The 57,303-nt window shown below is 60.1% G+C and carries 49 protein-coding genes and 3 pseudogenes (1 of these 52 only partly in view); 27 read left to right on the top strand and 25 right to left on the bottom strand.

Annotation, left to right across the window (positions count from 1 at the left end; all coding sequences use genetic code 11):
- The 3 genes from EA473_RS17380 to EA473_RS17370 form a co-directional block, all read left to right on the top strand.
- Positions 1-146 carry the end of a DUF5305 domain-containing protein gene (locus EA473_RS17380; RefSeq protein WP_124196915.1) on the top strand. It extends 1,039 nt beyond the left edge of the window, so the window shows 146 of its 1,185 coding nt (coding positions 1,040-1,185); the start codon falls outside the window, past its left edge; its stop codon occupies positions 144-146.
- Positions 147-484: 338 nt separating this feature from the next.
- On the top strand, positions 485-775 hold the full coding sequence (locus EA473_RS17375) for a MarR family transcriptional regulator (protein ID WP_124196914.1): 291 nt from the start codon (positions 485-487) through the stop codon (positions 773-775).
- A 126-nt stretch (positions 776-901) separates the two neighbouring features.
- Positions 902-1,315, top strand: a complete 414-nt coding sequence (locus EA473_RS17370; protein WP_124196913.1) for a hypothetical protein — start codon at positions 902-904, stop codon at positions 1,313-1,315.
- A gap of 237 nt (positions 1,316-1,552) precedes the next feature.
- Here the strand turns inward: EA473_RS17370 and EA473_RS17365 are convergent, their stop codons facing one another.
- Entirely contained in the window at positions 1,553-3,436 is a 1,884-nt protein-coding gene (locus EA473_RS17365) for a PINc/VapC family ATPase (RefSeq protein WP_124196912.1), read from the bottom strand.
- A 152-nt stretch (positions 3,437-3,588) separates the two neighbouring features.
- Positions 3,589-4,395, bottom strand: a complete 807-nt coding sequence (locus EA473_RS17360) for a helix-turn-helix transcriptional regulator (protein WP_124196911.1) — start codon at positions 4,393-4,395, stop codon at positions 3,589-3,591.
- A 542-nt stretch (positions 4,396-4,937) separates the two neighbouring features.
- On the opposite strand from EA473_RS17360, the gene EA473_RS17355 reads away from it, so the two are divergent.
- The 3 genes from EA473_RS17355 to EA473_RS17345 all read left to right on the top strand — a co-directional run bounded on the left by EA473_RS17355 (position 4,938) and on the right by EA473_RS17345 (position 7,859).
- Complete coding sequence (locus EA473_RS17355; RefSeq protein ID WP_243645293.1) at positions 4,938-6,134, top strand: M20 family metallopeptidase; 1,197 nt, start codon at positions 4,938-4,940, stop codon at positions 6,132-6,134.
- 138 nt (positions 6,135-6,272) lie between these two features.
- Positions 6,273-7,109 (top strand): proline dehydrogenase family protein, encoded by an 837-nt coding sequence (locus tag EA473_RS17350; RefSeq protein ID WP_124196910.1) that lies wholly within the window; start codon positions 6,273-6,275, stop codon positions 7,107-7,109.
- Positions 7,110-7,148: 39 nt separating this feature from the next.
- A complete protein-coding gene (locus tag EA473_RS17345; RefSeq protein ID WP_124196909.1) occupies positions 7,149-7,859 on the top strand; it encodes a DUF502 domain-containing protein in 711 nt (236 codons plus the stop codon).
- A gap of 84 nt (positions 7,860-7,943) precedes the next feature.
- On the opposite strand, the gene EA473_RS17340 is transcribed toward EA473_RS17345, so the two are convergent.
- From EA473_RS17340 to EA473_RS17330, 3 genes and pseudogenes are all read right to left on the bottom strand, one after another.
- The gene (locus tag EA473_RS17340) at positions 7,944-8,876 is read right to left on the bottom strand and encodes a branched-chain amino acid transaminase (protein WP_124196908.1); all 933 of its coding nucleotides are present in this window, start codon (positions 8,874-8,876) and stop codon (positions 7,944-7,946) included.
- 120 nt (positions 8,877-8,996) lie between these two features.
- Positions 8,997-9,878: pseudogene (locus EA473_RS23170) on the bottom strand (IS1595 family transposase).
- A 354-nt stretch (positions 9,879-10,232) separates the two neighbouring features.
- Positions 10,233-11,501 (bottom strand): RNA-guided endonuclease InsQ/TnpB family protein, encoded by a 1,269-nt coding sequence (locus tag EA473_RS17330; RefSeq protein WP_124196907.1) that lies wholly within the window; start codon positions 11,499-11,501, stop codon positions 10,233-10,235.
- 368 nt (positions 11,502-11,869) lie between these two features.
- Here EA473_RS17330 and EA473_RS17325 point away from each other — a divergent pair, with 368 nt between their 5' ends.
- Positions 11,870-13,138, top strand: a complete 1,269-nt coding sequence (locus EA473_RS17325; protein WP_124196906.1) for a YncE family protein — start codon at positions 11,870-11,872, stop codon at positions 13,136-13,138.
- Between the two features lie 21 nt (positions 13,139-13,159).
- Positions 13,160-15,214 carry a copper resistance CopC/CopD family protein gene (locus EA473_RS17320; protein ID WP_243645292.1) on the top strand — a complete coding sequence of 685 codons (2,055 nt, stop codon included), beginning with the start codon at positions 13,160-13,162 and terminating at the stop codon, positions 15,212-15,214.
- A 64-nt stretch (positions 15,215-15,278) separates the two neighbouring features.
- On the opposite strand, the gene EA473_RS17315 is transcribed toward EA473_RS17320, so the two are convergent.
- Positions 15,279-15,806, bottom strand: coding sequence for a winged helix-turn-helix transcriptional regulator (locus tag EA473_RS17315; RefSeq protein ID WP_124196904.1), 528 nt, complete (start codon positions 15,804-15,806; stop codon positions 15,279-15,281).
- A gap of 242 nt (positions 15,807-16,048) precedes the next feature.
- Between EA473_RS17315 and EA473_RS17310 the strand changes: the two genes are divergently transcribed.
- Complete coding sequence (locus tag EA473_RS17310) at positions 16,049-16,396, top strand: DUF7471 family protein (RefSeq protein WP_124196903.1); 348 nt, start codon at positions 16,049-16,051, stop codon at positions 16,394-16,396.
- A gap of 150 nt (positions 16,397-16,546) precedes the next feature.
- Here the strand turns inward: EA473_RS17310 and ribB are convergent, their stop codons facing one another.
- The 5 genes from ribB to EA473_RS17285 form a co-directional block, all read right to left on the bottom strand.
- Complete coding sequence (gene ribB, locus EA473_RS17305) at positions 16,547-17,260, bottom strand: 3,4-dihydroxy-2-butanone-4-phosphate synthase (protein WP_124196902.1); 714 nt, start codon at positions 17,258-17,260, stop codon at positions 16,547-16,549.
- Entirely contained in the window at positions 17,257-17,964 is a 708-nt protein-coding gene (locus EA473_RS17300; RefSeq protein WP_124196901.1) for a DUF120 domain-containing protein, read from the bottom strand. Before EA473_RS17300 ends, ribB begins: the two co-directional genes overlap by 4 nt.
- Positions 17,965-18,344: 380 nt before the next feature.
- Entirely contained in the window at positions 18,345-19,382 is a 1,038-nt protein-coding gene (gene twy1, locus EA473_RS17295) for a 4-demethylwyosine synthase TYW1 (RefSeq protein WP_124196900.1), read from the bottom strand.
- An 81-nt stretch (positions 19,383-19,463) separates the two neighbouring features.
- Complete coding sequence (locus EA473_RS17290) at positions 19,464-19,808, bottom strand: hypothetical protein (protein ID WP_124196899.1); 345 nt, start codon at positions 19,806-19,808, stop codon at positions 19,464-19,466.
- 73 nt (positions 19,809-19,881) lie between these two features.
- Positions 19,882-20,568 carry a phosphoglycolate phosphatase gene (locus EA473_RS17285; protein ID WP_124196898.1) on the bottom strand — a complete coding sequence of 229 codons (687 nt, stop codon included), beginning with the start codon at positions 20,566-20,568 and terminating at the stop codon, positions 19,882-19,884.
- A 104-nt stretch (positions 20,569-20,672) separates the two neighbouring features.
- Between EA473_RS17285 and EA473_RS17280 the strand changes: the two genes are divergently transcribed.
- Positions 20,673-22,088, top strand: a complete 1,416-nt coding sequence (locus EA473_RS17280; RefSeq protein ID WP_124196897.1) for an FAD-dependent oxidoreductase — start codon at positions 20,673-20,675, stop codon at positions 22,086-22,088.
- 164 nt (positions 22,089-22,252) lie between these two features.
- Here EA473_RS17280 and glpK read toward each other — a convergent pair whose 3' ends face one another.
- Entirely contained in the window at positions 22,253-23,791 is a 1,539-nt protein-coding gene (gene glpK / locus EA473_RS17275) for a glycerol kinase GlpK (RefSeq protein WP_124196896.1), read from the bottom strand.
- A 290-nt stretch (positions 23,792-24,081) separates the two neighbouring features.
- Between glpK and glpA the strand changes: the two genes are divergently transcribed.
- The 5 genes from glpA to EA473_RS17250 all read left to right on the top strand — a co-directional run bounded on the left by glpA (position 24,082) and on the right by EA473_RS17250 (position 31,914).
- Complete coding sequence (gene glpA / locus EA473_RS17270) at positions 24,082-25,782, top strand: anaerobic glycerol-3-phosphate dehydrogenase subunit GlpA (RefSeq protein WP_124196895.1); 1,701 nt, start codon at positions 24,082-24,084, stop codon at positions 25,780-25,782.
- A gap of 33 nt (positions 25,783-25,815) precedes the next feature.
- Positions 25,816-27,141, top strand: a complete 1,326-nt coding sequence (gene glpB, locus EA473_RS17265) for a glycerol-3-phosphate dehydrogenase subunit GlpB (RefSeq protein WP_124196894.1) — start codon at positions 25,816-25,818, stop codon at positions 27,139-27,141.
- Between the two features lie 88 nt (positions 27,142-27,229).
- Entirely contained in the window at positions 27,230-28,579 is a 1,350-nt protein-coding gene (locus EA473_RS17260) for an anaerobic glycerol-3-phosphate dehydrogenase subunit C (protein ID WP_124196893.1), read from the top strand.
- A complete protein-coding gene (locus tag EA473_RS17255; protein ID WP_124196892.1) occupies positions 28,579-29,742 on the top strand; it encodes a Cdc6/Cdc18 family protein in 1,164 nt (387 codons plus the stop codon). The genes EA473_RS17260 and EA473_RS17255 overlap by 1 nt, the downstream gene beginning before the upstream one ends.
- 96 nt (positions 29,743-29,838) lie before the next feature.
- Positions 29,839-31,914, top strand: a complete 2,076-nt coding sequence (locus EA473_RS17250; RefSeq protein ID WP_124196891.1) for a hypothetical protein — start codon at positions 29,839-29,841, stop codon at positions 31,912-31,914.
- 50 nt (positions 31,915-31,964) lie between these two features.
- On the opposite strand, the gene EA473_RS23105 is transcribed toward EA473_RS17250, so the two are convergent.
- Together EA473_RS23105 and EA473_RS17245 are read right to left on the bottom strand one after the other, a co-directional pair.
- A complete protein-coding gene (locus EA473_RS23105) occupies positions 31,965-32,099 on the bottom strand; it encodes a DUF7503 family protein (protein ID WP_279387670.1) in 135 nt (44 codons plus the stop codon).
- 557 nt (positions 32,100-32,656) lie between these two features.
- A complete protein-coding gene (locus EA473_RS17245) occupies positions 32,657-35,626 on the bottom strand; it encodes an oligosaccharyl transferase, archaeosortase A system-associated (protein WP_124196890.1) in 2,970 nt (989 codons plus the stop codon).
- 179 nt (positions 35,627-35,805) lie between these two features.
- Between EA473_RS17245 and aglG the strand changes: the two genes are divergently transcribed.
- Positions 35,806-36,741 (top strand): glucosyl-dolichyl phosphate glucuronosyltransferase, encoded by a 936-nt coding sequence (aglG, locus tag EA473_RS17240; protein ID WP_124196889.1) that lies wholly within the window; start codon positions 35,806-35,808, stop codon positions 36,739-36,741.
- 25 nt (positions 36,742-36,766) lie between these two features.
- Here aglG and EA473_RS17235 read toward each other — a convergent pair whose 3' ends face one another.
- The 4 genes from EA473_RS17235 to EA473_RS17220 all read right to left on the bottom strand — a co-directional run bounded on the left by EA473_RS17235 (position 36,767) and on the right by EA473_RS17220 (position 42,003).
- On the bottom strand, positions 36,767-38,239 hold the full coding sequence (locus tag EA473_RS17235) for an oligosaccharide flippase family protein (protein WP_243645291.1): 1,473 nt from the start codon (positions 38,237-38,239) through the stop codon (positions 36,767-36,769).
- Positions 38,240-39,013: 774 nt separating this feature from the next.
- Positions 39,014-40,144, bottom strand: coding sequence for a CDP-glycerol glycerophosphotransferase family protein (locus EA473_RS17230; RefSeq protein ID WP_124196888.1), 1,131 nt, complete (start codon positions 40,142-40,144; stop codon positions 39,014-39,016).
- 113 nt (positions 40,145-40,257) lie between these two features.
- Entirely contained in the window at positions 40,258-41,013 is a 756-nt protein-coding gene (locus tag EA473_RS17225) for an NTP transferase domain-containing protein (protein WP_165875315.1), read from the bottom strand.
- A 126-nt stretch (positions 41,014-41,139) separates the two neighbouring features.
- A complete protein-coding gene (locus EA473_RS17220; RefSeq protein WP_124196886.1) occupies positions 41,140-42,003 on the bottom strand; it encodes a metallophosphoesterase family protein in 864 nt (287 codons plus the stop codon).
- Positions 42,004-42,128: 125 nt separating this feature from the next.
- Here EA473_RS17220 and EA473_RS17215 point away from each other — a divergent pair, with 125 nt between their 5' ends.
- The 5 genes from EA473_RS17215 (at position 42,129) to EA473_RS17195 (ending at position 44,880) form a co-directional block, all read left to right on the top strand.
- Positions 42,129-42,341 (top strand): hypothetical protein, encoded by a 213-nt coding sequence (locus EA473_RS17215; protein ID WP_124196885.1) that lies wholly within the window; start codon positions 42,129-42,131, stop codon positions 42,339-42,341.
- A gap of 1 nt (position 42,342) precedes the next feature.
- The gene (locus EA473_RS17210; protein WP_124196884.1) at positions 42,343-42,543 is read left to right on the top strand and encodes a hypothetical protein; all 201 of its coding nucleotides are present in this window, start codon (positions 42,343-42,345) and stop codon (positions 42,541-42,543) included.
- A 2-nt stretch (positions 42,544-42,545) separates the two neighbouring features.
- Positions 42,546-43,337: a hypothetical protein gene (locus EA473_RS17205; protein WP_124196883.1), complete on the top strand. Its 792-nt coding sequence runs from the start codon at positions 42,546-42,548 to the stop codon at positions 43,335-43,337.
- Entirely contained in the window at positions 43,337-44,089 is a 753-nt protein-coding gene (locus EA473_RS17200) for a hypothetical protein (protein ID WP_124196882.1), read from the top strand. The genes EA473_RS17205 and EA473_RS17200 overlap by 1 nt, the downstream gene beginning before the upstream one ends.
- 116 nt (positions 44,090-44,205) lie before the next feature.
- Positions 44,206-44,880, top strand: a complete 675-nt coding sequence (locus EA473_RS17195) for a class I SAM-dependent methyltransferase (protein ID WP_124196881.1) — start codon at positions 44,206-44,208, stop codon at positions 44,878-44,880.
- 3 nt (positions 44,881-44,883) lie between these two features.
- Here EA473_RS17195 and EA473_RS17190 read toward each other — a convergent pair whose 3' ends face one another.
- From EA473_RS17190 to EA473_RS17180, 3 genes are all read right to left on the bottom strand, one after another.
- Complete coding sequence (locus tag EA473_RS17190) at positions 44,884-45,828, bottom strand: hypothetical protein (protein ID WP_124196880.1); 945 nt, start codon at positions 45,826-45,828, stop codon at positions 44,884-44,886.
- 60 nt (positions 45,829-45,888) lie between these two features.
- A complete protein-coding gene (locus EA473_RS17185; RefSeq protein ID WP_124196879.1) occupies positions 45,889-46,371 on the bottom strand; it encodes a hypothetical protein in 483 nt (160 codons plus the stop codon).
- Between the two features lie 594 nt (positions 46,372-46,965).
- Positions 46,966-47,661 carry a class I SAM-dependent methyltransferase gene (locus EA473_RS17180; protein WP_165875314.1) on the bottom strand — a complete coding sequence of 232 codons (696 nt, stop codon included), beginning with the start codon at positions 47,659-47,661 and terminating at the stop codon, positions 46,966-46,968.
- 279 nt (positions 47,662-47,940) lie between these two features.
- Between EA473_RS17180 and EA473_RS17175 the strand changes: the two genes are divergently transcribed.
- The 3 genes from EA473_RS17175 (at position 47,941) to EA473_RS17165 (ending at position 51,287) form a co-directional block, all read left to right on the top strand.
- Entirely contained in the window at positions 47,941-49,020 is a 1,080-nt protein-coding gene (locus tag EA473_RS17175; protein WP_124196877.1) for a glycosyltransferase, read from the top strand.
- A gap of 66 nt (positions 49,021-49,086) precedes the next feature.
- The gene (locus EA473_RS17170) at positions 49,087-50,049 is read left to right on the top strand and encodes an NAD-dependent epimerase/dehydratase family protein (RefSeq protein WP_124196876.1); all 963 of its coding nucleotides are present in this window, start codon (positions 49,087-49,089) and stop codon (positions 50,047-50,049) included.
- Entirely contained in the window at positions 50,046-51,287 is a 1,242-nt protein-coding gene (locus EA473_RS17165; RefSeq protein ID WP_124196875.1) for a nucleotide sugar dehydrogenase, read from the top strand. The genes EA473_RS17170 and EA473_RS17165 overlap by 4 nt, the downstream gene beginning before the upstream one ends.
- Before the next feature lie 7 nt (positions 51,288-51,294).
- On the opposite strand, the gene EA473_RS17160 is transcribed toward EA473_RS17165, so the two are convergent.
- Complete coding sequence (locus EA473_RS17160) at positions 51,295-52,275, bottom strand: hypothetical protein (protein ID WP_124196874.1); 981 nt, start codon at positions 52,273-52,275, stop codon at positions 51,295-51,297.
- A gap of 582 nt (positions 52,276-52,857) precedes the next feature.
- On the opposite strand from EA473_RS17160, the gene EA473_RS17155 reads away from it, so the two are divergent.
- The gene (locus EA473_RS17155) at positions 52,858-53,241 is read left to right on the top strand and encodes a hypothetical protein (protein WP_124196873.1); all 384 of its coding nucleotides are present in this window, start codon (positions 52,858-52,860) and stop codon (positions 53,239-53,241) included.
- Positions 53,242-53,251: 10 nt separating this feature from the next.
- Here EA473_RS17155 and EA473_RS17150 read toward each other — a convergent pair whose 3' ends face one another.
- Positions 53,252-54,169 carry an NAD-dependent epimerase/dehydratase family protein gene (locus EA473_RS17150; protein ID WP_124196872.1) on the bottom strand — a complete coding sequence of 306 codons (918 nt, stop codon included), beginning with the start codon at positions 54,167-54,169 and terminating at the stop codon, positions 53,252-53,254.
- Between the two features lie 112 nt (positions 54,170-54,281).
- Here EA473_RS17150 and EA473_RS17145 point away from each other — a divergent pair, with 112 nt between their 5' ends.
- Positions 54,282-55,445 carry a glycosyltransferase gene (locus EA473_RS17145; RefSeq protein WP_124196871.1) on the top strand — a complete coding sequence of 388 codons (1,164 nt, stop codon included), beginning with the start codon at positions 54,282-54,284 and terminating at the stop codon, positions 55,443-55,445.
- Between the two features lie 100 nt (positions 55,446-55,545).
- Here EA473_RS17145 and EA473_RS17140 read toward each other — a convergent pair.
- Positions 55,546-55,776: pseudogene (locus tag EA473_RS17140) on the bottom strand (transposase); the annotation flags it as partial.
- A 188-nt stretch (positions 55,777-55,964) separates the two neighbouring features.
- On the opposite strand from EA473_RS17140, the pseudogene EA473_RS17135 reads away from it, so the two are divergent.
- Positions 55,965-56,147, top strand: a pseudogene (locus EA473_RS17135) (IS110 family transposase); the annotation flags it as partial.
- Between the two features lie 7 nt (positions 56,148-56,154).
- On the opposite strand, the gene EA473_RS17130 reads toward EA473_RS17135, so the two are convergent.
- Complete coding sequence (locus EA473_RS17130) at positions 56,155-57,258, bottom strand: IS630 family transposase (RefSeq protein WP_124196870.1); 1,104 nt, start codon at positions 57,256-57,258, stop codon at positions 56,155-56,157.
- Positions 57,259-57,303: the final 45 nt, after the last annotated feature.

Genomic DNA, 57,303 nt, shown 5'->3' with positions numbered 1-57,303 from the left:
CGATGAATCTCGCAGAGGGAGAAACCGCTACCACGCCGGGTCAGGTGTCGCCGTCGAACGAAATCTCGGAGTTCGACGAACCCGACGGCTTCGACGAGGAGGGCGAACCCGACTTCGACGACGAAGACGTGTGGGACCAGGTCTGATACGGTTTACTGTAAATCAGTACCGGCGCACCCGCGACCCGGGCGGCGGGTACGCCGATACATCGGTACAGTAATCCGTATGAAACCGACTGCGAGCGGTCGTTTCTGGTGATTCCGTAACGAGTGTGGGTCCTCGAAAACAGTGACAGCGGTCCGTACAATTACCCGAAGATCACGTCTCGTGGTTCGCAATCCTGACTGACCGGTCAATCATTCGAATGCGCGACGCTCACGGTCTCTCGAGGTAATTTACCCTACTAGTAACTCACAATAATTGACTGATCGTGTCGACGGGTAAGGCTCAACTTTTATACTGCTGGGGGATTTCGAATCGTAGTATGGGAGAGAACGACGGGGAGGAAATCGAAGATTTGCCACCGAGCGCGAAACTCGTTTTCAAGGTTCTCGAGTACGACGGACCGCTGACTCAAAAGCAGATCGTCGAGGAATCGATGTTATCTGCTCGAACCGTCCGTTACGCCCTCGAACGCCTCGAGGAGATCGGAATGGTAGACGAGGACATCTACTTTGCGGACGCTCGCCAGAGCCTCTACCGGCTCGAGGAACCGGTCGTCGCGGACGGAAACGGGGCCGAAGAGCGTCCGAAAGACGCCTGCTGTGCGGAGTGAGGTCGACTTGTCCTCCGGCTGGCGAGTAACGAATCCGAATCGATGGCTGTCTGCGATTCTCTCGGACACTGACACGTAATGTCGCAGAACGGTAGGGTTATTTTGTCACGGTGACCGTCCACACGCATGGACAAAGAGCGGTTGCCGCGGTGGGGATGGCTGCTGGTCGGGCTGTTCGGGATGACGATACTCGCGAACGCGATCAACGTTATCGTCTTCGAGCCGGCCGGCCTCTCCGAGGAGTATCGCGTCGTGACGGTCATCGCAGGGATGTCGCTCGTGTTGATCTACGTCGGGGTCTGGTACGACGACGACCGCCAGGGGTACTGGGAATACAGGTGGGAGCGAATCGTCGGTGACGTCGTTTTCGTCCTCGTCGGCGCGGTCACTGCGTCGTCGCTCGCGATCGTCGCGATCAGCGACTTCGGTTTCTCTCAGATCGTCCAGGACATCGTCGCAATGATTTCGGGATTCGTCCTCGCGTGGGGACTGTTCTGGTGGCGCAATCCGGAGCTGTACCGGGACGACGACGGCCGCTGAGGTCGCCCGATTCTACCGGCGGTTGGATACTCTACGAGGGGACGACCGTGATCGGCTCGGTCCGATCGATCGCAGCCTCGAGTTCGTCTGCGATCGCACTGCCGCGGGAAACCTGGATCTCACGCACGCACCTTTTTTGCCAGGGTCCTCGCGCGCCGCTGGCGCGCTCGAACCCCGATAAAAAATCTGCACCAAAAAAGCGCCGCTCGCTCACGTTGTTCGCTCGCGGTAGATATTCTACGAGGGGACGACCGTGATCGGCTCCGTCCGATCGATCGCAGCCTCGAGTTCGTCTGCGATCGCACTGCCGCGGGAAACCTGAATCTCGCCGCCGCGGCTCACCGTCGCGGTAAAGAGGTACTCGCCGCCGGCCTGGATCTCGACGGTTTCACCGTGGTTGCCGTCGACGGGGACGACGATGTGTCTCGAGGTGATCTCGGGGGTGACCATCTGCCCGGCTTGCCCGGAACCGCCGCCACCGCCGCCGCCGCCGTTCGTGCCGGCACCGCCGCCTCCGCTCGCTCCGTAGTGTGGATTCTCGTCGTGGGTCCGAACGTCGATGTCGATTCCGAGTCGGTTTTCGATGTCGGTGATGCGGCCGCCGCCTTTGCCGATTACACTCGAGATGTCGTCCTCTTCGACGTAGACGATGGCTCTGTCCTGACTCTTGAGCTGGACGTCGACGTAGCCTCGTGCGACCGAGCGGATCTCGCGTTCGATCTCCTGTTTGGCGATGCGGTCGACGCCCGAATCGCTTCCGGGACCGCCGTCCTCGTCGACGAGGGGAACGGTGACGACCTGGCGGTTGAACGTGTAGATCTCGTACTCGGGTTCGCCTGTCTGGAAGTCCGTGACGAGGATCACCGGTCGAGCGAGGTCCTCTTCGGTGAGCCCGGCTGGAACTTTGACCTCGGTCTTGACGTCGTACACCTTGGCGATCTCCCCGGCGTCGACGTAGACGACCGTGTCGACGACCTGTGGAATCATCCCCAGTTCGACGCGGCCGATGAGCCGCTGGAGGGCGTCGATCGGCCGGGTCGCGTGGACGACGCCGATCATCCCGACGCCGGCCAGACGCATGTCGGCGAAGACCTCGAAGTCGTCGGTCTTGCGAACCTCGTCGTAGATGGTGTAATCCGGTCTGACCATCAATAGCGCGTCGGCAGTCTTGGCCATCTCACCGCCGAGTTCGGTGTACTGGGTGATCTCGGGACCGACCTGCAGGTCTCGCGGTTTCTCCATCGTCTTGACCGCGTACTCGTGACCGTTGAGATAGCGCGCGACCGCCTGTGCAAGCGTCGACTTGCCTGCTCCCGGCGAGCCCGAGACGAGAACGCCGCGCTGGCGCTCGAGCAGTCGGTCTTTGAGTTCGTCGGCGTGGTCGTAGTCCTCGAGGTCGGTCTGGGCGATCGGTCGAACGGCCGTGATCTCGATCCCGTCGGCGAATGGCGGACGGCCGATGGCGATCCGGTACTCGCGGAACTGGACGATCTTCATGCCAGGTTCGGAGAGTTCGATGAACCCTCCCGGCGCCTCCTTCGCGCCGTCGACGATTTCGCGGGCGTACTCGTCCATCGTGGCTTCGTCGAGCGGTTCGTCGGCGATCTCCTCGTAGCGCATCTCGCCGAGCTCGCCCCGCTTGGCCATCGGGACCGTATCCGTCTTCAGGTGAACGCTCATCGTCGTCTCGTCGAAATACTCCTCGACGGTGAGCGTTCCGACGTCGCGGGTTTCGGGTGATACGTGCGTGACGTCGAGTCCCTTCGCTTTCGCCACCTCGGCCTGAACGATATCACTCGTCAGAAAGGTCGCCTCGAGCTCTTCTGCGATGTCGCGAATGAGGGCGTCGATCTCGCCTTCGGAGGCGTGCCCGCGCTCGATTGCGCTGGGCCGTTCCCCCACGTACTCGAGGTCGACGAGGCCGTCGTCGGCGAGGGTTGCCAGTTGCTTCAGTTCTTCCAGGCCGTCCCAGCCGGTTTCGATTCCGTCGTTAGCCTGCGCTTCGAGTTCCGCGACGACTGCTTCCGGTATCGAGATCGTCGCTCCCTCGAACTGCCCGTCTTCGATCGTCTCCGAGACGCGGCCGTCGATGACCACGCTCGTATCCGGCACGACGTTCATTAGCCGCGTGTTGGTCACGTACGCGTAAAAGGCTGCGGGAGTGGGGTCGGAGGACGGCAGGAGGCGAACGCGAGTCGGAGAAATCGAGTCCCCGCTGGCGGAGTTCGTGGCGACGGTCGTTCGCCTCTGGTCGCGCCGTCACCGACTCGCATTCACTCCGCAGAATCGGACCCAGACTGGACGACGCAGTCGGGGTCGGCGGTCACCTCGAGCGGGACGCGGCTCGCTCGCTCGCGGTAGCCCTCGTAGACGGCTACGACCCACTCGCGAAACGCCGGATCGGTGCTCTCGATACACGATACGAACGTCCCTTCGTCGTACGTCCCGACGACCGCGGTCTCGTCGAACAGCGTCAGACCGAACTCGAGTGGCTCGTCGATGACGTAGAGGCCGAACGAGTCGGACGGGATATCCGTCGCGTCGGGTGGTGCCGCCTCGAGGACCGACTGGGTTACCACCAGTTCGGTTTCGACCTCGGATTTCAACAGATCGCGGTGGACTTCGGTGAGGAGTTCACTGAACACCGGCAGGATGCCCCGAATCGAATCCGTGGCCGCTTCCGTCACCGTGTTCCGGTAGTGGATGATCGGCTCGTGTGGGTTGCTGGGTTCGGCGACCGATATCGTCGCGTCGGCGAGCAAGAGCGGATCGAACGAGTCGTCGACCGCGGCGAGCGTGTGAACGATGTCTTCGTACTCCCCAAGCACCGAGAGGCGGTCGAGAAACGCCGTCGCGGCCTCACAGGCGTGTTTTCCGACCGGGGTGAGTTCGTAGCGACCGTCGACTTTGCGGATCCAGCCGAGTTTGGAACACCGGTTCAGGTGGCGCTGGACGGTCACTCGTGAGATCGACAGCGCGTCAGTAAGCGACTGCGTATCCGCAGGCTGGGACCGTAACTCGCGAAGTAACGCGAGGCGGTGTGGCGAAGAGAACAGTTGTTTCCCCCTGTCGTACCCCATTATCTGTTCGTCCCGTTCACAGGCTCTTAGTACTTCTGGGAGGCACGAGACCATCGATCGCTCGATAGTAGCGGCTCTGCCCTCGGACGAGGCGAGTCGACGATCGCCTCGAAGACGTTCTGGATTTCACACAGTGATCGATTTTCCATGGATGTTCACCCGTTGAATCGGCGTTCATACGGTAAGGTAAGGGAGGCCCACAGTGGACGTTACGATGCACCACGACAACTGCCACCCGATGGGTCAAGCGGGAGCACGCCGATCGGTTCGATTCGCAAAGATCGTCGGTAGTCGTCGTGTGCCTCTGACACAAACGTATTCGGGTCGACGTTCGAGTTGCCCGACTCGGACGCCGCCCCTGTACATGGCCCCGACTGCTTCGGCCTCCGTTGTAACCGAAACCCGTCCTCGAGAGTGACTACGACGCTGGTCGTCACACGGTACATCTCCAGGGCGAGATCGATTTCCCAGACCGCGGGAACACTCGGGGAATCGAAGAGGTCTATGTGAACGGATTCCGTCACGAACGTGTCTTCGACAGTATGAACTGGCGGGTCACCGAACCGTCCTCCATGACCTCGAGCGTCGCCGAGTTGACCCGAACGCTGGTCTCGATTCCGAGTCACGAAGACGAGACTGACGCGGGTGACGCCATCGAGACGTGGCTCCGCGAGGAAACCGCGGCTCGCGTTACCCGGGACGCCGTCGGAAACGTCCTCGCACGAAAGGGGCCGACAGGACAGGACGGCGACGGGTCGACTGATCGGCCGTCGCTCGCGCTCGTCGGCCATCACGACGTCGTCCCGCCGGCCGACTCGCAGGTTCGAGACGACCCGGGACGCGAGGGCGAGTACCTCGTCGAGGAACGCGAGGGCCGCATCTTCGGCCGCGGTGCGGCGGACATGAAGGGTGCCGTAGCGGCCGCGATGGTCGCCTTCCGAGACGCGACGCCGCCCGACGGCTGTGACCTCGTCTTCGCGAGTTTCGTCGGCGAGGAGGTCGGCGGCGTCGGTGCACGCCACGCCATCGAAGAGGGGTTCGTCCCCGACTACGCCGTCGTCGGTGAGGGGTCGACGAACTACTCGAAACCCGGAGTCACCGACGTCGTCGTCGCCCACCGCGGTCGACGGGGAACCACCGTCACCGCCCACGGCGTCGCGTCTCACGCAAGCGAACCCGACGCCGGCGAAAACGCCATCTACCGCGCGGCCGATGCGATCGATCGGATTCGGGCCCTCGAGTTCCCCGCGGTCGACGTCGCCGGCGAGGCGCTTACCGGGAGCGTCGCCGTCACCGAGATCGACGGCGGATCGGCGATCAACGTCGTCCCCGATCGATGTTCGTTCACGGTCGACGAGCGAACGGTCCCCGGCGAACGCATCGACTTCGGGGTTCTCTCGGATATCCCGGACGTCGAGTGGACCGTCGATCAGAATCTGCCACCGATGCTGTGTGAGGACGATGCGTTCGCCGGCCGGATGCTCGCGGCCGCCCGCGAGTGCCAGTCGGGCGACCCGGAACTCGTCACGAAACCGCACGCGACGGACGCGGGATGGCTCTCACAGGCCGGAACGACGTGTCTCGTATACGGCCCCTCCGAACCCGGGGAGGCCCACACCAGAGACGAGAGCGTCTCGATTTCGGTCCTCGAGCGCTGTCGGGAAACGTACCGACAGGTTGCGGAGACGTGGCCGGAGAGCGGAGGGGACGACCGATCCCGTGAGGAGAACGCCCGGTAAACAGTGACAGCAATCCGTATCAGACTGGTCGCCATCTGCAGACCGGACCCCCGAGGACGGGCGGCCGCGTGGGTCGATGACGCCGAGATCGATGAGAACGGACGAAACGACTTATGTTCCGCGGACGATACGTCCGATATGATCCCGCCAATCGCGAGTCGGTTCGTCGCGGGGGAGTCCCCGGCGGAGGCGCTTGATCACGTCCACAGGGTGAATCAGCGAGACGTCAACGCGATCGTCAATCTGCTCGGCGAACACTACGAGAGTCGACCGCCCGTTCGGTCCGACGCTGCCGAGTACCGGTCGTTGGCCGAGGACATCGCGACGTCGAACCTCGCGGCGTCTCTCTCGGTCAAACCCTCCCAGCTCGGCCTGGACCTCGGGGTCGACGTCTTCCGCGAGGAACTCGACGACGTCGTCGCCACCGCGGCCGATCACGACGTGTTCGTCTGGATCGACATGGAAGACCACACGACGACAGATCCGACGCTCGAGGCGTTCGAGGAACTCGCGACCGAGTACGAACACGGCGTCGGCGTCTGCGTCCAGGCGAACCTGAAACGGACGCGAGACGACGTCGAACGGCTCGCGGACGTCCCCGGCAAGATCCGGTTCGTCAAAGGAGCGTACGACGAACCCGCGGACGTCGCGTACAAAGACACCGATCGGGTCAACCGCGAGTACGAGCGGCTGCTCGAGTACGCCTTCTCCGAGTTCGACGGCGGCATCGCCGTGGGCAGTCACGATCCGGCGATGATCGAACGCGCCATCGAGTTACACGACGAGTACGGGACCGACTTCGAGATTCAGATGCTCATGGGCGTACGCGAAGACGCCCAGTACGACCTCGCCGAGGAGTACGAGGTCTGGCAGTACGCTCCCTACGGCGATCGCTGGAAGTCGTACTTTTATCGGAGAGCGATGGAGAGAAAGGAAAACCTCCGGTTCGCCCTCCGTGCCGTTCTCGGCCGATAAAGGGAAGGGCTCATTAGCCCCTGGCGTGAGTCACAGAACATGGCTTCGTGGAAGCGGGACTTCGCGAGCGGGCTGATCGTCCTCGGCCCGATTCTCATCACCCTCTACGTCATCTACTGGATCTACGGTCTCGTCGCCGGCGTCACGCCCGGACTCATACTCGAGGCCGAGGCGCTCGAACCGTTCATCCCTGGCGACGGCGACCAGGCCGTCCAGACCCGCGAACAGCTCGCCCAGTTCCTGCGGGTCATCGTCACGCTGACCGTGTTTATCATCCTCACGCTCTCGGTCGGCTATCTCATGCGGACGACCGTCGGCGGACTGGTCGAGCGCGTGGTCGACAACGTGGCGAACCGGGTGCCGGTGATGCGAGTCGTCTACAACGCCTCGAAGATGGCCGCCGAAACCGCCTTCGGCGAGCAAGAATCGCTCCAGACCCCGGTCAAACTCGAGGTGTGGGAGGGGCTCCGGATGACCGCGTTCAAGACGGGGAAGGTGACCGAAGACGACAGGGAGGTGCTGTTTCTGCCGACGTCGCCGAACATCACGACCGGGTTCGTCATCGAGGTCGAATCCGAGCGCATCGAGGAACTGGACGAGGACGTCGAAGACGCGCTCACACGTGTCTTGAGCGCCGGGTTCGGCGACGCGGACCGGACGCGGGGAATGGACGCCGGCGTCTCGATCGACGTCGTCGACGAAGCGAAAGCGAGCGGTCAGGTCGAACCCTCCGACGCCGACGACGACTGAGACGGAGACGGATCGCCGTCCCGGTCTCCCGCGTAGCTCGAGACGATTCCGGGGTTCGGCAGAACTGACGGGCGGAAAATAGTACTAGACGTACGTGAACCAGTCGTCGTACTCGTCGGTCTCCCGTTCGACGACCTCGAAAAACCGCGACTGGATCGCTTCGGTGACGGGCCCACGCGAACCGTCGCCGATGACGACGTTGTCGACTTTTCGGATCGGCGTGACCTCCGCCGCGGAACCGGTGAAAAACAGTTCGTCGGCGGTGTTGAGTTCGCCCCGCGAGATCGAGACGGTGTCGTGGACCGTATAGCCGAGGTCCTCTGCGAGCGTGATGACGGCGTCGCGCGTGATGCCGTCGAGGATCGATTCGGAGAGGCCGGGCGTGTAGATCTCGCCGTCTCGCACGAGAAAGAGGTTCTCGCCGGGCCCTTCGGCGACGTTGCCCTCCTTGTTGAGGACGATCGCCTCCGCGAAGCCGTTCCGGCGGGCCTCCTCGCCGGCGAGCATGCTGTTGACGTAGAGGCCGGTCGTCTTCGCGTTCGTCGGGATCTGACTCGAGGCGTGTTTGCGCCAGGAGGAGATCATCACGTCGATGCCGTTCTCGAGGGCGTCTTCCCCGAGGTAGGCACCCCACGGCCAGACGGCGATGGCCGTTTTCGTCGGGCAGTCTTTGGGGCTGACGCCCAGCGAGTTGTAGCCGTAGAATGCGATCGGGCGGATGTAACAGGAGGGCAACTCCTGGCGCTGGATGAGTTCGATCGTCGCCTCGGTGAGTTCCTCGGGGTCGTGATCGATCTCCATCTCGTAGGGCTGTGCCGACTGATAGAGCCGTTCGAGGTGCTCCTCCCAGCGAAAGAGGGCAGGTCCGTTCGCGGTGTCGTAACAGCGTGCACCCTCGAAGACGCCGCTGCCGTAGTGTAGTCCGTGCGTGAGGACGTGGATCTGCGCGTCGTCCCAGTCGACGAACTCGCCGTCCATCCAGATCGTATTCACGGATTCCATTTCATCGAATCCCATGGCTGATACTCCCACCTTTCGCCAATTCACTCTTAACCCTTTCCGTCACACGACCCCTACATTCATCACCGAGTAATCGGGTAAATTGAGGATGCGCTCTTGTGTAGCACTTTGTTGATTTCACAGCGTAGCTTTGATAGCGTGTTTGAGCGCTTTTCTTCCTGGTTTCCGCAGTAATTTTCGTCGAAGCTGGAAGGCTCGGAGATACTGTGTGAGCTTATCTTTTGAGATACCTCGATGAGGTGAGAGCCACGGTCGCAGCAGCGATCCGTGGCTCTCGCAGGTGTTTACGTGAACGTCTTCGTCAGCGTATTCGCCGTCACCGTGGACGACGTATTCGCGGTCGAATGCGTCGTCCTCGCTGAGTGGATCGTAGGCACGAAATCCGCCGGTGTAGACGGTCAGTGGCTCCTTATCGCGGTTTGCGAGAAGGGGTCGCGTCGATTCGTCAGCGGATTTCGTGGGGATCACGTACCGATTTCCGGTGCCAAGATCGACGATCGTCATCACCGGCGGTTTGTCCTGCTTATACTGATCCTCGCCCACGCGTGGACAGGCCACGCGAGCGCGACGGTCGGTCGCACTCGCGGCCTTTCATCCCCGCAGAGACGTAGAATTCGTCGATTTCGACGGGACCTACGAGGGCGAGCGAATGTGCGTCGAGCGCCTTCGTGAAGCGCTCGACGCGCTGGTGGTTGTTTTGGACTGAACGTTGATTTCTATCTGAAGCTGGCGAAGACTCGTGTTAAACCGGAGAAACGCATAAATCGAGAACTGCCACTTTCTGAGTGCAATCCTCGAATGGGCGAAGATCGTGCCGGTCTTGTCGTTGAATGTACGGTCGCAATTCTTACAGAGATAGCGCTGAAAGTGCCCATAGCTTCTGTTCTTGACTGTCAAGTCAGAACGACAGCGGGGACAGGAAACTCCGTAACGCCAGCAAACCTGTTGGAGCAGGTCCGCTGCGACCAATTCCGACTCAAACACATCGAGCGGAATCATATGTATCGGACACCGCTGACGCGGTGTCCTTGTCCTCTTCGATTCGACAGCCACAGCTGAGCGGTATCAACAATCTCCTACAGAAGAGCGAACACGTTCGCTCTTGTGTACCACATTGTTGATGGAGCGCCCTCTTGCGATTGTGCGTTGATTGTGATGAACTGAGTCATCGATCAGGAACCGCTCTACACGCAGATCTCAGTCAAACAGACGGGCAACACAACTGGATCAACAATCTCTTACGGAAGAGCGTTGGTATATTGGGGATTGGCAGTATTCAGATCGTGTCGACGTCCATTTCGTGGAATCCCATTGTCGAGTGTGTTGAATGCCACCGTAGTGAACTACCCCTGCCTACTCGCCAGCAGTAGCTGGCTCCTTGAGGCAGGGGCTTCCTGCTTCGACGACGCGACTTGCAGATACGGAAAGTGTATCCACAGCGGTTGCAGTCTCCACAGACGTTGCTTCGGAGTGAACCACTCCTAGTTTGTCCAACCCACGCGATTTTACGTTCAACGCGGCGTTCCAATCCCGATCCACCTCGAACCCGCATGACGGACACGTGTGCTCTCGAACCCAGAGCGGTTTCTCAGTCTCTACACCACACTTGGCGCACTCCTTCGTCGTCCCATGTGGTTCGACCTTGACCACGTGACACCCGTTCTTTCGACCGTGGTGTGTGAGAACCGTGATGAAGTCACGCCAGCCGACTTCAGCCTTGTTCCGCGCATTACCATCGGATTCGAGCATCGACTTCACGTTCAAATCCTCGACGAATACGGCATCGTACTCCGTCGTATAGAAATGTGCAAGTTTGTGCTTGTAATCGCGCTTCTTGTTCGACATGCGAGCGTGAACCGCAGCAACTCGACGCCGTTGATTCTCCCAGTTGCGAGACTCGTACTGTTTGCGCGAGAGTGACCGCTGCTCGCGTTCCAACCGTTCTCGATCGTCGGACAACTCGAGTCGTCCGATGGAGCGCCCGTCCGAGTCGTGGACGAAGTTGAGAACACCAAGGTCGAGACCGACGGTATCTTCAGTGTCAATGCCGTCAGAGTTGGGCTTCTCGGGTTCGTTCGTGCTGATGCAGAACGAGGCGTACCACGCTCCCGTGGGCTCTTTCTTTACCGTGACTTCCTTGATAGCGTCGTGTTCGGGAAGATCACGGTGAAGGCGGATCGGGATTTGCAGTGTGTCGCCACGGACTTTCTTTACGCGGAGTATTGCTCGGTTTCGCGGGCCACTCTTCTTGTCGAGTTCGAAGCCCGATTGCCGATACGTGAAACTCCTGTACTCTCGCGGCGATTTCCAGTTCAGTGAGCCAACGTCGTATCCCTTGGCTTTGAGTTTGTCGAGATTATTGATGTTGGTGCGGATTCGTTCGACAGCTTTCTGCAACACGGTGGAGTAGACCTGTTTCAGGTCGGTCCACTGTTGTTTGAGTTGGGGGAGTTCGTCTCGGACTTGCCAGACGCGCTGTCGAAGCGTTCCGTCGGCTTCTGGAATGTTGTTGAATTCGTGGAGTGCGTGGTTGTAGAGTTGTCGCACGATGTTTCGAGTCCAGTCGAGGCTCTCACGCTGTTCGGTCGTGGGAAAGAGTCTGTATCGTGGACTGTACTCCATGCGACTTGCTCTCCACTAGTAGTTGTAGTTAGTTAATCATTTTGATAGAGCCGTTTGAGAGTCGTGCGGACGCTGTATCCCCGCCCTACTCGCTCACTCGCATATGCTCGTTCGCTCCTTGAGGACGGGGGCTTAGCGCCCTCTTTTCTAGCTAAGTGTTCGCGATTTTTCGGCGCGACGGGTCAGGCACGTCCGGGCCACCGCCGGATCCGCTGAGCTCGAGGCCTCTGCCTCCGCCGACTCCGCGTCGGTCGGCCGCCGCTCGAGCTACGATCGGATAGATTCCAGAATCGTCCGTGAAAGCCGCACACGCCCTTTTCTACTATTGAACCAGAAGTCGAAATATAGTGGCTCCTAAAGGGTGGGGTATGCAAACCCCCATCGACCGACGACGATTCGTACAGGTTGCGACAGGCAGTTCGGTGATCGCCCTCGCCGGTTGCCTCGGCGGTAACGGCGACGAACAGGAGGTAACCGGTGACGACGATCACGGCGATGACCACGACCACAGCGACGGTCACGGCGACGACGATACCGACGATTCGAGCCCAGTGGGAAGCGACGGGTTCGTCTACGCCTTTGCCCCCAACACGATCGCGATCATCGACCCCGCGGAGGGCGAGGTCGTCGACGAGATCACCGACGGACTCTCCGAGGAAGGCTGGGGCGACCCGCGGATTACGGCCGACTACAGCGAGATCTACGTTATCCGGGAGTCTCCATCGCAGGTGCTCGTCGTCGACACCGAAACCCGTGAGATCGTCTCCGAGGTCGACGTCGGCCCGGGACCGACGCACATGTACCATCCAAACGACGACGAGATGTGGGTTCACAGCGACGACGAGGGGACCTTCTACGTCATCGACACCGACTCCCACGAGGTCACTGAGATCGTCGAGTCGGGCCTCGAGAACGAAGGCCACGGCAAGCTCCTCTACCACGAGGACTTCGGCTCGAGGGGGTACGCGACGAACGTGAACGACCCCGGTGTGCCGGTGATCGAGCTCGAGAACTACGAGCGAAGCGATTTCATCGAATTCGACGACGTCGACGATCAGGGCACCCACTACAAGGCCTACAGCCCGGAAACGGGGCTCGCGTACTTCGAGTTCGGAGACGAGACCGTCGTCGTCGATTCCGATAGCGACGAGATCGTCGACAGGCTCGACGTTTCGGGCGGGATGTACCTCTCTCCGGACGAGCAGGTTATGGGCCTCCTCGACGGGGACAGCATTCGATTCCTCGACGCGACGAGCGAGGACAGCGACGAACTCGGCGTCGTCGACGTCGGCGAGGGCCCCGACGCCCTGCGCTATCACGAAGGCGACGACGCGCTCTATGCGATCACCGCCCACACGATGACCGACGAGGCCTCGATCATCGACGTCGAGGAACTCGAGGCCGTCGAGACGGTCGACATCGGCGACATCGAGCGACCCGAAGGGGCACACCACCTCCACCGAACCGGCGTCGCCGGCGGGGGCTACTTCGTCTCGCCCGCGGACGCAGACGGAACCGTCCCCATCGTCGACGTCGACGCACGGGAGGTCGTCGATCACGTCGAGGTCGAGGAGGGCGTCGATACCGTCCAGTACGTCGGGGATTCGGGAGTCGGCTACAGCGGCACACTCAGGTAACCGATGCCCCCTGGCACCTCGATGGCTCGGGCCCGGTCGCTCGCCGCGGCGGCACTCGTCGGTCTCCTCGTGGCTTCGCTGGCGCTCGCGCTCGTGGGAACTCCCGTCGCGGCCCACGCTTACCTGAGCGAGAGCGACCCCGCGAACGGCGAGCAGGTCGACTCGCCGCCCGACGACGTGACGCTTTACTTCTCCGGCGACGGCGTCGTCAACGCCGACGTTACCGTCGAGGACCCGAACGGAGAGGTCGTCTCGGCTGAACCCGAGATCGATCCCGACGACACGCAGGTCGTCCGCGTGCCGATCGACGACGCGGCCGGTGACGATGGAATGTACGTCGTCGAGTGGGAGGTGCTCGCCGACGACGGCCACACCACCTCCGGCTCGTTCTTCTTCGCCGTCGGCGACGAACCGCTCGATCGCGACGCCGTCCTCGAGGCCTACGAGGACGACGAGGGCGACGAAACGATTCCCCCGGTCGAAGCGGGGGCGAAAGCATTGTTGCTCGTGGGCGTCGTCGGCCTGCTCGGGATCCCGGCGGTCGCGACGCTCGCGGTCCGACCGGTCTTCGCTCGAGCGGACGCCACCACCAGGTCGCGCGTCGACGGACGGATCGGTCGGCTCCTCGCTGGAGCCGCCGGCCTCACGCTCGTGGGCGCGGTCGTCCTCGGACTCGCCAGAACGACCGCACTGGGCCCGCTCTCGCTCGAGACGATCTCACAGTTCGTCGAGACGCCCCTCGGCGAGGCCTGGATCGCACAGGTCGCACTCGCTGTCGGCCTGACGGGACTCGTCGCGGCCGCCGCTCGAGGGCTCGTCGCGAAACGGGCTTCGTCCGTCGCCGCGTTCGCGGGCGCGCTCGCCGTCGCGGGAACGATCGCCTGGACGAGTCACTCGGCGACGGCGATCGATCGGTTCCAGGGCGCAGCCGTCGACTTCGCACACCTCCTCGGCGCAGGCCTCTGGGCGGGGGGGCTCGCCGTCCTCGCGCTGGGCGTTGTCCCCGCGGTTCGAACCGCGAAACCGGACGACAGAGCGGACCTGCTCGCGCGAACGATCGAACGGTTTTCGCTCCTCGCGTTCGTCGGCGTCACGCTCGTGGTCGCGTCGGGATTCGTCCTCGCCTCGTGGCACGTCCCGACCGCCGACGGGCTCACGGAGACGGCCTACGGGCTCACGCTGGTCGCAAAACTCGTCCTCGCGACGGTGGCGCTCGGGCTCGGCGGCCTCTCGCGATTCGTACTTCTCCCCCGGATGGCGGCCGACCGACGCACCGAAACCGCCGACGGCTCCCGACCCGCGAGCACGGACGGCGGCGTCGAACGCTCGAGCCGCGGACGGTCGGTCTCGACGTTCGTACGCTCCGTCCGCCTCGAGGTCGCCCTGCTGGTCGCCGTGGTGGTGCTCTCGGGCGTCCTCACGTCCGCGCCGACGGCCGCGGTTGCCGGCGGCGACGACCTCGTCGAATCGACCATCGAGTACGAGTACGACGACCACGTCGTCGAGGTGACGGCGTTTCCCGCCGCCGACGAGACCGCGGGTGAGACGCTCCTTCTCGAGGCGGACGAGCCGATCGTCTTCGAAGCGACGTTTCTCGACGACGGCGGCGAGGCGGTCGCGTCCGACCAGCCGGTCCGCCTATTGGCGAGTAGCGACGACGGAACGGAGTTCGAGGTCGAACTCGAGGAGACCGACGACGGCGCGTACGCGGTCGTCCAGCCCCTCGCCGACGATGGAATCTGGGAGCTTCGGATCACGGGAGCGCCCGAGGGATCGTACGTAAGCGAGTGGATCGCTGCGGTGGTCGTTCCGGCGGACGGTCACTCCGAAGATCACGACCACGACGACCATGCCGAGGACCACGATCACGCCGAGGATCACGTCGACGACCACGACCACGCCGAGGACCACGTCGACGACCACGAGCCTGAAGGCCACGCGGACGGTCACACAGACGGCGTGGAGGCGACGGGCTTCCAGATCCTCCTCCAGTTCGGCGCCGTCCTCACAGTGATTGGCGGAGTCATCGCGGTCGCACTCGAGTCGGTGCGAGTCCGCGGTGGTGGATTCGACTGAGACGGATTGCTGTACCGATTTGTCGAGAGACGTAGCGGGGTCGCGGTCAGAACGTCGGTCGGGCTCAGGGGGAGTCGACCGGCGGCTCGAGGAGCTGGTCGACGAGGCGAGTGAACCGATCGAGCAGCCGGTCCGGGACGGTCGGCTCGACCGTCGACAACAACTCGCCCGTTCGCTCGGGGTTGGCGAGTCGAAGCGTGACCCGGTTTCGCTCGTCGTAGCGTTTCGTTACGATCTCGTGTTCGACGAGTCGATCGAGGTGATACTCGAGGGTACTCCGGGCGATTCCGAGCGCTTCAGCGATCGATTCTGGATCCGTCGGCTCGGTTTCGATCAGTTCGACGACGATTTCGCGGGTCGTCTCCCGACGGAACAGCGCGAGCGCCGCCTGCTCCCACTGGTCGTACGCCGGGGGGTAGTAGTGCGTTCGTCCGTAGAACTCCGCCCGGACGAGCGAGTCCGCCTCGATCAATCGGCGGACGTGATACTGGATCTGTCCCGGTGCGAACTCCGACTCCCTGACGAGTTCGTTGAAGTGAATCCCGGCGTTCGTCTGGACGTGCGCTCTGATCTGTCGTCGAGTGTCGTTCATTGGTATCGGGTACGTTCTCGTCGGTTTCCGCGGTGTATCGAACCCTAGTGGCCAGGTTGTCTTAACGGATTTCGATCGTTCCTGATAACTGAGAACCGTCATTTGACCCGTCTGTTTACGGTGATCTCGATCGTCGACCACGAACGCAGACGAGGCCGCGAGTGTATTCGACTCGAGCGCCGAGGAAAACGTCGACAACCGAAGCACATACGTAACTCTCAGACCGAGATAACATAGCGGAGATGCACCCAACGAGTCCGTTCGGGGTCGGGTGGCTCGATCCACAACTCGCACCACTGCTGTTGACCGTCATCGTGCTGGCAGCCGCTGGGACGACGATCCTCTTTGGGTGTGGTGTCGTGGCGTACACCCGACGGCGATCGATGCGGTATCTGCTGATTACGGTCGTGCTCGGATTGCTCGCCGTGCGGTCGTTTGTCGGCCTCGGGACGGTGTTCGGGCTCGTTCCAATGACGGTTCATCACCTCGTCGAGCACGGATTCGATTTCACAATCGCCGTCCTGGTCCTCTATGCCGTCTATCGAAGCGGTTCCGACTCCGAACGGCTCGCCAGCCGCGGACGTAAGTAACAGTCCGCGAGCGTCGAAACGGTGTGGCGGCGGATTCGACCCGAAGGTTCCGTCTCTCGTACGGGCTACTGGATGGAGTTACGAAAACTGTGGCCGTTTTCGGGCCCGGATCGGGGAGACGGGGGAAGAAGCGAATTTTCAACGATTGCGCTATCCCAACCGGGAGAGGATTTCTCGTCCCTCGAGGTACGTGAACCCGTTGCGTCTGGCGTAGGCGCGGGCGTCGACCGGTGAGAGCGCCTCTCCGGTTTCGTCGTCGAGCATCTCGCAGACGACGACGGCGGGTGGAAGACCCGCCGCGTCGGCGAGTGCGATGGCGAGTTCGGTGTGGCCCTCCCGCTGGTCCAGCAGTTCCGGTGCGGCCCTCAGGAGGTGAACGTGGCCGGGAGCGCGAAACTCCTCGGCGAACTCGACGCGTTCGGGTGTGGCGGCCGCCTCGGCAAGCGCCCGGATGGTCCGCGAGCGATCGCTGTCCGTGATTCCCGTGTACGTCTCGCGGTGGTTGACCGTCAACGAGAACGACGACCGTTCGTCGTAGCCGAGGTCGTGGTCGGTCGTCGCCGGGTGATCGATCTCCTCGGATAAAAACGGGAGCCCGAAGGCGTCGGCCGTCTCGTGGTCGAAAGCGGTACAGACGAGTCCGCCGGCGTCGTTTCGCAATCGCGCGACCGCCTCGGGCGTGACCGCGTCTGCGTGGTAGATCAGGTCGGTCTCTCCCTCGCGGTCGGCGGCGTCGTGGACGAGTACCGGATCCCCGGCTCGGAGCGACTCGAGTGCGTTCTCGAACGGAGTGTCCTCGAGCGGCGTCGACGGCTTCGATCCCCCATCCGCGGTCCGGCGGGGTTCGGCGCGATGACCCGTCATCGGTTCTCACCCAGCGAAATCGTCACGTGCTCGCCGTCCTCGAGTCCGAGTTCGTCCCGGAGTTTCTCCGGCGCGATGACCTCGAGTTGGTCCTCGTCGTGGTGGGTGCGTTCGGGCGCGATGATGTGTGCCGTCTCGTACGTATCGCCGCCGGCCGTTTCGACGGTCGCGGGGTAACAGATCGCCGGTCCGTACGTGCGCTCGTCGTCCTCCCAGCCGTCGATCGGGATCGACTCGAGCGTCGAGAGCGCTCCCCGACGCCGGACGCTCTCCTCGCGCAGGTCGACGTTCAACGTCCCGGGAAACGGCTCGTAGCCCAGTCGATCCTCGAACTGGCGTTTGTACCCGGAAAGGGAGATGTAGTGTCGTCCCTCGCCCATTCCGCTCGTGACGGACCCCGCGAGGTCGACCGCCGAACCGGTCTCGAAGATCCGTCGGTAATCTTCGTACTCCGCGTGAAGCGCTCGCTCACCCCCGTCGGTGATCTCGACCCACTGACCGTCGCTGACGGTGTCCCGGACGAGGAGGTCGGCGCTCTCGAGGCGCTGGAGGCGACGGGAAGCGGTCTGGTTCGAGGCGTCGAGACGGTCCGCGAGGTGTGAACACGAGATTTTGACGTCCCCTTCGAGCCCGCCCTCGAGTGCGAGAAGCTTGAGAACCGCGAGTTCGTCGTAGCCAACGGCGGACTCGGCTATCACTGACATAGTTGGTCGTTCGGGACAGTCCGTCAAAAGCGTACCGGATGTGGAACGCGTAACAAAATCGTTATGGTGCCGTCCGGATCCCGGCGGATACTGTATCCGTTCGGCGACGGCGAGAAAAACCCACCGATACGTGCAACTCCGACAGTGGCCGCCGAGTGATCAGCATTCGGTGGCGACGGAGCCGTCGATGCGGTGAACCGCGTCACCGGCGTCCGCGCCGAACGCGACGAACCAGCCGTCGCGGTACTCCGACCCTGCTCCGATGTGAAGCCGGATGCGATTAGAACGTTGCCGGGAACGGTCATAGTAGTCGGTGAAACGATCGTACCGTTTCCCGCCACTCTCGACCGACGGCCGCGTCTCGAGTACAGCAGATCGCGTCAATCACCCGCGACGGGATCGGCGTCCCAGAACTCGCTGTCCTTTTTCAGCTTCGGAACCCACGTGTCGCGGGTCTTCGAGAGCAGGGCGACTCGAGAGGCGGGGACGTCTTTGAGCTCCGTGAACTCGGGCATGTGGGTTCGGATCCCGTCGGCGAACTCGACGACATCCTCGTGGTCGGGCATCGACGACCGATCCAGGCGTCCGCGGGAGTGACCCACGTGCATGTACGCCTTCAACTCGACGAAGTCGGGGTCGGCCTGCTGGTAGAAGCCGGCGTACCAGTCTGGGTGGTGCATGTTCTCCCCCTCGACGAGCGTCGTCCGGAGCACGGTCCGGGTTTCGTCTTTCTCGGCCAGGACGTCCATCGTCTCGAGCAACCGATCCCAGGCGCCGTCTTCGACCGGCTTGACGACCTGATCGAACGTGTGTCGTTCGGGCGCGTCGACGCTGACGTACAGTTGCGTGGGGTCGCACTCCCGGAGCACGTCGGGACGGGTACCGTTCGAGACGAGGAAGGTCGTGATGTCCCGATCGTGAAACGCCTCGATGAGTTCGGGCAGGTAGGGGTACAGCGTCGGCTCGCCGTCGAGACTGATCGCGACGTGTCGGGGCTCCATCGACTCCTCGAAGACGTCCCGGGGGACCTCTTCGTTGCCGCCAAAGCCCGACAGGAGCTTCTTCTGGAGCGAGATCGACGCGTCGACGACGGCCTCCGGATCGTCCCACTCGACCTCGTCCATCTCGTAGGCGTGACCCCTGTGATCGCGCCAGCAAAAGACGCAGCGTTCGTTGCACTTGACCACCGGCGTCATCTGGATACACCGGTGGGACTCGATGCCGTAGTAGATGTTCTTGTAACACTTTCCCTCCCCGCGCAGGGCGTTTGCGGTCCAGCCGCAGGTCTGTGCCGCGGTGTGGTTCTCGCTGTGGTAGTCCGGACTCGAGACCTGGGCAGGCCCGCCGTCGCTGTCGTCCCCGTCGGCGTCCGTCTCCGTCCCGGCCGAAGCGTCGACGGAATCGGCGGAGTTGCTCATGTTGGCGTCGATTCGAGAGGCGCGGACAAAAGCCGTGTGGTGTCGGTCGCCCCCGTCGATCCAGTGACGACCCGTGATTGGCTACTCCTCGTCTGACTCGGGCCCTCGAGTCGAATCCGACGACGAGCGGACGGGGTCGTGTGGAAGGCGTCCCGGTTCGGCCGGATCGTCGTCCTCGGCCGCGATCTCCCGTTCGAACGTGTAGAGGACGAGCCCGGTATTCGCGGTCATGATGACGCCCGTCGTTGGAACGGTCGCGAACAGGTGCAGCGAGACGCCGACGAGAAACGGTACCGCCGCCACGGCGGCCCACGAGTTCGGCCGCGTGACGTCCCGCCGGACCGCGTCCCGGCGAACGAAGACGAAGATCGCGATCGTCGCGAGGACTCCGAACGCGGCGATAGCGGGAGCGGTCACGACTGCCATAGCTACTCCTTCGTGCGGCGGGAGAAAAGCGTTCTGCGAGCACCCGGCAGTCGTCTCGATGAAGGGAGGCCTGTTACGCGTCGCGGTCCGACACCCGCTCCATGACCGACAGCGTGCCGTCGAAGTGGGGTCGCTCGAGTACCTCGTCTGCGGCGGCTTTGGCCTCGTCGTCGGCGTTGGCGACGGCGAAACTCCGGCCGACGACCGAAAACGTCGAGACGTCGTTGATCGAGTCGCCGACGGCGACGGCATCGGCGAGGTCGAATCCGACGTGATCGGCGACGTACTCGACGCCGTCGCCTTTGGTCGGCGTCGGGTCCTTGACGTGGTAGGCGTAGCCGGTGTCGATCACCTCGAGGCCGTAGTCGGCGGCGATCTCGCGAAGCGGCTCGACCGGCTGTTCTCGGCTGATCGCGACCTCCGTCTCGCGCCAGCGGTTGACGGTGTCTTCCTCGCCCCAGCCAGTCGAGTAGCCGGCGGCGCGGTAGGCGTCGACGACGGCCTGTGGCGCTTCCCTGTCGGCGGTGAAGAAGACGTCGTCGCCGGTGTAGACGACGCCGCCGTTTTCGGCGACGACGAGTTCCGGCACGCCGGCGAAGTGACAGAGTGCGATGGGGTAGGGAAACGCCTTCCCGGTGGCGAGGACGACCGGGGCCTCCCACTCCCGGATGGGATCGAAGACGCGGGGGTCGATGCCCCAGCCGTCGGGGCGGGTCAACGTTCCGTCGATGTCGAGAACGAGCGGCGGATCGGCTGTCATTACCTTATCACGGTGATCGGCGACCTAAAGCGGTCGGATCCAGCGACAGTACCACTGCTGCTGTCCGACAGTATAACGACGGCGGACACCGTATCGATCGAATCATGAACGAGACGTTCGTCGTCGTCGGTGGCGACGCGGCGGGGATGTCCGCCGCGAGCAAGGCGAAACGCGACGATCCGGACCTCGAGGTGGTCGTCTTCGAGAAAGGGGAGTGGGTCTCCTACGGCGCGTGCGGGCTCCCCTACTACGTCAAAGGCGAGATCCAGTCGCTCGAGTCGCTCGTCTCGGTCACCCCCGAGGAGTTTCGCGACGAACGCGATATCGACCTTCGGACGGGCCACGAAGTCGTCGGGATCGATCCCGACCGCAGGGAGGTCCTCGCCGAGCACGACGGTGACGACGTGATTCAGTCCTACGACCACCTCCTCGTCGCGACGGGCGCGCAGGCGGTGGCCCCGCCGATCGAGGGAACCGATCTGGCGGGAGTCTACACGCTCGGGTCGATGAGCGACGGGAAGGAACTCCGGGAGTACGTCGCTCGAGCCCGCGACGGGGAGTCCCTCCAGCAGCCCGATCGAGGCCCAGCCTGTCGGTACCTCGAGGACTGTACCGGCCCGGTGGCGGTCGTCGGCGGCGGCTACGTCGGGATCGAGATGGCCGAGGCGCTCGCGGCAAACGGGTTCGAAGTGAACCTCTTTCAGCGGGGCGAGCGCGTGTTGAAGGGGTTCAGCGACGAGACGAGCGAGGAGGTCGCCGAGCACCTCCGCGATCGCGACGTCGTCTTGCACCTCGAGGCCGACGTCCGGGAGCTGTCGGGAGCGGACGAGGTCGACGCGGTCCTCACGGCCGAAGACAGCATCCCGGTCGACATGGTCTTGCTCGGGACCGGCGTTCGTCCCCGGACGGACCTCGCCGAAGACGCCGGAATCGATCTCGGCTCGACGGGTGCCATCGCGACCGACGCCTACCGGGAGACGAACGTTCCCGACGTCTACGCGGCGGGAGACTGCGCCGAAGCGGTTCACGTCGTCACGGGGGAGCCGACGTACGTCCCGCTCGCGCTGACGGCCAATCGTCACGGGCGTGCGGTCGGCCAGACCGTCGCCGGACGGCCAACCGAAGGCGGCGACGTCGCCGGAACCGCGGCTATCAAAGCGTTCGACGTCGAGGCCGCTCGAACCGGCGTGCTGGATCACGAGGTCGCACGCGATGCGGGGTTCGATCCGGTCACCGAGACGATCACGGCGAAATCCCGCGCCGGGTACTATCCCGCCGGCGGGTCGGTCACGGTCACGATGACGGCCGACCGCGGGTCCGGGCGACTGCTCGGCGCGAGTCTGGTCAGCGAGTACGGCGAAGGCGCGGTCCACCGCAGCCACGCCGTCGTCGCCGCGCTCGAGGAAGGAGCGACGGTGTTCGACCTCGAGAACTACGACCTCGCGTACGCCCCGCCGTTTAACACCACCTGGGATCCGGTCCTCGTCGCCGCGAAGGTCCTCTCCGGATCGATTCGGTGAGAAAGCCGCTGGCGGCCGACGACCGATCCGCTCGAGTCGAACACTCGGAGTTCGCATCCGTTCGCGTGGTGTGTGTCTACCGATCGTGTGATGTGCGTCTATCGATCGTGTGGTGTGCGATTACCGATCGTGTGATGTGCGTCTATCGATCGTGTGGTGTGCGATTACCGATCGTCTCGAGCCCAGTCGCGCGATCGCTCGACGGCCTGGATCCAGCGCTCGTGGCGCTCGTCCGCGACGGCCTCGTCCATTTCGGGCTCGAACTCGCGGTCGACCCGCCAGTTGCTGCACAACGCCTCGAGGTCGGCCCAGTAGCCGACGGCGAGGCCGGCGGCGTAGGCCGCGCCGAGGGCGGTGGTCTCGTCGACGACCGGGCGGACGATCCGCGAGCCGATGACGTCCGACTGGAGCTGACAGAGGAAGTTGTTCTTGACGGCGCCGCCGTCGACTTTCAGGCTCGTCATCTCGATTCCCGAGTCGGCTTCCATCGCCTCGGCGACGTCGCGGGTCTGGTAGGCGATCGACTCGAGGGTCGCGCGGACGACGTGTTCCCGGCGGGTTCCACGGGTCATTCCGACGATCGTTCCGCGCGCACGCTGGTCCCAGTGGGGCGCGCCGAGGCCGGTAAACGCCGGCACGACGTAGACGCCGTCGGTCGAATCGACGCTGCGGGCGAGTTCTGCGGTCTCGGCGGGATCGTCGATCAGCGAGACGTCCTCGAGCCACTCGATGGCCGCGCCGGTGGCGAAGATCGATCCCTCGAGGGCGTACTGGACGTCCTCGCCGGAGCGCTGGTAGCCGATCGTCGTGAGCAGGCCGTGGTCGCTCTCGACGGCCTCCTCGCCGGTGTTCATCAGGAAAAACGACCCCGTCCCGTAGGTGTTTTTCGCGTCGCCGGGATCGAAACAGGTCTGGCCGAACAGGGCCGCCTGCTGGTCGCCGAGCGCGCCGGAAACCGGCACCTCTGCTCCGAGGAAGCCGTCGGGATCGGTCGTCCCGTACGTCGCCTCGTCGCTCGAGGGGCGGACGTCGGGGAGGATCGCTTCGGGGATCGAAAACTCCGCGAGGAGGTCGTCGTCCCACTCGAGATCGTGGACGTTGTAGAGCATCGTCCGCGAGGCGTTCGTGACGTCGGTGACGTGCTCGCCAGTGAGATTGTAGATCAGCCAGCTGTCGATCGTCCCGAACAGGATCTCGCCCGCTTTCGCACGGTCGCGGACGTCCGCCGGCCGGGCGCGTTCCATCTTGATCGGATCGGCCTCCTCGAGCAGCCACTCGGCTTTCGTCGCGGAGAAGTAGGCGTCGGGCTCGAGGCCGGTTTTCTCCCGGATCGTCTCGGTCGAGCCGTTCCTCTCGAGTGTCTCGATGCGGTCTGTCGTCCGGCGGTCCTGCCAGACGATGGCGTCGTAGATCGGCGTTCCGGACTCGGCGTCCCACAGCACCGTCGTTTCCCGCTGGTTGGTCACACCGATGGCCTCGAGCCGTTCCGGGCCGACGTCCGCGCGGCCGAGCGCCCGCGTGATGACCGTCTTCGTGTTCTCCCAGATTTCGACCGGATCGTGTTCGACCCAGCCGGCTTCCGGATAGCGCTGTTCGTGTCGTTCGTAGGCGCTCGAGACGACGCTCCCGTCGTGGTCGAACACGATGAACCGCGTTCCGGTCGTTCCCTGATCGACCGCGCCGACGTAGCCGTCGCCGGTCACCGACGCCCACCCGTTCGACGAGCCACGGTCAGTTTTACTGCCGACACCATACTGCTGGTAAATGACATGGACGACAAGCATAAACGTTGGTATGGTCGCGTCCGTCGCCTGCCGGCGGAGACGCGACTCTGGTACAGCGACACCGATCCAGAGCGCCAGGCTGAACCGTAACGACTGCCTGCAGCGCCGATATCGGATCAGTACCCCAGCTGTTCATACAATATTCGTTATGAGTGGTGCCGTATCACCGATAAAATAAAGCGTCGGGGCGTCCTGATTGTGCCAACGGAATGGCAACGGAGACAGACGTCCTCGTTCTCGGCGGCGGTTCGACCGGCTGTGGTATCGCCCGTGATCTGGCGATGCGCGGCCTCGAGGTTACCCTCGTCGAGCGGTATAACCTCACCGACGGCACGACCGGTCGGATGCACGGTCTCTTGCACAGCGGGGGCCGGTATGCGGTCTCCGATCGGGAGAGCGCCACCGAGTGCATCGAGGAGAACGAAATCCTTCGGAACATCGCAGGCCACTGCGTCGAGATGACCGGCGGGCTGTTCGTAAAACGGCCGGAGGATTCGGACTCGTACTTCCGGGAGAAACTCGAGGGCTGTCGCGAGTGTGGAATCCCGGCACGCGCACTTTCCGGCCGGGAGGCCCGCGAGAGAGAACCCTATCTCGCCGAAGACGTCTCGCGCGCGATCGAGGTACCCGACGGCGCGGTCGACCCGTTTCGCCTCTGTGTCGCGAATGCACTCGACGCGGAGGCCCACGGCGCGCGAATCGAAACGCACGCGGAGGTGGTCGACCTCTTACGCGAGGGCGCGGACGTCTACGGCGTGCGAGTCCGCCACGACTCGGGCCCCGGCCGACGAAACCACGGGACTTCGGGGAGCACCGAGGAGATCACCGCCGAGTACGTCGTCAACGCGACCGGCGCGTGGGCCGGCCAGATCGCCGCGATGGCGGACCTCGAGGTCGAGGTGCGTCCGTCGAAGGGCGTCATGACGATCATGAACGTCAGGCAGGTGGACACCGTCATCAACCGCTGTCGGCCGAAAGGCGACGCGGACATCATCGTCCCCCACGAGACGACCGCCATCCTCGGGACGACCGACGAGGAGGTCACGGATCCCGACGACTACCCGGAAGCGGAGTGGGAGGTCGACACGATGATCGATACGCTTTCCGAACTCGTGCCGATCCTCTCGGAGGCGCGGACGCTCCGGTCGTTCTGGGGCGTCCGGCCGCTGTACGAACCGCCGGAGAGAGGGACCGCGGATCCGACGGACATCACGCGCGATTTCTTCTTGCTCGATCACGACGAGCGCGACGGCGTCTCCGGGCTGGTCAGCATCGTCGGCGGCAAGTTCACCACCTACAGGGCGATGGCCGAGGAGATCTCGGATTTCGTCTGCGGGAAACTCGGCGTCCGCGCTGCCTGTCCCACCGCCGAGGAGCCGCTTCCGGGCAGCGAGAACCTCGAGCGACTCGAGGACGGGATGGACGACTTCGGCCTGCGGTCGCCGATCGCCCGCCGGAGCAAACAGCGACTCGGCAGTCGCTCGCGGGCGGTCCTCGAGACGGACGAGCCGAACCCGGTGATCTGCCCCTGCGAGGGCGTGACGCGGGCCGAGGTGCGAGACGCGATCGCACAGTCCGGGTCGGACCTGAACGCGGTTCGGATCCGCACGCGAGCCTCGATGGGTAACTGCCAGGGCGGCTTCTGCTGTGGGCCGATGGCGAACGAACTCCATCCCGACTACGACGAGGTGACGGTTCGGAGGGCCCTCGACGAACTGTTCGAAGAGCGCTGGAAGGGGCAACGACACGCCCTCTGGGGCGAACAGCTCTCGCAGGCGATGTTGAACTACGCGCTTCACGCGACGACGATGAACCGGGACCGGGATCCGGCGAGTGCCGACCCGTCGGATCCCGAGGCCGACGCGGCCTCGCTCGAGTACGCGGCGTTCGACGCCGGGGAGGGCCGATGATGGGAGCCGACCGACTCGAGGTGGACGGCTGAGATGGCGATCGAGGACGACGTCCTCGTAATCGGCGGCGGCCTCGCGGGGGCGATAGCGGCCCTCTCAGCCGCCGACGCGGATCGCGGAGCACGGGTTCGACTCGTGACGTACAAACAGAGTACGCTCCGCCACGCCAGCGGGCTGATCGACGTGCTCGGATACGCGCCCGACGGCGAGGGGCCGCTTGCGGATCCGTTCCCGGCGCTCGAGGGGCTTCCGCGAGGACATCCCTACGAGCGCGTCGGAATCGACGCCGTACGCGAGGCGCTAGACTTCTTCGACGGGGTCGTCGGCGACGCCTACGCGGGCGGACACACCGATCGGAACGCGCTCGTCCCGACCCACGGCGGGACGGTCAAGCCGACCGCTCGCTACCCCACCTCGGCAGCGGCGGGACTCGCCAGCGACGACCGTGACGGCCTGCTGGTCGGCTTCGAGACGCTTCCCGACTTCGACGCGCCGCTCGCGGCGGCCCACCTCGAGGCCGCAGGCGTCCCCTTCGACTGTCGCGGCGTGACGCTGCGGTTTCCCGGGATCGTCCGGGACGACGCGAAGGTGACTCGTTACGCCCACCTGCTCGATCGGAACGAACGCGTGGGAGCCGACGCGCTCGAGGAGGCCGCGATCACGACCGACGGCGGCGAGATAGGTTCACGGGACGCGCTCGCCGCGGCCGTCCGGGATCGCCTCGCGGACGAGACGCGGGTCGGCTTCCCCGCGATCCTCGGCGACGAACGGGCCGACGAGGTCCGGGCCGATCTGGCCGACGCGCTCGGCGTCGACGTGTTCGAGGTCCCGATGGGGCCGCCGAGTCTCCCCGGAATCCGCCTCGAGGAGATGCTGTACGACGCACTCGAGGCGGCCGGCGTCCGGGTTACGTCGGGCGTGCCGGTGGTCGACTACGAGACGAGCGCCGGGGGCAGCGATCGGATCGCTCGCGTCGTCGTCGACCGACACGGCGCGGAGATCCCCCACCGCGCGGAGCAGTACGTCCTCGCGACCGGGGGGCTGGTCGGAAAGGGGATCGAAGCGGACCGGGAGCGCTTCGTCGAGCAGATCTTCGACTGTCACGTCCCTCACGCCGACGACCGGTACGACTGGTTCGTCGACGACGTCTTCGGCGAACAGCCCTACGCCCGCTTCGGCCTCGCGCCGGATCACGAACTCCGGCCGCTCGACGCCAACGGCGACCCCGAGTTCGCGAACCTTCGCGCGGCGGGGGCGGTCCTCGGCGGCTACGACTACGCGGCGGAGAAATCGGGCGCGGGCGTCTCCATCGCGACGGGCTACGTCACCGGAACCCGCGCCGCGGAGGAGAGCGGATGAGCGACTCGAGCCAGTACGGCCCGTGCGGGCCGAGCCGTCGAACCCGCTCGAGTTCGCCCGAACGCGACCGATCGAGGGAGGAGAGATCATGAGCGACGCAGAGCGATCGACGGACGAACGTGAATCGAGTGAGCGAAGCCGGGACGCCGGCGAGTTCGAACCGATCCAGGTGTTTCCCGAGGCCGAAGAGATGGACCTCCGGCCGGGCGCGGACGACTGTTACAAGTGCTCGACCTGCGATACGAACTGCCCGGTCGCCGAGGTCGACGACGAGTTCCCGGGGCCGAAGTTCCAGGGGCCCGAACAGTGGCGGCTCAAGCGCAAAGACGACCACGACGTCGACGAATCGGTGATGAAGTGTTCGAACTGCATGCGCTGTGACAGCACTTGCCCCTCCGAGGTCCCCCTCTCGCAGATGCACAACACGGCCCGCGGGGAGTACGTCGAGCAGAACATGTCCAAATTCTCCCGGGAGTACCTTCGAAACCGAATTCTCGCGAACTACCGGCGACTCGCACCCCTGGCCGCGGCGTTCCCTCGAACCGCGAACGTCGTCATGGGGCTGTCGATCACCAGGTGGCTCGGCGAGAAGACGCTGGGGATCACGAGCGAGCGGGAGTTCCCCGAGTTCGCGACCGAGACGTTCCGGGAGTGGTGGGCGAAACGGAACGGATCGAACGTATCGAACCCGGACAAACGCGTCGCGTACTTCCACGGCTGTTATGCCAACTACAACACGCCGGAGGTCGCGAAGGCGCTCGTCCGCGTCTACGAGCGGTTCGGCTACGAGATCGTGGTTCCCGAACAGCACTGCTCCGGCACGCCGATGTTCGCGAACGGCATGCTCGAGGACGCCCGCCGCTCGGCCGAGACGAACGTCCGAGAACTCGCGTCGGCGATCGACGACGGCGCAGACGTCGTCGCCTCCTGTAGCTCCTGTTCGATGTCGATTCGCCAGGAGTATCCCGAGCTGTTCGACGTCGACGGGACCGGTGACGTCGCCGCGAACACCTGGGACGCCGTCGAGTACTTGCGGGTTCACGAGGACCTCGAGTCCGCACTCGAGGGGACGTCGGTCGGACCGGAGTTCGACGAGTTCGCCTACCACGCCCCGTGTCACGCACGAAACCAGGGCCTCGACGGACAGACCCTCGAGGTGCTCGACGTCGTCGAGGGCGTCGACGTCACGGACGTCGGCGACTCCTGTTCCGGAATTTCGGGGACCTACGGCTGGAAGGAAGAGAACTACGAAACGTCCATGAAGATCGGGGAAGAGATGTTCGAGCACATGTCGGAGGCTGGCGCGGCGGCGGGACTGACGGAGTGTCCGACCTGCTCGATGCAGATGGAACACGGGACGGGATACGAGATCACGCACACGCTCGAGGTACTCGAGGCGGCACTCGTCGGGCCGAACGCGGCGACGGAGTCGACGTAATGGACCTCTCCGAGCGGATCGACCGGCGGCGGGCCGCACGCGACGGCGGGGGGATCGTCGTCGACCGCGAATACCTGAGCCCGGTCGTCCACCCGACGGAGCCCGTCGGTCGCGGTCCGGTCCTCGAGCAGTTGCTCGACGCCCTCGAGCCGGTGTTCGACGGGACGCTCCCCGAGCCGGTCGCGGTAACCGGCCCAACGGGCTCGGGGACGTCGGCGGTCGTGGTCGCGCTCTTTGCGGCGATGAACGATCGACTGGGTGGGAACGACCGGTCGATCCGAACGGCGACGCGCGCGGACCGAACCGATCCGGTCACCTGGTTCGTCTACGTCGACGCCCGTCGCATCCAGAGTGAGTTCGCCCTCTATCGGACGATCCTCTCCGTGCTATCGGCGGAGCCGATTCCGGAAAGCGGCATCGGAACCGGTGCGCTTCGCGACCGTCTCCGAGAACGACTCGCGCGCCACGACCGACGGGCGGTCGTCGCGATCGACCACCACGACGAACCGGAGACGCTGTCCTACGAGCGCGCCCGAGAGTACCTCGAGCCCGTCGCCGACGACGTTTCGACCGTCGCCGTCGGATGTGACGCACCCACCGGCTGGGGCGGGACGACGGTCGAACTGTCGGCCTACCGCGATCACGGACTCGTCGACATCGTCACCGATCGCGTCTCGACCGGCCTCGAGCCGGGAACCCTCGACCACGAATCCGTTCGGGAGCTGGCGGAGTGGGCCGACGGAAACGCCCACGACGCGCTTGCGGGCCTCTACGGCGCGGCGGTGTCTGCGACCGGCGAGGGTGCCGACCGGATCGAACCCCGCCACATAGAGCGGGCGATAGCCGACGTGCCCGACGGCTGCGTCCACGTCGATCGAGCGCTCTCGCTGTCGGAGACCAGACAGCAGGTTCTGGCGGTGCTCGCGACGATCGATTCCACCGATCGTCCCGTTCGCGACGTCGCGGACGAGATCGCCGCGCAGTCGTCATTGACGGCCGGGACGGTCAAGCGCTTCCTCTACGAACTCGCGGATCGCGGCGTGATCGAACGCGTCCCGCTCCCGGCGAACGGAACCGGCCGCCGCCCCAGTGCGATCGAACGCCGGTTTCCGGCGATCGTGTTCCGGTCGCTCACCCCGGCGTGTGGCTCGAACGGCGCGTGAGAAACCCGGATAAACGAACGCGGCGAACCGCCGACACCGGCGACGGTATCCTTTTTGTCGGTGCGCAAGAAAGGTCCGGTAGCGACGCGAGGAGACATGACGATCGAGTTCGAAGAAACGACGGACCCGACGGGCCTGGAGGTACACGATTCCCTCGAGCAGCGGCACCTGCAGATTCAGACGAACGGAACCGTCTCGAGGGATTCGATCGACCCCGACGAGTTCTGTTTTACCGTCGACGAAACCTGTACGCTCGAGACGGACGAAATCGTCTTCGACCAACTCTACGCCGCGACGCTTCACGACGAGACCGGGACGGCAGAGGCGAATTTCGAGGCGGGAGATACGGTCCAACTCGACGACGACGTCCAGTTCATCGGTCTGAGTGGTCCGATCAAGCTGTACGTTCGGATCGACGTTCCGGGGACGATCGATATCAATCTGAGATCGCTGCAGATATCGCTTGTACGGGAAACCGGGGTTGAAGTCGGTGCCCGGTCGCTCCACGATCGGCCAGTCGGGACGATAACGACGCCTTCCGATCTCGACTCATTGGCTCGAGCGATATCCGCGGTTCCGTCGGCACTGAAGACGACGTCACCGGAACGGACGTGGCCCACGCTACGCGGCCATCCGCCGCTGATCGAACTGGGCGATCGCTTCGAGGTCCCGTCCGAAATCGATCCGCCGGAGGGAGAGGTCGAACTCGTCGTTCCGCCGGAGGAAATCGCGATCTATCAGGCTGCGCCGCTCGCGTTCTTCCTCGGCGCGACGGTCCGACTAGGCGAGAACTCGAGGCTCGCAACGCCCCGATTCGAGCGTTCGCTGCTCGAAGAGGGGAATGTGGGCGACGGAATCGCCAAGCTGTTGAAGCGATTTTTCTTCCTCGATTGCCTGACCCGGACGGAAGGAATCTTCCAGTACGACATCATCGAACGGGCCACACTGGAAGGGAAACTGCCGTTCGACTTCGCCGACACGTACGACGAGCCGCTTCCAGTCCGGCTGGAGCGATACCTCGAGGTGCCGTACGAGGTTATCGAACCGCACGTTCCGCGCTGGCCGTTGACCGCCTACGTTCCCGACGAACCGGAGAGCGTCGAGTTGATTCCGTTCGTCGTCAACGAACTCGGAATCGTCCGCGAAGCCCGCGGACAGACGCCGAAGGCGGTTCCACAACCGGAGCCGACGACCGCACAGATGGTCCGTTCGGCGACGGAGTATCGCTCCGCGCCGCCACACGACAGGGAGACGGCGTTCGTCGCCCCCGATATCGTCGACGAATCGGTCGAGCACGCGTGGTTCGGCGACGCCATTCCGCACAACGCCTCCAAGGCGACGATCGAAGCGTACCGAAACCAGATCGACCGCGACGCCCGCAGCGAATCGATCGAGATCCTGCTGATCTGCAACGACGCCCGGATGATCGCCGAACACGATCTGCTCGACGAAACCTACGGGAACCGCGAGGAACTCCCGTTCGAAATCCGCTCGGAGTTCGGCGTCGACACCGATCAGTTCGCGTCCTTGCTCACCGACGGCGGCTACGATTTCCTCCACTACATCGGCCACGCAACGGAAGACGGCATCCGCTGTCCCGACGACGACCTCGACGTCCGCGACCTCGAGTCGATTGACCTCGGCGTCTTCTTCCTGAACGCCTGTCGATCCTACGAGCAGGGGCTCGCGCTCACCCGCCGCGGCGCGTTCGGCGGGGTGAGTACGTACAGCGACGTCATCAACGAAGACGCCGTCGAGGCCGGCGAAGCCCTGGCGAGACTGCTCAACCGCGGTTTTTCGCTACGGGGGGCACTCGAAATCGCCCAGCAAAACACCGCTCTCGGCGAGCAGTACCTCATCGTCGGCGACGGGTCGGCCGACATCGCCCAGTCGAACGCCGGTCCGCCCGGAATCATCGATCTTGACCGCCGGAGCGACGACGAGTTTGGTTTCGCCATTCGCTCGTACTCGACGAAAGAGTACAAACTCGGAACGGCAACCGCTTCGGATCTCGAGTCGGTAGCAGACACCCACCTCTCACCGAAGTACACTCCGCACGCGGCAGTCGGCGCACAATCCATTCAGGAGTACCTCACCTGGACCGAGTTGCCGGTCTTACTCGATGGACGACTGCGGTGGAACGACGGTATCGGCTCGCCCCAACTCGACTAATCCGCCCGCAAAACCAGTTCTGGTGCTGTTTCGTAAGCGACTGTTCGATTTTACGGTCCAACCTGGCCGTGGAGTCCTGCCGCCGCCGTACCCGCCTGACTGAGCAGGACGAACAGGGTGAACAGGACGCCGATCATTCGTGGGTGCTTTGCGAGGTAGTCTTTCATGCTGTCTTTGTCGGACATCACATTCCAATGGATGTGCCCGATGGAAATATAATTATCTTATATTTACTTATATATTTTTATAAAAAGATACTTCGATATATGGTGGGGTAGAAATCGTACTATGTGAGTGCCAGATACAGTGAACTGATGAATGGGTGTTGTCTCGTCTACACGATGAACCATCGAAGTGGTTGACGACGCTTCAGCCGACACCACAGCAAAAGAATCACTCGGCTGGGAACGTCGGACGGAGTTTTGGTCTCCCTTCTGAATATCGACACTCGAGATGTCGACCGACGTCACTCCGGACTGCTACGAGCTTTCGCACAACAGCGGACCGGTCGATAGTACTCAGTTATAGCGGGCCGTCACGACTTCGTGGGCCGTCGCCTCTGACTCCGTCGACGATTTCCGGGACGCCAACGCATCCGCTCGAGATGTACAGACGAACCACCGAGTACCGTTATCAGTCCCGCGCGCACGAGTCCTCGGTGACCATCTCGAGAAGGGAGTTACGTCCGTCGCTCGCGAACGGATACGTACCACGAACCGCGGGACGTCTCGAGTTCGACCCGTTACCCGGCCACGTCGGCGGCAACCGGCGTGAACGATCCGGCGGTGTCGCCGTCGTCCGTAGCCTCGTCGTCGATCACGTCTTCGGCTCCGTCGTCCGTACCGTCGCTCTCGTTGCCGTCGACGTCGTCGACGTCAGAGTCGTCTTCGGGGTCGACGTCGGTCTCGTCTTCGATCTCCTCTGCATCGTCGAACTCGAGTTCCTCGAGCGTGACCTCGACGGTTTCGCCGTCGACGACCGCGGTCTCCGGAACGTCGACCTCTCCGTCGTACGCGTCGAACCCGTCATCGGTCGGTGCGGTCACCGTCACCCTGTACTCTTCGGTCGCTTCGACGGCGCTGTTCGTATACCCGTCCTCGACGCCGAGTTCGTCGTTGGTCGCGTACGGAACCGTCAACTCGAAGGAGCCGTCGTCCTCGAGTTCGCCCTGCTGGACGTAGTCGAAGGTTCCGCGTTCGCCTCCCGTATCGAGCTCGACTGCGGCGGTTACGGTCGCGTCCTCAGTATTCTCGACGTCGACCGATCCCTCGATCGTCGCGCCTTCGACGCGTTCGTACGTTTTGACGGGAGTGTGTTGTCGTCTGTCGAATTCCTCGATGTCGAAATCCGGATGTTGCTGTATCTGTATCATCTGTATGTACGTCCGCTGATCGAGGATCTGATTGACGGACACCATCGGATTTCCGTCTGCGTTGTACTGCAGTTCGCCGGTTTCTGCATCGACGACCGCGTAACTGACGAACGTCGTCATCCGCTCGTCGTTCTCGTGAACCAGCCGGTAGTGTTCCATACCGATGGCGTCGCCGAAGTACAGGTTGGCCACCGTCGTGTTGTAGTACGGAACGTCGGCGAACGTCTCGCCGATTTCGTCGCGTTCGACCGGCTCGTTCGGACTCAGGTCCTCCGGCGTCGTGTAGTAGTTGTACTCCGGCCCGGTCCACGTCGCGATCGCTGGGAACTTGTTGCCGGCCATCTGGTCGTCGACCATCACGTACCGGATCTCCTCGTCCGACTCGTCGGCGTCCGCGATCATCGACTCGAGTTGCTCGTTCGAGTGATCGCTCGGCGACTCGCCCGCGGCGATGGCGTCGAGGATCAGTTCGGATCGCTCCTCGGATTCGGCGGTCAGGAACGCCGACGACGATCTTGCGCCGGACTGGAACGGGTTCGAGTGGGGGATCCGCTCGCCCTGTACCGTTATCAGGTGGCCGTAGTCCCACCACGACATCACGCCGTAGGCTCCCTCGGGATAGTCGTAATTACCGTCCTCCGGATACTCGTAGGTGCCGTACAACTCGAGTTCGTCGGCGCGGTCCGCACCGCCCCAGTTGCCCGGTTCGGGCGTGTTCTCGTTGAGCCAGTGGTTCGACGGCTCCCACGTCTGGGCGGTCGGGTTCGGACCCGTGTTCGCGCTCTGGTTCCACGCCGTGTCCGTGTCGGCCGCGACGGGCGGGAGCAACGGCGCGAACAGCAACAGGACGACCATCACGATGACGATGACCTGGTAGGCTTCGACGCTTTTTATCGCCTCGACGCTTCGCAGGTAGTCGATATCGAAGTCGAGCAACTCGAGGGTCGCCGCGATGAACACCGCGTTGACGACGGCGACGGCGACGACAAGGTAGTACGCAAAGCGGATCTGGGTCGCGGCCATGCTGATCAGGAACAGCGACCAGACGACGATCAGCGTTTGTTCGGTCCGGAACTCCCGACCCAGGAACGGACGCGCGATCAGGACGGCGAGGCCGGCGAGCATCGTGTAGAACGCGGCCCCGAACTCGGCGAAGACGTGTTCGCTGAAGTTTCCGGGCGGCTGGGCCTCCTGGATGGTGAGGTCCGTCGCGGTCTGGCCGAAGGGAACGACGCGGCGCATCGCATTGCCCGCAAACGTATCGAAGACGCTGGGAAGGGCCAGCCACACCACGGCGGATCCGGCCACGATCAGGCCCGCGATGGCTGCGGGGTAGTACACCCGTTCGACGTCGTAGGCGTTCCACTGACGGGCGAACCAGGCCATGAAGACGCAGCCGAGCGCGACCAGCGCGGCGCTTGCCGGCTGGAGGTAGCCGAAACTCGTGACGCTCGTGCCGGGTTCTTCGATGAGCAGCGCCGTAATCACCGCCGTGAGCCCCAGGCTCACCGCTCCGACGAACGCGACGTGGTCGGGCGAGACGTTTCGAACGTAGTCGAGACAGAGCTGGACGGTGAAAAACACCGCGAGAATGCCGATCAGGACGACGCCCGGCGGCCACACCCAGATGTACAGCGAGAGTGCGATGCCGGCCAGCGCGCTGTAGATGGTCGGCGTTCGGAGGGCGTCCCAGTCCTTGTCGACGACGAGTTCGTAGATCGGCTGCTCCCGTTCGGCCACGCGGAGCGCGACCATGAAGGCGAGGACGGCGATCGCCATGAACAGCACTTCGGCGACGTGGTGTTGGAGCTGGCCGACGGTCGTTCGTGCGAGGAACGTCCCGGGCGCGAGCGCGAGGAGGATGACGGAGACGATCCCGCCGACCGTCCCCCCGAGGCGGCGACCGATCAGAAACACGGGGATCGCGACGAGAGCGGCCATCGCGGGCACCGAGAGTAACGCGATCGTATAGAGGAGTTCCGTCGACGGATCGCCGAGGCCGACGATCATCGCCACCGTGACGATAATCTGGTCGAAAAGCGTGCCGAACTGACCGACGTATCGGCCGGACGGGAAGCTAGTCCAGACGTCGTACGGCATCGTCCGCGGGTAGTTCTCCGCCGTCCACTGAACCGTCCGCCAGTGATACCAGGAGTCGATCGCGGCCAGGGCGGGCGTTCCGTCCTCGGTGACGAACCGGTCGTACGCCTGAATCCGAATCGAGAACATAAACAGCATCACGACCCCGACGATCGGGATGTGATACCACTGATTCCACGTCTCGAGGAGAGACAGCGACGACTCCGTCTCTCCCTCGACACGCTCGGTGTCCGTACTCATTAGGTTGCAACAGACCCAAGCGCAGAATAAGCCTTGTCATATACTTGCGCTGTTTTCATATCCCAGCCGAAATCGACCAGCAATCGGTGACTCTCCGGTCTAATTAACGATTACCCTCCTCGCGGGCGCGATCGTGCGAAGGAAAAGGCTTATTCACCGTTCACGGTAATCGAGCGACGATGAAGGTCTCCGCGGTCGTCTGTACGTACGCGATGGAACGGTACGACGTCTTCTCCGAGTGCGTCGACAGCGTTCTCGCGCAGACGTACGATCCCCTCGAGGTCGTCGTCGTCGTCGACGGCAACGAGGCGGTCTTCGACCGCGTCCGCGAGGACTACGGAGACCTCGAGGACGTCGTCCTTCGCTGTAACGACGAGAACCAGGGGATCTCCTACAGCCGAACTCGAGGGGCGGAGATCGCGACCGGCGACGTCGTGGCGTTCATCGACGACGACGCCGTCGCGGAACCCGACTGGATCGCGGAACTGGCCCGCGTCTACGAGGGGACCGATGCGATAGCCGTCGGCGGACACGCGAAACCCGACTGGGTGACCGAAAAGCCGGAGTTCTTCCCCGCCGAGTTCTACTGGCTCGTCGGCTGTGACGAGCGGGGGATGGGCGAGCACATGGACGAGTTGCGGAACACGTACGGCTCGAACATCTCGTTTCGCCGGGACGTCTTTTTGAACGTCGGCGGCTACGACGAGAACACCGGTCGAAAGGGAGATCGGCACATCCAGGCCCACGAAGCGCCCGTCTGCATCCGGATGGCGAACGCGTACGGAAAGGGCGTGATCTACAACAAGCAGGCGGTGGTCAACCACAAGCTCTTCGACTACCGCGGCGAGTTTCGTTGGCTCGTGTTTCGATCGTTCTGGCAGGGGTACTCCAAGCGGATCATGGACCTGCTGTTGCCGGAGGCTGCGGGCGACAAAAACGAGTATCTAAAGCAGTTACTGCTCGAGTTTGTGCCGAGTCGAATGGCTTCGGTCGCACGTCGACCTTCACTTTCCAAACTCAAGCAGTTCGGCGCGATTTTCGTATTTACCGCTGCGGTGGGGTTCGGATATCTGTATGGCTTGGCGACGACGCGGCGGTCGGATTTTGAAGAGTAATCAGGCGATCTGGCTCGCATCGTGATTATCGCTCGCTAACCAGCGGTACCTCTATCGGTAGATTGTTCGTAACTGTGGTTCTGAACGATTGGGAGACAGCAAAATACGTGGCAAAGTAGATTCCCGCACCGATCGTGACGAGCATCACGACGAAAACAACGTTGTAGTCCTGAACCCATCCCCAGTTTCGCTCTCCAAATTCTCGGCTCAATTCCACGACAGCCCCCATTAGAAGCGCTGCGATCCACTGGTAGCTACATTCCCGAACGGGGATCTCGAACGGTACTACCCTCTTCGAGTACCGGAATGCCAGACATAAACTGACAGCCGCGGAAGCGGCCGTCGCAATCGCTGCCCCGACCCATCCTATCTGCCACACGAGTACGACATTGAGGGAGATGTTCGAGACGATGAACACTCCGTTCGCTTTGAACGCCAGATTGGGTCGATCGATTGCGTTCAACGTATTGAGTAGTTGCTTGTTGTACGTATAGATCAACAACGCGGCGATAAGGATTACCAGCACTTCCGTACCGGCGACGAACCCATCACCGTAAATGGCGAGCAAGCGGTCTCCGATGACGAGTGAGCCGACCAATCCAGGGATGAGGATGAGTCCACCATAACTGAGCGCATCTTCGGTGAGTGTAGCCACGGCCTTCATGTCGTTTGCGCTGGATAGCTCACTCATCTCCGGGAAGAGGGTACTGCTGATCGACCGTCCGAAGACGTCGAGAAACTTTCCGAGAGACCACGCGACGGAGTAGATCCCAACCAATCCTTGCGTAACGAAAAACCCGAGCACTGCGATGTCGACCGAATCGAACGTCTTTCCCTGCATTCCGCCCAGCCAGTTGTATTTCGCGTAATCGAACAGGCTCCGGACGTGTTTCGTCGTCGGCCGTGCCGGACGCAACCCCAGCACCCAGATGCCGACAGTCGCGGTCACGAGTGAGGCGATTGCGTATCCATAGAGCATGCCCGTGAGTCCGAACCCGATTGCGACCAGTGCAATCTGGGCGGTCGCCCTCGTGAGAAGTTTCCCACTCCAGAGTACCGCGTAGACGTGGACGAGATGAGTCCCTTTCAGAGAAGCGTTCACCAGAGCCTTGAGCTTGCTCGCGAACAGCAGCAAGAGGACGAACTCCGCAACTGGCACACCAACGTACGCATTGATCTGACTCCGAAACAGGAGGACAAATACGGTTGCCAGGATCAGTATTCCTCCCGTAATGACGATCCCGGCCCCGAGATAGCGGTCGGGTTCGTCGCCTTCGCTAATTCGTTTTTCGATTGCTCCCGAGAACCCTACCGAAGAAACGATTCCCACCCATGCTACGATCGTCAAGACGAGTGCGTATTGTCCGAGGACCTCTTCACCGAGTACTCTGGCGAAGTAGATCGTCGCGACGAACCCGAGAAATGATCCGAATATTTTCGAGAGGAATAGAATAAACGACGTTTGACCAAGGCGCATACTGTTCGTGGCGTTCCTCATCAGAGGAAGTATAAAATGGTCTGGGTTCGGCCACGAATCGGTGGAGTCTTTCGACGCACCGTCTGATCGTAACCATTATTCTTGTTCGAACGATAAAAACGATGTGAACGCTGAGTGATTAATTTTCGGCCTCCGGTACCAATTTGAGCAGAAGTGGCCGGTTACAACCCTATCGACGACGACGTCCTATGCTCTCCGGTACATCTATTATCGGCTGAAATACGGTGCGTCCGCACCGAGGCCTGCCGAGATCATTGAGGCCAACCCCGAAAATATAAACCACTCAATCAGTTTATCTGACATCAGTGATAATTTTGGAGAGGTTCCTCGATATCGCGTCCTCGGTGGCGAGTGGGATCAGCTAAAATCTAGATTCGATCCACATTTCGTTCACCAGAGCTTCGTATCGCATTTTTCGAAGGGTAGTCCATGGGGAGAGACGACATACCACAACCACCGACAGGATCACTCCACACGTGAGACTACTGAACTGTCCAAATACGACGACCTGTCGAGGATATCAGACACAACGGCTACGACCTATCGTACCCGATCGAGGTCCATGTCGGGAGAGATGGCGAGTTAATCCGCCGCGATGGGGCCCACCGCCTATCGATTGCGAAAGTTTTTGACCTCGAACGCATCCCTGCAAAGATTCGTATCCGCCACTCACATTATCAAACGGATCCCACCGCGTCGATCCCGACTATCAAACGGCAAGAGATAGCCACCTGACCGGGGATCGAATCACCTCACTGCCTTCGGTTCGTGAGTTCACCTGATGGATCGATCGTCAATGTACTGTAACACTCGTTCGGTGCCGGAGCGGCGAAGTACATCTTTGAGTGCCTCCGGCGTGTGGTCCACCACGTTTGCTCTCGCAATTCCGTAGATGTGTGCTGGAAGGGAATACTCCGGCTCGAGAGGTGCAACTGGGAGTGGGTCGTCGTGTATCACTGCTTCGATGACGTCCATCGCTACCGCTGCACTCGAGCCGACGTTCGCGAAATGGTGGTCTCGTTGTTCGAGGAGCTGTTCGCGGTGGGCCTCGAGGTCGTCAACCAATGAACTCAACGTACTTCCGAGGTTACTCCGGGGTGTCTGAATTGCAAAACCCGGCATCCGTGCACTCGGCTTTTTGTCTCTATTCGATCCGATCATCCAATCGGTTACGGACACTGGGATCGTTCCTGTTAGTATCGACTCCTGAATCACACTGGACTCATCGGAGACAGAGACATCTGCTATCGACAGACATTCCATTATCTTTTTATTTTCGTCAAGGAAAATAACGTCATCAGTTTTCACCCCTTGGGCAATCTCTCTGTTATTGTGACTCGGGTGGAGCTTTACCAGCCTGTTGTCGTACTTTTCAGTTGCCGATAAAAACTCGCGCAGTTTTTCAGTCGATGGATACGAGGGTGTAAACATGACTGAACTTCCCTCAGGAACCCGATATTCCGTCCGGATCGCTTCCAATCGTTGCTGAAACGAGTCTGAAAACACGTCGTCGGATTTCGGCCAGCCGACCTCGAACAGACCTATATCCGGTCTTGCCTTCGGATACCAAGAATTTCTCACCCACTTCTCACCAGTTGCAGCGCCGGGAACGAACCCAATATCGAACTGATCCCATGGCTCACCGATCCAGTGGTCTCCTTTGTAGGGACAATCGATACTATGAAATCCAATCACAGACAGCGCTGCATTGACTTCCTGTATCCGGTATGTGTGCTCGTTATAGATTCCTACCTCTGCTTCAGCTGATAGGTCTTCTTCGAACACTGTGTCGTATCCTCGTCTCTCCGCCTCTGCTACTATCGGGTCCAGCGCTTCTTTTCGAACAGGTCCATTTGAGAAGAAAGTTATGGTTGGGTCCGAGGAGAAAGATATGCCAGATTCCATCTTGCTCTACCACTTTTACACTAATTGTTAACTTTTTTGGATGGCATCTGAACTGTACATCCCGTTACACTGTCACGCAAACTACTACCGTTGCGGGCGATAATTTTCTCAGTTCATCGAGTATGGCCTGTGTTCTTTCCTTCGAACGGAAGGATCTCTTCCCCCTCCGTTAGATGCTCCTGGGTGTTGATTTCGATGTGCTCACCCGGGTCCAACCGAATTGCCTTCGAGGGAACTTCCGGAAACACGACTGGAAACCATTCTTCTCCACCAGATCTTTCCCACCGGTCTTTCGCTGTCTGTACGTGTTCTCTGTGAAGGATGAACATGCCTGCTTCCTGGTGACCTTCGATCGCTCCGTAATCGGTTACTACATCGTTCGTATCCCATCTGATGGCTGTCATCTCGCTTTGATATCCTTCGAACGCCCCCACAGCACTGTACGCTGAGTCCGAACACTCTTCGTAAAATGTCTGGATGAACTCCTCCATTTGACCAGGTGATACGATGACGTCGCCACAAAGTAGCAACACATGGTCGTCTCCATCTACCGACTCGACGCCAGCGAGGGCTGATTTCGAGTTCTCGACTTCTTTCCAGTTCTCGAGATATACGATGTTGTACTCGAACCGCTGATCGATGTGAACGTACTCGCTGAGTTTGTGTTCGGCGTCTGGCGAATCTACGAACCCGTATCCGAGTACGACCGTTACGACGGAGTCGATCAAAGTTGATTGTAGTGGGGAAAGCGCCTCGAGTTGGTGTTCAAATATGGTCTTATTTCCGACTTCGACAAACAATTTCGGAAGAGTTTCTTCGCGGGGCCCCAATCGCTCCCCTTTCCCCGCTGCCATAATGACCGTATCCATCATGCGGGTAGTGACTGATTCGGGAGAAAAACCTTGTTGTTCACCTGGCCAGAGGACCTATCGAATGTGAGACGGGTATGGGGGGCGTATCCGGTACCGTCCTCACTCGAAGCGTGGCTCGTTCGATCATCTCGGTCCGAAGACTCTCCGAGTGTACTTCGATTTTCGAAGGAGTGATAGCCAGCGACCCAATGCATTCGTCTGAGAGCGTACCTGCTTTTCGTCGACGTGATACGTTCTGAGAACTCGTTTCTCGTTCCTGATTTCGATCGATACGCCCTCGTCGAATCGGACTATTGCGAACTCTCCTGTCAATGGTTTCGATGGCCGTTCGTTACTGAATGCATTGATGGATATGTGTGGCATTGTAGGCGACTCAGAGAGTTGCGTAGCGTGTATGTGGCCACTTATCGTCAGGAACGTGGTGTTGTTTCGAGTGAGTATTTCGTGGAGCTCTTTCCGATTCGCGAGATATGCTCTCTCTGGATAGTGACGAAACCATGGATTGTTGTCCAAATTGAAGAACCCGACCGGGTGATGGAGCAGAATCACGACGTTCTTACGTTCTTCCACTGTTTCTTTCACCCACTCTAGCTGGCCCCTATCCAGAAACCCGTTCGGACTCTGCGATTCTGGCCAGCTCGTATCCAAATAGAGGATCGATCGAGATCCAATGGTGATCTGTCCGAAGAACTTCTCCTGATCGAGAATATCACCTATCGATGGTCGGCTGACAGTCATCACATCGTGATTTCCGAGCAGCCAGACAGGTGAGACTTGGTAGTTGTCGAAGATTGCCCGGAGCGTTCGGAACCTCTGCTTGTCTTCCTCGACAGATCGACTGTGCGTTATCAGGTCGCCGAGAACGAATACGTAACTGACATCGGTGTGGTGTTCAATGTACGATAAACAGTCCTCTATCGCCGCAACGATCTCCGCTTCCAGTTCTCTTCTCAAATGAATATCTGAGATGACGGCGATTTCATCCATCAACTGTTCTTGTGTTTCGTTTTACCCATAGTAAACTCTGGTCTATTTATGGGGTCATATTCGTTTTCTGGCCGGTCATTTAGGGAACCGTAATAGTGATGGGTTCTTGCTACAGGGGAACCAGTATGGATGAACGTAGCGGTCAAAACGTTCTCGTTCTTTCACTTGCCGAACGGGAGCTGGACCCAGTCCCTGGTCGGAACCCGAAAGTTTTCAGGATTGAGGACAACGTCGGCGAAGCTATCCATATCCACCATCGAAACGTGCGACTGGAAATGACGATCGACGACTTTCTCGAGTTCTACGAGAACGTCGAACAAACACTGGGTGAACTCTGAGATGGGCATCGTCGAACGATTACTTGCAGACTTCGAACTCGAGGATCAATCGACTGAGGTCCAGATCGAGCTAAACGAAAAGGGGAGGGTCGATCTGCACATGGATGAACTCCAACTGACCTTCACGGAAGAAGAGTACCGAGAATTTGCAGAAGCCGTCGTCGAGGCGGGAACTTCTCTCAAGGAGATGAAAGATCTCTAAACATGTATTATGAACTAAGCCCGGACGAACAAAGCGTGTTGGAGTCTGTTGCCCACTCCCTCTCTGAGGACGATATTTCGTACGTGATTTTGCGGGGGTTCGTCGACCTCCCTGAACGAGTCTGGGGTGATGACATTGATATCTTCGTCCACGAAGACGATTTCGACGCTGTGTTCGGCGTGATGGAGGATGCGATACCTGGCGATCCGAACAGGAAAGCCCCTATCCGTGAACAACTCAGTGTCGCACTAGAGGATCCTCGAGAGTCGGTCCGTCGTGTTCTCTCTGAGCCGAAAATTGTGATCGACCATCTGCTGATTCGACGGAAACATCAGAACTTGGACGAACCTGACAATAAGGTAAAATTAGCCAAGTTCGCATACGGTGATTCACGTTCGAAACACGAAACCCTGCGGTTCGATGTCTGGAATCACATGTGCTATTCGTCGCCGTTACATTCGGGAAAATACCGAGTTGACCCCGAAATTGATCGGCTGATGCTTCGAGACAGAGTACAACACAACGGCTTCTACGTACCGAGTCCGCCCGACGAGCTGGCCCACTTGGTCGGTCGAACCGTATTTTACTACAACGAGGACGGCCCGCCATCGTATTATATGGACCGAATGAATGAGCTCAGAGATACCGTGCTGTCGAACGAATCCCAGGACGAAAAGCTGCATCGGCTTTTGAAATTGATGTTCTTCGACGCGTGGGAGACGGCGTATCTGCTGATCGATGAGAGAAAGTATGGGTCGATTCGAGGCGAACTGGAGGCGTTTTCGGACTACTGATGGACGCTTACGTAGAATTTATGGGCCCGTATGGGGCCGGCAAAACCACCGTTCACGACCGAAGTGAGTTTCCGAGGACACTCAGCATCAACGACGTCAGTAGCCGACACCATCTGGCTCAACGACATATACGTGCTGATGCCCCAAAACCGGTAGCGTTTCTGTACGGTGTACTTCCTGGACGGTTCGGCAGATACGTCAGCGACGAGATCGTCATGCACCGGTTCACCTACCACGCTTTCAAACGGTTCGTTCAGGACTTTCCTGACTATCTAGACACATTTTCGAGGGGGCTCGATTATGCTGAAAACGAACCGGACGGCGCCTTCGTTCGGTTGTACGAAACAGCAGGCCTTTACCAATTGGGGAGGGAAAATGTGTTTCCTAACGAGACGTTGAGTGTCGATAGGGGATTTATTCAACTTCTCAGCACGTTACAGTGGTACTCGGGTATTGACTTTTCGAAGACCTTTTCTCGTGAGTTCCTCTCGACAGTTCCACTTCCCGACCTCGTATTCTATATTGACGCCCCCGTCGAGGTTTGTCTCGAGAGACAATCCACCCGTAACAGTGTTGCCGTCGATAAGGAATGGGTATCGAATCACCGTGATTCCCAAGTGAAGATCTCCACTATCTGTGAAACCCTTGCTGATATACTTCGAGAAGAAGGAGTGCAGGTGATCAAGATTCAAAATGAGGATATATCGAATACCGTACGGAAAGTCCAGTCGGAATTAGAAACGTTTCAGTAGTGAGTGTACACAGTACCGATATTGGCACCAGAATGACAAAAACTCCTATATGGATGCGACATATATTATTTATGATATAGGGAATACACTTAACTCTCGAGTTGGCAACTCTGACTATGCCAGAGCCCTGCCGACCTGGGAAAGAGTCAACGATTATGGATAAAGTCGGTCGTTCTATTGATATACTTCGGTCCGATGGTCCGAGAGCATTGGCGAACAGTATTTCACTCTACATTTGTAACAGCGTAACACCATCGCGACGGGTCCGCGCTGGTCACCGACAATTGCTCAAAGAACGTGAGGGGTTGGTGATCGCCGAAGTTGGGGTCTGGCGGGCTGACAACGCCAAAACGCTCCTCGAGGGTTTGGACGTCGAGAAAATGTATCTGATCGATCCGTACACGAACTACGATGGGTACGAATCGTCTCCGAAGACCGATTCGACCTTGCATGACGCAAAACGTGAGGCACGGCGTAAGTTACAGTCGTACGATACCCTCGAGTGGATCGAAAAACCCTCACAGGAAGCTGCGGATGAGATCTCCGAACCGCTCGATTACGCCTACATCGATGGCAACCATACGTACGACTACGTAAAGGCTGATATGGAGGCGTATTATTCACTGTTAGACGATGATGGCATCCTGGCCGGTCACGATGTCGATTTCACCGGCGGTGACGTTGCGGAGGCCTTCGTCGACTTCGCCGTCGAAAACGACCTCCAACCGTATCTGGAGGGAGACTGTTCGGACTGGTACTTCATCAACGGAGATCGAAAACGCCACTCGTAGCGCCTATTTGTATCCAAGCGCCTCCAGTCGTTGCTCGATATCGTCCTCGTCGGCCCGTTCCTGCTCGAGGGGCGGTTCCGCGCGGATCTCCGGACGGGGTGACTTCTCGATCACGTACCAGGGCACCTCGAGGAGTTCGTCACAGTAGACACCGTACGGGTGGCCATAGGCCGGCCCAACGGGGATCGGCCCTGGGCGTTCACCGACCAGATTCCCGTGATCGGAGGAGAGGACGATCTTCCCGGTGAGCTCGTCGATGAGTGGCTCGAGACTGGAGAGTACGATCTCGAGGTTCTCCCTGTACGCCTCCCAGACTAGCTCGTGGTCAGTGATGTCGCCCTCACGGAGGGCCGTCCAGATGTCCTTGTCGTGGGTGATCTGACCGGTTTCGGCGAGTTCTCTCCCGGCTTCGCCTATGAACGGGTGATGGGGCTGGAGAAAGTGAATAATGAATCGCTTGTTCTCGAACGTTTCGATTGCCTCACGGGTCGCTTCGACGACCGTCTCCGGGTGGACCGTCTCGATGTCACAGTCCAGCTCGGGAAAGATCGGTTTCGTCTCACTCAGTAAATCGATGACCGCGTGAAAGACGTCTGCGTCGAACCCGAGTCGACAGAGGTGTGGATTGGCGTTCACGTAGACCGTATCGTGGTGCGTCCCGTCGGCGAAGTTTCGCTGGAGGAATTCCTCGCTCGTCGATCCCAGCGAAATCCGCGACTCGAGTTCGCCGTCCCACCTGGTCGAGTCCGGAAACATGTCGTACCGGCACGCATCGAGGAGGATCAGGACGTCCCACTCTTCATCCATGACGTTGGTGGGGTCGTCGCTCCGCAGGTTGTAAATGATGTTGTTGAGTTCGATCGGCGCGTACCTAAGACTCGTTTTCGCCAGGTCGACTGCGCCTCGTTCCTCGAGGACCTCTTTAGCACGGTGAAGATGGTGAAACATGGGTCACTGAGTTGTGTCGGTCGAGAGCGACTCGTTGCTGGGAGTAGGTCCCAGCACTGACTATTGAATCCACTGGTCCGGGATGATATCCGCGAGGTCTGGATGGGTCAGGTATTGTCGAGTCTGGGGACCCAGATCGGTCGGTGTCCCGGCGGCTCGAATTTCGTCTCGGATGGCCTGCCAGTTGGCGTGGCGTGTTCGAACGAGGACAGGGATTGCCTCGAGCGAGAGCGCCCGTGCGACTGCCAGGCGATGTGTCCCCGATCCACGTTTGATCAACTCCCCGTTCCGGCCGATATTCACAGCGACTTCGTTCAGCACTGGATGAAACGTATCGTTGTTCGACGTTCGAGTGTCCGTGGGGCGTTCCTGGAGCAATTGGCGTTGAGATTTGTATCCCTCAGCTTCGATTGTGGCCAGGAGGTCGTCCAGGTCCGAACACTCTTTCTCTAACTCTTCGATCGTTTGCGGTCCTCGCTGTGGGTCGCCGTCGGAAATTCTGCGAACGTGTTCCTCGTATAGTGCCGTCTCCTCCCAACTCACACCGGTCTCGTACCGGCGTCGCACTGACCGATAGACGTAATGTGTGGCCGTTGGAACCCGGTTCCTGTCCCACTCTCCGCCGACGACACGACCGAATCGAGTTGGAGGTGTTGGGTGGCCGGTGGTGTGGGTGTACTCGATCGCCGTTGGCTCGACCTGAACGAGGCGTAATGGATCGGCATCACTGCTGTGTCGGGAGACGAGGGACCGAGCGGCATACCCGTAGTGGACAGCCCACGGCGGCAACCTATCTACTGGGAGTAGCTGTAACGGGGTCCGGACGAGTCCGTAGTGGAGTACCCGTTTCGTCGCCGTGGCCACACCCTCGTTTCGCACGAGTTCTCGGAGTTGCTGTGTCAGCTGGTCCATGAACGGGCTGGGTGATTGCGCGTTAGGACAAACCGTCAAATAGGTTTCGTCACCGCCGGGCGCTGTTGGTGATATCGTCTTCGTCGGCACGCTCTTGCTCGAGCGGCGGGTCCGCGTGGATCTCCAGACGGGGTAACTTTTCGATCACGTACCAGGGAACCTCGAGGTGAGCCACAAAAAGCTATATCTGCTTCATTTTTGCCATACGTAGTTGGACGCTGAATACTATATATTGGAACAGTCAACTATATACATGGAGTCTGTTCGTTCACCTGATCCGTATTCAGTGTATGTTTCCTCGATTATTTCGGCGTCTTCATAAATATCGAACAACAGCTCTCGGTAATAGTCTATTGTTTCTAAGTCCTCATCAAGTGATGGATGATCGCGTCTGATCCCGGAGCCTTCGTATACGAGTAAATCACCTTTTTCCAGTATGGTTTTCATCATTTCGACCGACTCGTCCCAACCGTACCCATTCACAAATCCGTGATGGACTGTCAAACACAGAATAATATCCGATTCGGGTAACTCGGTTACATTGTCCGGGGACAACGTCTGGACTCTGAAATCAACGTTTGGATGATCTGCCTTGGCTTGCTTAATTCGTTTTTCGTTTGTGTCTATTCCAACTGCATTTATGCCCTTTCCGGCCGCGCGAGCACAAAAATATCCTTCTGCACATCCTATATCTAGTAACCGCTCTGTGCTATCATTGATGTGATTGTTTATGAACTCCCACCGATAGTCGGTATCACTTCTTACATCCTCGTATTTTCTGTCCAATATGATTGTATTGTGTCTGAGATAATCTTCCGCTCCCTGTCGTATAGCATGCAGGCCACCTTCCCGCCATAGCTGATTAAGACGAGTCACCAATTCAATCGGATTCCTTCCGCTGAAGCTACCCTGATTGCTCATACTCGCTCTGTTCCATTCCGTATATTTAAAACCAGATGCAATCCACATATTCTGGTTGATATATCTGGAACCTTATCACATCATCCACACCTTTCCTTCCTGAAAGTGAGTGTAGAAAGGAAAGGATTCTATAATATCTATAGAACCTATTCATGCCAATGCTTCCAAGTCAAAGAAATATCATAAATCTCATTTTCCAAACATATTAATTATTTGGGGTTTGGTCACAGTTGAGCAAATGTATTAACCGGGGTGGGTCCCTACTCGAGCACGAACCCAATGACGTCCGTGACGCTGGTTACCAGTCCGATGGATGGCTCCTGTGGGATTGGTACCTATTCGAAATCACTTCTCGAGGAAGTCGAGGACGCGGTCGATGTTCGGACGGTGATCCTGGAGACGGACGACACGCCTCCTGTCTCGTTTTTCTCGTACGCAAGGACAGCTATCCGGGCGGGACGGACCGACGACGATATCATCCACGTTCAACACGAGTACGGACTGTTCGGGACGAAGTGGTACCTGCTCTGGCTGTTTTATCCACTCCTGTTCGTTCTCTCTCGGATTCACCGAACGCCGGTCGTCGTCACCGTCCACGAAGCGTGGAACAGCGACCGTGTCAGCCCTCCGATGGCTCGAGCTAAGGGGCTCTATATTTGGCTCGCGAACAAACTCATCGCCGGTACTGCTACGTCGGTGATCTTTCTCTCCGCCAACTGTCAGGAGAAGTTCGAACGGAGCGTGTCGGTTTCCGATGCCCACTGTTTCACACACGGCGTCGGTGACACCGTCGAGGGGGTGACGGAAGCGGACGCGAAAGCGGCGTTCGGGTTCGAACCGAGTGATATCGTGGTCACGGAACCGGGGTACGTTCGTCCGTCGAAGGGGTACGAGACGTTCCTGGAGATCGCGGAGCGCTTTCCGGAGTACGAGTTTCTCGTGGCCGGCGGGAGCCGGGGAGCGGACGCCTACTTCGAGTCGATCACCGAGACTGCACCGGCGAACGTGACTGTCACGGGGCATCTGGCCGAGGACCGATTTCACCTCGCGTTCGAGGCAACGGACGTCGCGGTCCTTCCGTACGACGAAGTCGCGCAAAGTGGGATCTTCAACTGGTGTGCTGCCTACGAGTTACCGACTGTCGCGACCCGATTACCGTATTTCGAGCGGTTGCAGTCGGAATACGGCTGTCTCCTGTTGTTCGAGACCGTGTCAGACGCTGAGGACCGGATCCGAGAAATCCTGGCCGAGCACCAGGCCCGTGACCGACTGATCGACGGGATGCAGTCGTTCCGCCAGGACAACTCGTTCGCGAAGGTCGGTGAGAAACACGTCTCGCTGTACCGCGAACTCACCTGAGAGGTGTCACTGTCACTTCGGGGGAGAACGATACTGCTAATAGTTACGAGCAGAGTGGACAGCACGATGCCCACAGCTGTAACTGGTGGTGCTGGTTTCCTTGGATCTCACATTGTGGATTACTTCGTGGATCAGGGTCGCGATATCGTGGTTATCGATGATTTCAGTAGTGGACACGAGGAGAACCTCTCGGATTCTCTCTCCGACGTCGACGTTCGTGACGTCGACCTGTGTGATCGGACTGCCGCGATCGACGCGTTATCCGACATCGACGTCGTGGTTCACTTGGCTGCGAAGATTGGCGGAATCGGATACTTCCACCACGTGCCAGCCGACATCATCTCGATTAACGACGCGATGAATCGGAACGTGTTGGACGCAGCCGTCGAACACGACATGGACCGTGTCTGTTATGCCTCGTCTTCGATGGTGTACGAGAACGCGACGGAGTTTCCCGTTACCGAAGAGCAACTGGGGGAAATTCCTCCGCCAGATAGCGCGTACGGCTTCCAGAAACTGGCTGGTGAGTACTACTGCAGAGCGTATCACGACCAGCACGACGTCGAGTACAGTATCTTTCGCCCGTTCAACGCGGTTGGGCCACGTGAGCCACCAGGCGAGGAGGTTGGCCAGGCACACGTCATCCCTGATTTCGTCCTGAAGATCAACGACGAGAAACAGCACCCGTTGGAGATTCTCGGAAGTGGCGAGCAGATCAGGTCGTTCACCAACGTCAGGGACATCGCTGCTGGCGTATACAAGTGTGCGTACGACGAGGCGGCGACGAACGACCACTTCAACCTCGGCTCCGCAGAGGCAATCTCGATGCTCGAGCTCGCGGAACTGATCTGGGAACGGTGTGACCGTGAGGAACCGTTCGCCGTCGAACGCCAGGAGTCGTTCGAACATGACGTGAAAAAGCGCATTCCCGATTCGACGAAGGCCAAAGAACGTCTCGGGTGGACGCCAGAGATCAGTCTCGAGGAATCGCTCACGGAGTATATCGATTGGTATCACCAACACGTATGAAAGACGGAATTGCAGTGATCGGGGCCGGTCGAATTGGCGTCCCCTGGGCAGCGGTGCTTTCGGTCGAACTCTCCGAGACGGTGACGTGCATCGACGTCGACCCGGACCGCGTCGACACGATCAACCGGGGGGAGGCACCGTTTCAAGAGCCCCAGCTCGAGTCGTATATCGAAACTGGTGTTGCCGAGGGGACGCTGTCGGCGACGACCGATCCGTCAGTCATCTCGGACCACCAGTACGTCGCGATTACGGTGAACGCGCCGCGCAATCGGATGGAGGAATTTCTCGACGTGATCAGGGAGTACGCCGAGTTTATCGACGACGACCACGTCATCATCAACCGGACGACTATTCCGGTCGACGTCGTGACCAAGATGGAGGCGACGATCGCCGACTCTGCGGCCTCTGATCCAACGTTTACCGTGTTCCCCGAACGGCTCGCGGAGGGGAAAGCGATCGAGGAGATCAAGACCTTGCCCAAGATCGTCGGCGTTTCTGACGAACGTGGGAAAGACCAGATGACCGAGTTGCTGGCCGGACTCGAGTGCGATATCGAGTTCACCGATCCGGAGACGACGATGTTCGTCAAACTCATCGACAACTCGTATCGAGATGCGCTGTTCGCCATCGCCAATCAGATCGCGTTCACGGCCGACCAGCTCGACCTCGACGCACATACGGCCATCTCACTCGCGAACCGCGAGTATCCCCGGAACGACATTCCGACGCCGGGAACTGTCGGTGGGAAGTGTCTGCCGAAAGACCCTCACTTCCTCATGGATTCACGCGTCTGTGAGCAACCAACGACACCGGATCTGTTCAGCGCTACTCGGCGGACGAACTCGTCCATCCCCGCGTATGTCGTGACAGAAATCCTGCGCCAACAACCCACTGCGGTAGCTGTTCTCGGTACTTCCTACAAAGGCGGCGTCGGGGATACGTACAACTCACCGGCGAAACGGATCGCCGACGATTTACAGGCCCAGGGAATCGCCGTCTCCGCGTACGATCCCTACGTGACGACCGACGCGACTCTCGAGGAGACGTTGTCCGGGGCGGATACGGTGATCCTCGCCGTCAATCATCCGGAGTTCGACGGTATCGAACCGACGATCAACGAGACGGTCGCTTCGGATGCGATCGTGTACGATCTGTGGGGGATGCTCGAGGAGACGCGACTCGAGCGTCCGTACGAGGGATTCGGTATCGCGCCGAAACCGAACGCCGACCGGTCCTGAGAGACTCTCACGCCTCCCGGGAACAGATCGACTCTCGCTGCATCTCCTCGTCGGCTAGCCCCCACGTTGTCGAGGTATCGGTCAGTTGCTCCTCGTCGGTGAGTAGTCGCCGACTGTACTCGACGAGTTCGTCCCAATCGCCTTGCGGGCGTACGTCGTGGAAGTCGTCGTGGGGCTGGTGATAGGCTCTGATCTCGTCTGGAAACACTGTTTCGGTCAGCCCGTTCCCGGCGGCGTTGACGATGGTGTACGAATCCACGTTGAAGTTGTACTCGAACTCTGGATGGCCACCGATGGTCTCCCACTGTTCTTTCCCCATCAAAATGAAGTCACCAGCGGCGAGGTGGTGTAAATCGTACAGCGACCTCGGTGCGCCGTCGCCGAGCCGCCGGAACTGATCGACGATCCGCCACGGGTTCTGTAGATAGGTGTAGTAGCTGTAGACGATATTTCTGAGTCGACGGGAGTAGGGCCGTTCGCGATACCCGGCCGGAGTGTACTTCGCCGCGATGTGGTTTCGACAGAACTCGAGTTGTTCGTCGATACTCATCTCGCGGGAGACCAGCGAGTCGACGTTGTATTTGTTGATTCGGTAAAACGACTCGTGGGACAGCGGCTCGCTGGCGAGGTGGCTGAAAAACGTCTTAGAGTATATCAGATCGGGGTTGGTCGAGAGGACGAACTCGCCGTCTGCCCGTCTGATGCCGACGTTCTTGCCGATGTATTCGAACAACGGAAGCTCGTCGGATCCTGGAAGCGTCGCGTGGATCTCCGGCGGGACGGTGAGTATGTCGATGGCGGTCTGCGTGGTCTGGTCTGGCCACTCGAGTGCCTCCTCGAGGGACGTGGTGTCGGCTGGCGGATTCCACTCGACTAACAGAAGTTCCGTCGGAACCTCGTGGCGCTCGGCGAGGGTAACGATGGAGTCGATACAGGTTTGCATCCGATGAAGCAGGTTCTCACCGTATCCATCGTTCCGAGAAACCATTACGAATGTTAGGTATGTCATGGGTGCCTTCGTCATTTATCTGGGTATCGCGACCTCGGAGACCGTGACCTGGGGCCGGCCCAGCACGGCGATCCAGTGTGGGTGGGTCTTTCGAACAGTAGCATTTTAATCTGCCCCTGTCAATGTGCGGCCAAGAGCCCGATGATTCCTCGTGTCGGTTATAAACTATATTTCTTATCTCGACGGTCCGGAATTGGGAGGACGAGTTCCAACCTAGTTCGTCTATCGAAACTGACGCTCAACGAAATTCGGGTCACTGCACAACGGGATCAGTACGTAAGGGACTGTGGCCGTACTGACGCAGATCCTGCAAAAATCGTTTGGGTTCCCCCAAATGCGATCCGGTATGAAACTACAACCTACTTCGGGGGACAGCTGGACGAGTACGGACAGGTCTCCGGTGGCAAGTGGGATTTGGTTCGGACGAAGTTCACAGAGCGAATGGAGTTTCGATCTCTGCAACGCCACTTTCAGGAGGGGGTCGAGTGGGAGCAAACGTCTTACTACATTCACATCGAATCAATTATCAAATCTGGCGGGCAATTCCGTGGACTGACTTCGATGAGTGATGTTGGTCAGTTTTTCGACCATCTCGACGAGTTGCATCATTCGATCGGTCGCGACGGATACCAGAGTCAGGAACAATTGGATCAAGCCATGGAGAATCCACAGACTGGGCCAGGGTGCTCTGGCACCGAACAAATGGACGAAATCGGGGTCAACATCGCCCGAGATGGCCGGCTGCTGTGGCAAAACCACGGGCAACACAGATTGTGCATCGCGAAATTACTTGGTGTGGATGCAGTTCCGGTGCACGTGTGTACTCGTCACGAAGCCTGGCAACGAACCCGTGATCAAATTAGAATGGATGAACCGACCCCCGAGCAACTCGAGGCTGACTATTCCGACCATCCAGACCTCTTTGATCTCTTCGAGGCGAACTGACCCTTCTAAGTTACATATAAATTTGACAGACTAATTTTACTCCCTCTTCGAAATCGACTGTTGGCTCCCATCCTGTTGCCTTTCGGAGTTTTCTCGTGTCGGCACAGGTGTCGTGAACGTACACGTCATCTGGGATTGGGTTATCAACGTACTTCGGCTGTACATCCGTTCCAAGTTCGTCATTGATCATCGAGACGACGGTATTGAAATCGTATCGTTGCCCCGTACCAACGTTGTAAATTCCGCTCAGCTGGTTGTCGGCGACAAGCTCGATTGCCCGTACGATGTCCGAAACATGGGTGAAGTCTCTTGTCTGTGTACCGTTGCCGTAGATGACGGGTGCGTCTCCATTTGCGATGTCTTCGGCAAACTGTGCGACGACGTTCGCATACTCACCTTTGTGTTCTTCTGCCCCGCCGTAGCCCTGATAGACGGAAAAGAACCTGAGTCCAGCGGCGTCGATGTCGTGGTGGTTCACATAGTATTCGCCGTACCGTTCTCTGGCCATCTTTGACGCTTCGTATGCAGTGTTCGTTTCGACATCCATGTCCTCGGGTGATGGGTCGGTTTGGTTGCCGTATATCGAAGAGGTGGAGGCGTAGGCGACGGTATCACAGCCGTTTTCTTTAGCCTGTTCTACGACGTTGATAAATCCTTCTACGTTGACTTTTGCCCCCTCTCTCGGGTTCTCCTCGTGCATTGCATACGAGGAGAGCGCTGCAAGATGGAAGACGACGTCAACGTCTGTCGGTAGGTCCGGACCGAGGACGCTACGTTCGTAGAACTGAACAGATTGATCGAGATTTTCTGGGGCACCCAGTGAGCAGTCGTCGATAGCGATAACCTCGTTGTCGTCTGCGAGAAAATTTGCCAAGTTCGATCCAATGAATCCTGCACCACCTGTCACCAATACACGCTGGCCGTTCATATTTCACAACTCTGAGAGTGATCACAAGTAGGTTGGGATTTTCGGTTGCTGATCACTTATGGGATCGAGATGGAACGTGAATAATATAGTCTTGGGCTTTGAGACACGAACAATGGTCGGCGAAAACGCCGTTGTTGACACTGATATCGCCGTTGCACACTGGGGAGAACACGCCAATGGAGGAGGTGATCGCCTTGCGTGGGAACTTGTCCGTGCGTTGGATTATCCACCGTTCTATGTTGGCTGGCGTGATGAATCAATTGAACCGAACGATATCGATCCAAAGGCGCTCATAAATGGGTGGTGGATGGAGCGTGCGCTGTCGAGCGGTGGTCTCTCACGGAAACTTGCCCACATGCTTGGCTGGCAGATAGCCGCCCCGCTTCGGGAGTACGACGTGATACTTACGAGTGGAAACGAACCTCTATTTTACGTTGCTCCGGACGATCAGACTTGGATTGCGTACATCCACCACACGAATCGGCGCCAGTCCGACCAGATTACTGAAATCGAGTCGAAACCGTTCACGAGTATCCGGCTTCTTTTCCATTATCTCATTCGAGTTCTTTTCGACCACAATACAAATAAACCGGATTTATTCGTCGTGAATTCGGAAATCGTCAAACGTCGCGTGAAACGGTACTGGGGCGTTCCAGAACGAAAAATTTCGGTCGTTTACCCGCCAGTAGACACCCACACCTACGATCCTACTGAGGCAGATACAGAAGACTTCTACGTCACACTGTCGAGACTGGACTGGCACAAGGATATCGATAGTATCATCGAAACGTTTAATCACCTGTCCAAACGGTTGATTGTCGTTGGCGATGGTCCAGAGCGAGAGCGATTGGAGGCCATGGCTGGCGACACTATTGAGTTTACAGGATTCGTAGATGAACAAGAGAAGCGTCGGTTGCTATCTGGTGCAAAGGCGTTCGTTTTCAATGCTCGAGATGAGGATTTCGGCATTGCCCCAGTAGAGGCACTTGCCGCTGGAACGCCACTGCTTGGCATTAACGAGGGAATGACACAATTTCAGGTAATAGAGGGGAAAAACGGGTACCGTCACACTCGTCCCGGAGAGGAAGGCCCGTCACTGGTTGACACCGTTCGACAGTTTGAGAGAGACGGTGTCCAATGGGATCCGGATACCATCGCTTCGTTTGCGGATCGGTTTTCTGTAGACGCATTTGAGGAGGGGATACGCGACGCGATTGCGCAGGCAGTTTCGGAGTCGTCAGTTACTCCTAGTTGGTACTCCGAAAACGGTTCGTAAGAAATTTTCCTATTGTACGCTTTTGCGTAGCACATTGTTGATTTCAGAGCGTGGCTCGGACAGCGTATCTGAATTCCTCTCGCCCCGGTTTTCGGTATAGTTATCGACGAAGCTGAAACGCTCTGAGATACTGGGTCAACTTGTCTTTGGAGATGCCTCGATGGGGGCGAGAGCCACCGTCGCAGAAGCGACGCGTGGCTCTCGCAGGTATTGACGTGTACCTCGTCAGCACGTATTCGTCATCGCCGTGGACAACGTAGTCGCGCTCGAATGCGTCGTCCTCTTCCAACGGGTCATACGCCCGAAAGCCATCAGTATAGAGAATCCATGAAAATCCCGCAGCTAAGGGCCTAGGCCGTGAACGAGGCACTAGGGACTGGCTGAGACCGCAACTCATCCGGTGCGATAAGCACGTTACTAGAGAATGGTCCGAGCCCGTGATAAGACGCGGAATCTTGTGCCACCGAGCACGTATAGGAGGATCTCTCGTTCACGCCACAGTCCCAACGGAGGCGTCCTATGTACCTCGGAATAGACACCCACACACGATACTCGCAAGTTGCCGTCGTGGACGACGACGGCAACTTGCAAGATGAGATTCGCTTGCCAAACGATCGTCTTGACGAGCTCGCCGAACAGTACGCCGGTGGCGAAGCTCCGATCGAAGCATCTGGCCACTACCGCCCGGTGTACGAGATGCTCGTAATGATCAAGATAACTTTTGCAAATATGGACTGAGGAACTGGTCGATCCAGGACTTGGCGAATCCAAGTCGATCGGTGAGGGTGTTGAAGAGACGGCGAGCGAGAGTGCGGAACGCGCTCTCGCTCGCCACGACGATTGGCGAGGCATTGCGTTTGAGCACTTTCCAGACCTGCTCGATTGGGTTGAGATGCGGTGAGCCAACCGGAAGAAAGACGAGATCGATACCGAGTTGGTGTGCGCGCTTGCGCGTGTATTCACAGATGTGAGATGAGAAGTTATCCAAGACGAGCAGAATCCGGGAACGCGGATTCTGCTCGCGGACCTCCTCCAGTAGAGCACAAATGTTCTCTTTCGATTGATCTTCAGGGAACGTCAGGACACTTTCGCCGTTGAGCGTATAGCACCCGACCGCTGGTTCGTCAAGCTTCACCAGCGGTCGTTCCAGTGTCGGATCATCGACGTACCACAGTCGATGCGAATTGTCGTATGGTTGCGGATGCGAAGCGTCACAAAAACCGACGACAGTTCCTCCATCTGTACAAATATCGTCGTCGAGGACCCAGCCTTCGTCCTCATCATCAGGACGCTTGTTATGTGCTGTCTCTGTCTCCTCGTCGAACGCGTCTGCGACGCGTTCTTCGAGGATTTCATCTGCGTTTTCTGGCCGGGAGGGGCGTTTTGGACGCGGTTTAGCGTAGGAGAGTCCGAGATTCCGGAGGAATCGACCGAGATAATCCGGATGATACTCAACATCGAACTCCTCATCTAAGAGCTGATGGACTTCCTGTGCTTTCCAGGGCTGTCCCTCTCGGAGGAGTTCTAGAAGACGCTCTTGTTCCTCGTCACCGAGCTTCGGGGGCCTTCCGCCCCCGAAGTTCGGTGTCAACTGACCAAGTCCGCCGTCGTTCCACCGACGTGCCCAGCGACTTCCAGTCGACGCAGATTTACCAACGTCGTCGGCTGCTTCCTCGTACGTTGCACCCTTGTAGAGACGTTTGACAAAGGTGAGCCGCTTGATGACCTTTGGATCGTCTGCTTCGGCCAGCAGACGATCCAACTCCTCTGCACTCAGATGACGAACGAGATCGCCCCGCCGGTCTCCTCCCATCACTCGCCCATCTCAGCCCATGCCCATAACTTCCGTCACTCATTA

The sequence above is a fragment of the Natrarchaeobius chitinivorans genome, from assembly GCF_003841505.1.
Taxonomy (GTDB): Archaea; Halobacteriota; Halobacteria; order Halobacteriales; family Natrialbaceae; genus Natrarchaeobius; species Natrarchaeobius chitinivorans.
The sequence above is the reverse complement of the archived record's forward strand: the minus strand, read 5'-3'. Positions and strand labels throughout refer to the sequence as shown.

Bases quoted from the DNA above. Each gene is read 5' to 3' on its own strand.
- EA473_RS17375 (WP_124196914.1), top strand. From the start codon at position 485: ATGGGAGAGAACGACGGGGAGGAAATCGAAGATTTGCCACCGAGCGCG.
- EA473_RS17370 (WP_124196913.1), top strand. From the start codon at position 902: ATGGACAAAGAGCGGTTGCCGCGGTGGGGATGGCTGCTGGTCGGGCTG.
- EA473_RS17365 (WP_124196912.1), bottom strand. From the start codon at position 3,436: ATGAACGTCGTGCCGGATACGAGCGTGGTCATCGACGGCCGCGTCTCG.
- EA473_RS17360 (WP_124196911.1), bottom strand. From the start codon at position 4,395: ATGGGGTACGACAGGGGGAAACAACTGTTCTCTTCGCCACACCGCCTC.
- EA473_RS17355 (WP_243645293.1), top strand. From the start codon at position 4,938: ATGAACTGGCGGGTCACCGAACCGTCCTCCATGACCTCGAGCGTCGCC.
- EA473_RS17350 (WP_124196910.1), top strand. From the start codon at position 6,273: ATGATCCCGCCAATCGCGAGTCGGTTCGTCGCGGGGGAGTCCCCGGCG.
- EA473_RS17345 (WP_124196909.1), top strand. From the start codon at position 7,149: ATGGCTTCGTGGAAGCGGGACTTCGCGAGCGGGCTGATCGTCCTCGGC.
- EA473_RS17340 (WP_124196908.1), bottom strand. From the start codon at position 8,876: ATGGGATTCGATGAAATGGAATCCGTGAATACGATCTGGATGGACGGC.
- EA473_RS17330 (WP_124196907.1), bottom strand. From the start codon at position 11,501: ATGGAGTACAGTCCACGATACAGACTCTTTCCCACGACCGAACAGCGT.
- EA473_RS17325 (WP_124196906.1), top strand. From the start codon at position 11,870: ATGCAAACCCCCATCGACCGACGACGATTCGTACAGGTTGCGACAGGC.
- EA473_RS17320 (WP_243645292.1), top strand. From the start codon at position 13,160: ATGGCTCGGGCCCGGTCGCTCGCCGCGGCGGCACTCGTCGGTCTCCTC.
- EA473_RS17315 (WP_124196904.1), bottom strand. From the start codon at position 15,806: ATGAACGACACTCGACGACAGATCAGAGCGCACGTCCAGACGAACGCC.
- EA473_RS17310 (WP_124196903.1), top strand. From the start codon at position 16,049: ATGCACCCAACGAGTCCGTTCGGGGTCGGGTGGCTCGATCCACAACTC.
- ribB (WP_124196902.1), bottom strand. From the start codon at position 17,260: ATGACGGGTCATCGCGCCGAACCCCGCCGGACCGCGGATGGGGGATCG.
- EA473_RS17300 (WP_124196901.1), bottom strand. From the start codon at position 17,964: ATGTCAGTGATAGCCGAGTCCGCCGTTGGCTACGACGAACTCGCGGTT.
- twy1 (WP_124196900.1), bottom strand. From the start codon at position 19,382: ATGAGCAACTCCGCCGATTCCGTCGACGCTTCGGCCGGGACGGAGACG.
- EA473_RS17290 (WP_124196899.1), bottom strand. From the start codon at position 19,808: ATGGCAGTCGTGACCGCTCCCGCTATCGCCGCGTTCGGAGTCCTCGCG.
- EA473_RS17285 (WP_124196898.1), bottom strand. From the start codon at position 20,568: ATGACAGCCGATCCGCCGCTCGTTCTCGACATCGACGGAACGTTGACC.
- EA473_RS17280 (WP_124196897.1), top strand. From the start codon at position 20,673: ATGAACGAGACGTTCGTCGTCGTCGGTGGCGACGCGGCGGGGATGTCC.
- glpA (WP_124196895.1), top strand. From the start codon at position 24,082: ATGGCAACGGAGACAGACGTCCTCGTTCTCGGCGGCGGTTCGACCGGC.
- glpB (WP_124196894.1), top strand. From the start codon at position 25,816: ATGGCGATCGAGGACGACGTCCTCGTAATCGGCGGCGGCCTCGCGGGG.
- EA473_RS17260 (WP_124196893.1), top strand. From the start codon at position 27,230: ATGAGCGACGCAGAGCGATCGACGGACGAACGTGAATCGAGTGAGCGA.
- EA473_RS17255 (WP_124196892.1), top strand. From the start codon at position 28,579: ATGGACCTCTCCGAGCGGATCGACCGGCGGCGGGCCGCACGCGACGGC.
- EA473_RS17250 (WP_124196891.1), top strand. From the start codon at position 29,839: ATGACGATCGAGTTCGAAGAAACGACGGACCCGACGGGCCTGGAGGTA.
- EA473_RS23105 (WP_279387670.1), bottom strand. From the start codon at position 32,099: ATGTCCGACAAAGACAGCATGAAAGACTACCTCGCAAAGCACCCACGA.
- EA473_RS17245 (WP_124196890.1), bottom strand. From the start codon at position 35,626: ATGAGTACGGACACCGAGCGTGTCGAGGGAGAGACGGAGTCGTCGCTG.
- aglG (WP_124196889.1), top strand. From the start codon at position 35,806: ATGAAGGTCTCCGCGGTCGTCTGTACGTACGCGATGGAACGGTACGAC.
- EA473_RS17235 (WP_243645291.1), bottom strand. From the start codon at position 38,239: ATGAGGAACGCCACGAACAGTATGCGCCTTGGTCAAACGTCGTTTATT.
- EA473_RS17230 (WP_124196888.1), bottom strand. From the start codon at position 40,144: ATGGAATCTGGCATATCTTTCTCCTCGGACCCAACCATAACTTTCTTC.
- EA473_RS17225 (WP_165875315.1), bottom strand. From the start codon at position 41,013: ATGGATACGGTCATTATGGCAGCGGGGAAAGGGGAGCGATTGGGGCCC.
- EA473_RS17220 (WP_124196886.1), bottom strand. From the start codon at position 42,003: ATGGATGAAATCGCCGTCATCTCAGATATTCATTTGAGAAGAGAACTG.
- EA473_RS17215 (WP_124196885.1), top strand. From the start codon at position 42,129: ATGGATGAACGTAGCGGTCAAAACGTTCTCGTTCTTTCACTTGCCGAA.
- EA473_RS17210 (WP_124196884.1), top strand. From the start codon at position 42,343: ATGGGCATCGTCGAACGATTACTTGCAGACTTCGAACTCGAGGATCAA.
- EA473_RS17205 (WP_124196883.1), top strand. From the start codon at position 42,546: ATGTATTATGAACTAAGCCCGGACGAACAAAGCGTGTTGGAGTCTGTT.
- EA473_RS17200 (WP_124196882.1), top strand. From the start codon at position 43,337: ATGGACGCTTACGTAGAATTTATGGGCCCGTATGGGGCCGGCAAAACC.
- EA473_RS17195 (WP_124196881.1), top strand. From the start codon at position 44,206: ATGCCAGAGCCCTGCCGACCTGGGAAAGAGTCAACGATTATGGATAAA.
- EA473_RS17190 (WP_124196880.1), bottom strand. From the start codon at position 45,828: ATGTTTCACCATCTTCACCGTGCTAAAGAGGTCCTCGAGGAACGAGGC.
- EA473_RS17180 (WP_165875314.1), bottom strand. From the start codon at position 47,661: ATGAGCAATCAGGGTAGCTTCAGCGGAAGGAATCCGATTGAATTGGTG.
- EA473_RS17175 (WP_124196877.1), top strand. From the start codon at position 47,941: ATGACGTCCGTGACGCTGGTTACCAGTCCGATGGATGGCTCCTGTGGG.
- EA473_RS17170 (WP_124196876.1), top strand. From the start codon at position 49,087: ATGCCCACAGCTGTAACTGGTGGTGCTGGTTTCCTTGGATCTCACATT.
- EA473_RS17165 (WP_124196875.1), top strand. From the start codon at position 50,046: ATGAAAGACGGAATTGCAGTGATCGGGGCCGGTCGAATTGGCGTCCCC.
- EA473_RS17160 (WP_124196874.1), bottom strand. From the start codon at position 52,275: ATGGTTTCTCGGAACGATGGATACGGTGAGAACCTGCTTCATCGGATG.
- EA473_RS17155 (WP_124196873.1), top strand. From the start codon at position 52,858: ATGAGTGATGTTGGTCAGTTTTTCGACCATCTCGACGAGTTGCATCAT.
- EA473_RS17150 (WP_124196872.1), bottom strand. From the start codon at position 54,169: ATGAACGGCCAGCGTGTATTGGTGACAGGTGGTGCAGGATTCATTGGA.
- EA473_RS17145 (WP_124196871.1), top strand. From the start codon at position 54,282: ATGGTCGGCGAAAACGCCGTTGTTGACACTGATATCGCCGTTGCACAC.
- EA473_RS17130 (WP_124196870.1), bottom strand. From the start codon at position 57,258: ATGGGAGGAGACCGGCGGGGCGATCTCGTTCGTCATCTGAGTGCAGAG.